This is a genomic window from Peribacillus sp. NPDC096448, from assembly GCF_044762675.1.
Taxonomy (GTDB): Bacteria; Bacillota; Bacilli; order Bacillales; family DSM-1321; genus Peribacillus; species Peribacillus frigoritolerans_B.
The window spans coordinates 1-57,671 of the sequence record NZ_JBIWEU010000006.1 but is presented as its reverse complement, the minus strand read 5'-3'; the positions used below and the strand labels follow the sequence as shown (position 1 = coordinate 57,671).

General features: G+C 43.2%; 55 protein-coding genes, 1 tRNA gene and 1 other RNA gene (1 of these 57 running past the window's edge). 11 read left to right on the top strand and 46 right to left on the bottom strand.

Features of this window, described 5'->3' with window-relative positions:
• Both fdhF and ACIQ0C_RS12045 read left to right on the top strand, forming a co-directional pair.
• On the top strand, window positions 1-1,865 hold the 3' portion of the coding sequence (gene fdhF, locus ACIQ0C_RS12050; RefSeq protein WP_403060111.1) for a formate dehydrogenase subunit alpha. It extends 1,075 nt beyond the left edge of the window; 1,865 of the gene's 2,940 nt are visible here — the last part of the coding sequence; the start codon falls outside the window, past its left edge; it ends in the stop codon at window positions 1,863-1,865.
• Between the two features lie 18 nt (window positions 1,866-1,883).
• A complete protein-coding gene (locus tag ACIQ0C_RS12045; RefSeq protein ID WP_403060108.1) occupies window positions 1,884-2,360 on the top strand; it encodes a helical membrane plugin domain-containing protein in 477 nt (158 codons plus the stop codon).
• A gap of 224 nt (window positions 2,361-2,584) precedes the next feature.
• Here ACIQ0C_RS12045 and ACIQ0C_RS12040 read toward each other — a convergent pair whose 3' ends face one another.
• From ACIQ0C_RS12040 to secG, 6 genes are all read right to left on the bottom strand, one after another.
• The gene (locus ACIQ0C_RS12040; RefSeq protein ID WP_403060105.1) at window positions 2,585-3,559 is read right to left on the bottom strand and encodes a nuclease-related domain-containing protein; all 975 of its coding nucleotides are present in this window, start codon (window positions 3,557-3,559) and stop codon (window positions 2,585-2,587) included.
• A 199-nt stretch (window positions 3,560-3,758) separates the two neighbouring features.
• Window positions 3,759-4,120: a transfer-messenger RNA gene (gene ssrA, locus ACIQ0C_RS12035) on the bottom strand.
• 123 nt (window positions 4,121-4,243) lie between these two features.
• A complete protein-coding gene (gene smpB, locus ACIQ0C_RS12030) occupies window positions 4,244-4,711 on the bottom strand; it encodes an SsrA-binding protein SmpB (protein WP_101223703.1) in 468 nt (155 codons plus the stop codon).
• Window positions 4,712-4,777: 66 nt separating this feature from the next.
• Window positions 4,778-7,135, bottom strand: a complete 2,358-nt coding sequence (gene rnr / locus ACIQ0C_RS12025) for a ribonuclease R (RefSeq protein ID WP_402835954.1) — start codon at window positions 7,133-7,135, stop codon at window positions 4,778-4,780.
• A gap of 30 nt (window positions 7,136-7,165) precedes the next feature.
• Window positions 7,166-7,912, bottom strand: coding sequence for an alpha/beta hydrolase (locus ACIQ0C_RS12020; protein ID WP_402835952.1), 747 nt, complete (start codon window positions 7,910-7,912; stop codon window positions 7,166-7,168).
• A gap of 141 nt (window positions 7,913-8,053) precedes the next feature.
• A complete protein-coding gene (gene secG / locus ACIQ0C_RS12015) occupies window positions 8,054-8,287 on the bottom strand; it encodes a preprotein translocase subunit SecG (protein ID WP_034309999.1) in 234 nt (77 codons plus the stop codon).
• Window positions 8,288-8,463: 176 nt separating this feature from the next.
• Here secG and ACIQ0C_RS12010 point away from each other — a divergent pair, with 176 nt between their 5' ends.
• Entirely contained in the window at window positions 8,464-9,006 is a 543-nt protein-coding gene (locus ACIQ0C_RS12010; protein WP_403060102.1) for a hypothetical protein, read from the top strand.
• Window positions 9,007-9,061: 55 nt separating this feature from the next.
• Window positions 9,062-9,880 carry a M15 family metallopeptidase gene (locus ACIQ0C_RS12005; RefSeq protein ID WP_403060099.1) on the top strand — a complete coding sequence of 273 codons (819 nt, stop codon included), beginning with the start codon at window positions 9,062-9,064 and terminating at the stop codon, window positions 9,878-9,880.
• A gap of 168 nt (window positions 9,881-10,048) precedes the next feature.
• Here ACIQ0C_RS12005 and eno read toward each other — a convergent pair whose 3' ends face one another.
• The 9 genes from eno to ACIQ0C_RS11960 form a co-directional block, all read right to left on the bottom strand.
• On the bottom strand, window positions 10,049-11,344 hold the full coding sequence (eno, locus tag ACIQ0C_RS12000; protein ID WP_034309992.1) for a phosphopyruvate hydratase: 1,296 nt from the start codon (window positions 11,342-11,344) through the stop codon (window positions 10,049-10,051).
• 30 nt (window positions 11,345-11,374) lie between these two features.
• A complete protein-coding gene (gene gpmI, locus ACIQ0C_RS11995; protein WP_403060096.1) occupies window positions 11,375-12,910 on the bottom strand; it encodes a 2,3-bisphosphoglycerate-independent phosphoglycerate mutase in 1,536 nt (511 codons plus the stop codon).
• A complete protein-coding gene (gene tpiA, locus ACIQ0C_RS11990) occupies window positions 12,903-13,664 on the bottom strand; it encodes a triose-phosphate isomerase (RefSeq protein WP_403060093.1) in 762 nt (253 codons plus the stop codon). The genes gpmI and tpiA overlap by 8 nt, the downstream gene beginning before the upstream one ends.
• A 46-nt stretch (window positions 13,665-13,710) precedes the next feature.
• Window positions 13,711-14,895 carry a phosphoglycerate kinase gene (locus ACIQ0C_RS11985; RefSeq protein ID WP_402835942.1) on the bottom strand — a complete coding sequence of 395 codons (1,185 nt, stop codon included), beginning with the start codon at window positions 14,893-14,895 and terminating at the stop codon, window positions 13,711-13,713.
• Between the two features lie 246 nt (window positions 14,896-15,141).
• Complete coding sequence (gene gap / locus ACIQ0C_RS11980; protein WP_402835940.1) at window positions 15,142-16,149, bottom strand: type I glyceraldehyde-3-phosphate dehydrogenase; 1,008 nt, start codon at window positions 16,147-16,149, stop codon at window positions 15,142-15,144.
• A gap of 32 nt (window positions 16,150-16,181) precedes the next feature.
• Window positions 16,182-17,216, bottom strand: coding sequence for a sugar-binding transcriptional regulator (locus tag ACIQ0C_RS11975; RefSeq protein ID WP_403060090.1), 1,035 nt, complete (start codon window positions 17,214-17,216; stop codon window positions 16,182-16,184).
• Window positions 17,217-17,355: 139 nt separating this feature from the next.
• Window positions 17,356-17,598 carry a glutaredoxin family protein gene (locus ACIQ0C_RS11970; RefSeq protein WP_402835936.1) on the bottom strand — a complete coding sequence of 81 codons (243 nt, stop codon included), beginning with the start codon at window positions 17,596-17,598 and terminating at the stop codon, window positions 17,356-17,358.
• Window positions 17,599-17,613: 15 nt separating this feature from the next.
• Window positions 17,614-18,954 carry an RNA polymerase factor sigma-54 gene (gene rpoN, locus ACIQ0C_RS11965; protein WP_403060088.1) on the bottom strand — a complete coding sequence of 447 codons (1,341 nt, stop codon included), beginning with the start codon at window positions 18,952-18,954 and terminating at the stop codon, window positions 17,614-17,616.
• Window positions 18,955-19,271: 317 nt separating this feature from the next.
• Window positions 19,272-19,343 (bottom strand) — tRNA-Arg (locus ACIQ0C_RS11960).
• A gap of 288 nt (window positions 19,344-19,631) precedes the next feature.
• On the opposite strand from ACIQ0C_RS11960, the gene clpP reads away from it, so the two are divergent.
• Window positions 19,632-20,240, top strand: a complete 609-nt coding sequence (clpP, locus tag ACIQ0C_RS11955; RefSeq protein ID WP_063233960.1) for an ATP-dependent Clp endopeptidase proteolytic subunit ClpP — start codon at window positions 19,632-19,634, stop codon at window positions 20,238-20,240.
• A gap of 93 nt (window positions 20,241-20,333) precedes the next feature.
• Here clpP and ACIQ0C_RS11950 read toward each other — a convergent pair whose 3' ends face one another.
• The 15 genes from ACIQ0C_RS11950 to ACIQ0C_RS11880 all read right to left on the bottom strand — a co-directional run bounded on the left by ACIQ0C_RS11950 (window position 20,334) and on the right by ACIQ0C_RS11880 (window position 34,079).
• Window positions 20,334-20,591 (bottom strand): HPr family phosphocarrier protein, encoded by a 258-nt coding sequence (locus ACIQ0C_RS11950; RefSeq protein ID WP_048688029.1) that lies wholly within the window; start codon window positions 20,589-20,591, stop codon window positions 20,334-20,336.
• Window positions 20,592-20,611: 20 nt separating this feature from the next.
• A complete protein-coding gene (whiA, locus tag ACIQ0C_RS11945; protein ID WP_034309971.1) occupies window positions 20,612-21,565 on the bottom strand; it encodes a DNA-binding protein WhiA in 954 nt (317 codons plus the stop codon).
• A 67-nt stretch (window positions 21,566-21,632) separates the two neighbouring features.
• A complete protein-coding gene (locus tag ACIQ0C_RS11940; RefSeq protein WP_403060085.1) occupies window positions 21,633-22,619 on the bottom strand; it encodes a gluconeogenesis factor YvcK family protein in 987 nt (328 codons plus the stop codon).
• The gene (gene rapZ, locus ACIQ0C_RS11935; RefSeq protein WP_403060082.1) at window positions 22,609-23,508 is read right to left on the bottom strand and encodes an RNase adapter RapZ; all 900 of its coding nucleotides are present in this window, start codon (window positions 23,506-23,508) and stop codon (window positions 22,609-22,611) included. Before rapZ ends, ACIQ0C_RS11940 begins: the two co-directional genes overlap by 11 nt.
• Before the next feature lie 45 nt (window positions 23,509-23,553).
• On the bottom strand, window positions 23,554-24,012 hold the full coding sequence (locus tag ACIQ0C_RS11930; protein WP_034309963.1) for an NUDIX hydrolase: 459 nt from the start codon (window positions 24,010-24,012) through the stop codon (window positions 23,554-23,556).
• 560 nt (window positions 24,013-24,572) lie between these two features.
• A complete protein-coding gene (gene trxB / locus ACIQ0C_RS11925) occupies window positions 24,573-25,520 on the bottom strand; it encodes a thioredoxin-disulfide reductase (protein ID WP_403060079.1) in 948 nt (315 codons plus the stop codon).
• A gap of 103 nt (window positions 25,521-25,623) precedes the next feature.
• Window positions 25,624-27,126 (bottom strand): tetratricopeptide repeat protein, encoded by a 1,503-nt coding sequence (locus ACIQ0C_RS11920; protein WP_403060076.1) that lies wholly within the window; start codon window positions 27,124-27,126, stop codon window positions 25,624-25,626.
• A 376-nt stretch (window positions 27,127-27,502) separates the two neighbouring features.
• On the bottom strand, window positions 27,503-28,159 hold the full coding sequence (gene hisIE, locus ACIQ0C_RS11915) for a bifunctional phosphoribosyl-AMP cyclohydrolase/phosphoribosyl-ATP diphosphatase HisIE (protein ID WP_402835924.1): 657 nt from the start codon (window positions 28,157-28,159) through the stop codon (window positions 27,503-27,505).
• The gene (hisF, locus tag ACIQ0C_RS11910) at window positions 28,156-28,914 is read right to left on the bottom strand and encodes an imidazole glycerol phosphate synthase subunit HisF (protein ID WP_403060073.1); all 759 of its coding nucleotides are present in this window, start codon (window positions 28,912-28,914) and stop codon (window positions 28,156-28,158) included. The genes hisIE and hisF overlap by 4 nt, the downstream gene beginning before the upstream one ends.
• Window positions 28,915-29,649: a 1-(5-phosphoribosyl)-5-[(5-phosphoribosylamino)methylideneamino]imidazole-4-carboxamide isomerase gene (gene hisA, locus ACIQ0C_RS11905; protein WP_403060070.1), complete on the bottom strand. Its 735-nt coding sequence runs from the start codon at window positions 29,647-29,649 to the stop codon at window positions 28,915-28,917.
• Window positions 29,646-30,278 (bottom strand): imidazole glycerol phosphate synthase subunit HisH, encoded by a 633-nt coding sequence (hisH, locus tag ACIQ0C_RS11900; RefSeq protein ID WP_403060067.1) that lies wholly within the window; start codon window positions 30,276-30,278, stop codon window positions 29,646-29,648. Before hisH ends, hisA begins: the two co-directional genes overlap by 4 nt.
• Window positions 30,279-30,866, bottom strand: a complete 588-nt coding sequence (gene hisB, locus ACIQ0C_RS11895; protein ID WP_063233950.1) for an imidazoleglycerol-phosphate dehydratase HisB — start codon at window positions 30,864-30,866, stop codon at window positions 30,279-30,281.
• A gap of 81 nt (window positions 30,867-30,947) precedes the next feature.
• Window positions 30,948-32,246, bottom strand: coding sequence for a histidinol dehydrogenase (gene hisD / locus ACIQ0C_RS11890; RefSeq protein ID WP_403060064.1), 1,299 nt, complete (start codon window positions 32,244-32,246; stop codon window positions 30,948-30,950).
• A 26-nt stretch (window positions 32,247-32,272) separates the two neighbouring features.
• Complete coding sequence (gene hisG, locus ACIQ0C_RS11885; RefSeq protein WP_034311625.1) at window positions 32,273-32,902, bottom strand: ATP phosphoribosyltransferase; 630 nt, start codon at window positions 32,900-32,902, stop codon at window positions 32,273-32,275.
• Entirely contained in the window at window positions 32,895-34,079 is a 1,185-nt protein-coding gene (locus tag ACIQ0C_RS11880; protein ID WP_402835913.1) for an ATP phosphoribosyltransferase regulatory subunit, read from the bottom strand. The genes hisG and ACIQ0C_RS11880 overlap by 8 nt, the downstream gene beginning before the upstream one ends.
• 492 nt (window positions 34,080-34,571) lie before the next feature.
• Here ACIQ0C_RS11880 and ACIQ0C_RS11875 point away from each other — a divergent pair, with 492 nt between their 5' ends.
• From ACIQ0C_RS11875 to ACIQ0C_RS11865, 3 genes are all read left to right on the top strand, one after another.
• Complete coding sequence (locus ACIQ0C_RS11875; protein WP_403060061.1) at window positions 34,572-35,627, top strand: processed acidic surface protein; 1,056 nt, start codon at window positions 34,572-34,574, stop codon at window positions 35,625-35,627.
• A 1-nt stretch (window position 35,628) separates the two neighbouring features.
• Complete coding sequence (locus ACIQ0C_RS11870; protein ID WP_402835909.1) at window positions 35,629-36,261, top strand: class D sortase; 633 nt, start codon at window positions 35,629-35,631, stop codon at window positions 36,259-36,261.
• Between the two features lie 79 nt (window positions 36,262-36,340).
• Window positions 36,341-36,484, top strand: coding sequence for a YwzD family small protein (locus ACIQ0C_RS11865; protein ID WP_403060058.1), 144 nt, complete (start codon window positions 36,341-36,343; stop codon window positions 36,482-36,484).
• 37 nt (window positions 36,485-36,521) lie between these two features.
• Here the strand turns inward: ACIQ0C_RS11865 and ACIQ0C_RS11860 are convergent, their stop codons facing one another.
• The 10 genes from ACIQ0C_RS11860 to ACIQ0C_RS11815 form a co-directional block, all read right to left on the bottom strand.
• Complete coding sequence (locus ACIQ0C_RS11860) at window positions 36,522-37,040, bottom strand: acyltransferase (protein ID WP_402835906.1); 519 nt, start codon at window positions 37,038-37,040, stop codon at window positions 36,522-36,524.
• Window positions 37,037-37,705: a pyrophosphatase PpaX gene (gene ppaX / locus ACIQ0C_RS11855; RefSeq protein WP_403060055.1), complete on the bottom strand. Its 669-nt coding sequence runs from the start codon at window positions 37,703-37,705 to the stop codon at window positions 37,037-37,039. Before ppaX ends, ACIQ0C_RS11860 begins: the two co-directional genes overlap by 4 nt.
• Window positions 37,695-38,639 carry a nucleoside recognition domain-containing protein gene (locus ACIQ0C_RS11850; protein ID WP_403060052.1) on the bottom strand — a complete coding sequence of 315 codons (945 nt, stop codon included), beginning with the start codon at window positions 38,637-38,639 and terminating at the stop codon, window positions 37,695-37,697. The genes ppaX and ACIQ0C_RS11850 overlap by 11 nt, the downstream gene beginning before the upstream one ends.
• Window positions 38,640-38,666: 27 nt before the next feature.
• On the bottom strand, window positions 38,667-39,479 hold the full coding sequence (gene lgt / locus ACIQ0C_RS11845; protein ID WP_402835900.1) for a prolipoprotein diacylglyceryl transferase: 813 nt from the start codon (window positions 39,477-39,479) through the stop codon (window positions 38,667-38,669).
• A 26-nt stretch (window positions 39,480-39,505) separates the two neighbouring features.
• Window positions 39,506-40,441: an HPr(Ser) kinase/phosphatase gene (hprK, locus tag ACIQ0C_RS11840; protein ID WP_137016681.1), complete on the bottom strand. Its 936-nt coding sequence runs from the start codon at window positions 40,439-40,441 to the stop codon at window positions 39,506-39,508.
• Between the two features lie 471 nt (window positions 40,442-40,912).
• The gene (locus ACIQ0C_RS11835) at window positions 40,913-42,013 is read right to left on the bottom strand and encodes a DUF4097 family beta strand repeat-containing protein (protein WP_403060049.1); all 1,101 of its coding nucleotides are present in this window, start codon (window positions 42,011-42,013) and stop codon (window positions 40,913-40,915) included.
• Window positions 42,014-42,243: 230 nt separating this feature from the next.
• Window positions 42,244-45,123: an excinuclease ABC subunit UvrA gene (gene uvrA / locus ACIQ0C_RS11830; RefSeq protein ID WP_403060046.1), complete on the bottom strand. Its 2,880-nt coding sequence runs from the start codon at window positions 45,121-45,123 to the stop codon at window positions 42,244-42,246.
• 6 nt (window positions 45,124-45,129) lie between these two features.
• The gene (gene uvrB, locus ACIQ0C_RS11825; protein ID WP_403060043.1) at window positions 45,130-47,115 is read right to left on the bottom strand and encodes an excinuclease ABC subunit UvrB; all 1,986 of its coding nucleotides are present in this window, start codon (window positions 47,113-47,115) and stop codon (window positions 45,130-45,132) included.
• Window positions 47,116-47,316: 201 nt separating this feature from the next.
• Entirely contained in the window at window positions 47,317-47,547 is a 231-nt protein-coding gene (locus ACIQ0C_RS11820; RefSeq protein ID WP_034309928.1) for a CsbA family protein, read from the bottom strand.
• A 188-nt stretch (window positions 47,548-47,735) separates the two neighbouring features.
• On the bottom strand, window positions 47,736-49,343 hold the full coding sequence (locus tag ACIQ0C_RS11815) for a catalase (protein ID WP_403060040.1): 1,608 nt from the start codon (window positions 49,341-49,343) through the stop codon (window positions 47,736-47,738).
• Window positions 49,344-49,564: 221 nt separating this feature from the next.
• Here ACIQ0C_RS11815 and ACIQ0C_RS11810 point away from each other — a divergent pair, with 221 nt between their 5' ends.
• Window positions 49,565-49,813: an MMPL family transporter gene (locus tag ACIQ0C_RS11810; RefSeq protein ID WP_403060037.1), complete on the top strand. Its 249-nt coding sequence runs from the start codon at window positions 49,565-49,567 to the stop codon at window positions 49,811-49,813.
• Between the two features lie 55 nt (window positions 49,814-49,868).
• Window positions 49,869-50,402, top strand: a complete 534-nt coding sequence (locus tag ACIQ0C_RS11805; protein WP_403060034.1) for a YceI family protein — start codon at window positions 49,869-49,871, stop codon at window positions 50,400-50,402.
• On the opposite strand, the gene ACIQ0C_RS11800 is transcribed toward ACIQ0C_RS11805, so the two are convergent.
• From ACIQ0C_RS11800 to ACIQ0C_RS11790, 3 genes are all read right to left on the bottom strand, one after another.
• Window positions 50,399-50,563, bottom strand: coding sequence for a hypothetical protein (locus ACIQ0C_RS11800; protein ID WP_403060031.1), 165 nt, complete (start codon window positions 50,561-50,563; stop codon window positions 50,399-50,401). The two genes, ACIQ0C_RS11805 and ACIQ0C_RS11800, sit on opposite strands and share 4 nt — an antisense overlap.
• Before the next feature lie 152 nt (window positions 50,564-50,715).
• On the bottom strand, window positions 50,716-51,771 hold the full coding sequence (locus ACIQ0C_RS11795; RefSeq protein ID WP_034309915.1) for a FecCD family ABC transporter permease: 1,056 nt from the start codon (window positions 51,769-51,771) through the stop codon (window positions 50,716-50,718).
• Complete coding sequence (locus ACIQ0C_RS11790; protein ID WP_403060028.1) at window positions 51,768-52,772, bottom strand: FecCD family ABC transporter permease; 1,005 nt, start codon at window positions 52,770-52,772, stop codon at window positions 51,768-51,770. The genes ACIQ0C_RS11795 and ACIQ0C_RS11790 overlap by 4 nt, the downstream gene beginning before the upstream one ends.
• A 190-nt stretch (window positions 52,773-52,962) precedes the next feature.
• Between ACIQ0C_RS11790 and ACIQ0C_RS11785 the strand changes: the two genes are divergently transcribed.
• Window positions 52,963-53,952, top strand: coding sequence for an ABC transporter substrate-binding protein (locus tag ACIQ0C_RS11785; protein ID WP_403060025.1), 990 nt, complete (start codon window positions 52,963-52,965; stop codon window positions 53,950-53,952).
• 72 nt (window positions 53,953-54,024) lie between these two features.
• On the opposite strand, the gene ACIQ0C_RS11780 is transcribed toward ACIQ0C_RS11785, so the two are convergent.
• The 3 genes from ACIQ0C_RS11780 to ACIQ0C_RS11770 all read right to left on the bottom strand — a co-directional run.
• On the bottom strand, window positions 54,025-55,218 hold the full coding sequence (locus ACIQ0C_RS11780) for a PDZ domain-containing protein (RefSeq protein ID WP_403060022.1): 1,194 nt from the start codon (window positions 55,216-55,218) through the stop codon (window positions 54,025-54,027).
• A gap of 204 nt (window positions 55,219-55,422) precedes the next feature.
• Window positions 55,423-56,847, bottom strand: coding sequence for a S41 family peptidase (locus ACIQ0C_RS11775; protein ID WP_402835880.1), 1,425 nt, complete (start codon window positions 56,845-56,847; stop codon window positions 55,423-55,425).
• A gap of 140 nt (window positions 56,848-56,987) precedes the next feature.
• A partial coding sequence (locus tag ACIQ0C_RS11770; protein ID WP_403060019.1) for an IS3 family transposase occupies window positions 56,988-57,671 on the bottom strand: 684 nt, incomplete at its 5' end.

Here is a 57,671-nt window from a genome sequence, read left to right as displayed (position 1 = left end):
GTTTCATTTCCTCTTCCAAGATCACGAATGAAGAAAACTATGTAATTCAAAAACTGGCACGGCAAATGTTCGAAACGAATAACGTCGACAATTGCTCGCGTTACTGTCAATCCCCGGCAACAGACGGGCTGTTCCGTACAGTCGGCATGGGCGGAGACGCTGGTACGATCAAGGATATCGCCGCAGCAGGTCTTGTCATCATCGTTGGGGCAAACCCGGCAGAAGGACATCCCGTACTGGCGACACGCGTTAAACGGGCACACAAGCTTCATGGACAAAAACTGATCGTAGCTGACATTCGCAAAAACGAAATGGCCGAGCGTTCCGATATCCATATCAGTCCAAAACAAGGAACAGACCAAGTTTGGTTGATGGCGGTTACAAAATATATGATCGATCAAGGCTGGCATGATCAAGATTTCATCAATGAAAATGTTAACTTCTTCGACGACTATAAAGAAGTAATTGAGAAATATACCCTGGAATATGCAGAAACACACACAGGTATTTCAAAAGAAACATTGATCCAAATAGCTGAGACCATTCGTGATGCTGACGGAACATGCATTCTCTGGGGAATGGGCGTTACACAAAACACCGGTGCTTCCGATACTTCTGCTGCAATTTCCAACCTGTTATTAGCTACAGGCAACTACCGTCGCCCAGGAGCTGGAGCTTATCCGCTCCGCGGCCATAACAATGTACAGGGCGCTTGCGATATGGGTACCCTTCCAACATGGCTTCCGGGATATCAGCATGTTACCGATGACGTCGCACGTGCTAAATTCGAAAAAGCATATGGAGTGAAAATCGATTCCAAACCAGGCTTGAACAATATTGAAATGCTTAAAGCGATAGAAAAAGGCGACATGAAGGCAATGTATCTTGTAGGTGAAGATATGGCACTTGTTGATGCGGATGCAAACCATGTTGATAAAGTGTTATCCGGATTGGATTTCTTTGTTGTCCAGGATATTTTCCTTTCAAGGACAGCCCAGTATGCCGACGTGGTATTGCCCGGCGCTCCATCTCTTGAAAAAGACGGAACGTTCACCAATACGGAGCGCCGTGTACAGCGTTTATATAAAGCTCTTCCCACTATGGGAGATTCTAAAGCGGACTGGGAGATCACTCAAGAGATCGCCAACCGCTTAGGTGCGAATTGGAATTACACTCACCCTAGTGAAATCTATGACGAAATGGCAAGTCTGTCACCGATATTCAGCCAAGCGAATTACGAAGTGCTGGAAGGATGGAACAGCTTCCTTTGGGGAAACCATGATGGATCAAGTACGCCGCTACTTTATGTGGATGGCTTCAACTTCCCTGATAAGAAAGCCCGCTTTGCACTGGCGGACTGGATGGAACCTCATAAATTCCCGGAAGAATATGACCTTCATATCAATAATGGACGCATGCTGGAGCATTTCCATGAAGGCAATATGACGAACAAATCCAACGGAATCCAATCGAAAGTACCTGATATTTTCGTTGAGGTTTCACCGGAACTTGCCAAAGAACGAAAAGTCAGTGATGGCGGTCTCGTTCGCTTAGTGTCTCCTTTTGGGGCCGTTAAGTTAAAAGCCCTGATCACAGACCGAGTTAAAAATAATGAGCTATTTTTACCGATGAACTCCGTCGATAAAGACTCTGCCATCAACTTCCTGACCGGTCCCATCTATGATCGACGCACAAGCACGCCTGCTTACAAACAGACGATGGTCCGCATGGAAGTATTAAGCGCAAGCGGAGACATTCCATTACCGGGTACCAATCCACGGAACAAAAAACGTCATCCTCAAAATGGTGTCGAGGTCGAACGTAAGTGGGCCCGTCCAGGGTATGTTCACTTAACGGATAAATAAACAAGGAGGGTGAAGATCATGGCAGCTCCTATAACGGAAATCCATAATCCCATTACTGAGGAAGAAATAAGGCTAAAAAAACTGGAAGAACTGAAAACGTTGATCACCGATAATGAAGATGCATTGAACAATATGTTTAAAATCGTCAATGAACTGAATGACTCGGGAGTATTCGAAGCCGCGACCTCCATGCTTCAAGGAAAAGAACAAATTGCGAAAATCGCCCTTCAACAAATCACAAGGCAACCTGTCACAAACCTGATCAATACCCTTATGGGGGCAACAGGTGCCTTGATGAACGCCGATGCCGCACAATCCACGAAACTGCTGAACAGTGCACTTTCAGGAATCGATGAAGGAAACAAATTCCTTCAAGCCGATAAGAAGATCGGCGTTTTGGATTTAATGAAAACATTGAATGATCCAGACATAAACCGGGCAATCGGCTTTGGCGTCCACTTCCTGAAGGGAATGGGCAAGGAATTAAAAGAATAGGATCGGAACAAAGACTCAAGAGAAGCTTCTTTTGAGTCTTTGTTCTATCATTAAGTCTCAGTTGCTGCAAAGCTGCTGAAAGTGCAGCGTATTGGATAAGATTAGCATTGGAGTGGATAATATGGCGGATATAAAAGATTGAAGAATTACATATTGCCTCAGTAAAAAGAATCTTATTAGCTTATCAAGCTGATGGGGTTTTTCCAGTGAAAAATGATTTAAGATCACTCATCAAAATAAAGGCTGTACACCCTTCCCTTATTCGCACCACTGCTTGCTAGATTCAATGATTGCAAAATCCGTGTTGCACTGGATGAAGAGGAAATGCTTAAAAAATCCCTCAACTGCCGATTCGTTATAGTCGAGCCAATTAGATAAAAATAATCTCGTATAGCCTGGATATGTGCAGTTTTACTGGATTGTTGGCATTGATTGCAATGCCATGTGCCATGCCTTCTAAATAGCTGATTGCCCTTGCAATTCTCACATATCACTCCTTTTATTAGGTCCTTTTCGGTAAGATTATATCGTTCCAGGATGGAAAAGTCCGCATCGATATGGTTTTTATTCAATACGCGAACTGCTTTCTTCAAATGTTTTTCACTAAAACAGGATTCTGTTATGGAATGCTCGATTTGATCAATTTTAGCGGGAAGTGCATCGCGATGGATAACTTTATAGTGGAGTTCATGGTTTTCAGGAGCTGTACGGATGATTGTTTGGGGATTACTGATGACAATCAATGAAAGGATGGGCAGTGAGGGAAAACCGTTTTTCAAGAACCAATTGGTCAATTGTGATTCCTGGCGGCTGACTTGTATGATGGGATCAGGAAATGCCGTTTCTTTTCCTTCTATCGTTCGAATGAGCTGATTGAAATGCGGATCAAAATAGATCGCCCCTGCAATGTTCTTCACTTCAATGATAAGCGCATATTTCTTGGAGATTAATAAGGTGTCCAGCTGAAAAAATCGTGATTGAACCTGCAGCCTTAAATCGTGGAGGATGAAATAGCTTTTTGGTTCAAGAAAGCTTAATGGAAAATCAATGGAGCATTCCCCTTTATAGCCCGCTTCCCTTTTTTTGAGATCGTTCATGATTAAAGGCGTTTTAGGGTGATTCGGAGGAAGCCTGCACGCTAATGCACGTAATTTGCGGATGGCAAGAGGAACTTTTCGCTCTTTTACAATCAATTTCATCGCTCCAATCCTAGTTTCTCCAAAAGGATTCTACAGTAAATGATGGAAATTGTACAGTTTATCTGCGAAATCGGGAATATATCTTCGAAAATGGAGATATATCAGCGAAAACTCCTGATTTATCTGCGAATTATACGATTTATCGATTTTTCGACAAAAACAACGAAAAAAACAAATAAAAAACCACCAATATATGTATTGGTGGAGACGGTGGGAGTCGAACCCACGTCCAGACATAACGGCACTTAAGCTTCTACGAGTGTAGTCGATATATTCGCATTTCGCGAACTCATTAGCCTATCGACAGGCGGCAGAGCAGCTAGTCTGATTGGTCTCTTCCTTCATCCTCAGACGGTGGATTCCGGCGTATCCCACTTAGAGTGAGTCCCTTACCCTACCACGTGGGCCATGGAGGGAGGAACAGCTATCGACTGTTATTAAGCAGCGAAAGCTAGGTTGTTGTTTTGTTTGCCAGTTATAGGCGTTGACGTTTTAACGAGGCCGATCCCCTCGACTCGCAACTTAAGCTCGAACTATCCCTGTCGAATCCGTAACGTCCCCATGATGGAAATGGAGCGTACGAGAGAAGAATAGTCAGCAAGTTGGCTGATATTCAATTGTCATCGGTACAGGATTAATTATAACAGATTGATTCAAAAAATCAATTGTAAGGTCTTGGCAGTTCTACATTTTCTGCCGATCACGGAAAGCACGTTCGATATCACGCTTCGCTTCCTTCTTCTTCAGGTCTTCACGCTTGTCATATTGTTTCTTCCCTTTACCCAGACCGATTAAAACCTTGGCAAAGCCATTTTTCAAATACATTTTCAACGGAACGATCGTGTAACCTGTTTCCTTTGTTACACCGATCAGTTTGCTGATTTCCTTCTTATGCAAAAGAAGCTTCCGTGTCCGCAACGGGTCATGGTTAAACTGGTTTCCCTGCTCATAAGGGCTTACATGCATATTATAAAGATAGATTTCCCCATTTTCTATTTTAGCGAAGGCATCCTTCAAATTCACTCGGGCCGCACGGATGGCCTTGATTTCGGTCCCCTTCAAAACGATTCCCGCTTCAAACGTTTGTTCAATAAAGAAATCATGATAAGCTTTTTTATTTTGTGCTAGTTGTTTACCTGAGCCTTTTGGCATCTAACTCTCCCCTTTTTACATCCAATCGCGGCAAGAGGATGAAATGATCATCCCCCGCCTCAATCTTTATCTCTTTTTTGGTTTTCTCTTGCGCTTCGCTGCTGGCGCATTTTCAAAGAATTTTTTCTTCTTTTTCGGTTTTCTCCCAGTAGAAGGCGAATCTCCATTACGGCCGCCGCCTTTTCCTTCCTTACGTCCACCATTGCCATCTCGGCCACGTTTGCGTTCACCTGAATTGGCTTTGAATATTTTCTTCTCGCCGGATGGACGCGGACGGCTTACCTTCATGCCGATAATTTCAAAATCGATTGCGCGTTCCTCTTTATTGACGTTGGAAACACGTACGTCGATCTCATCGCCAATCCGGAACACATTACCGGTACGTTCCCCTATCATTGCAAGCTGACGCTCATCGAAGCGGTAATAATCATCCGTCATGAAGCTGACATGGACAAGTCCTTCAATCGTGTTCGGCAGCTCGACGAACATCCCGAAATTCGTGACCGAACCAATGATCCCGGTATACTCTTCGCCGATTTTATCCAGCATATATTCCGCTTTCTTCAGATCATCCGTTTCCCGTTCAGCATCGACTGAGCGACGTTCACGTTTCGATGTATGATCGGCAATCTCAGGTAAATTGGCATTCCATTTCTCCTTCGTAGCTTCATCCAGTTTACCTTCCACCAAGTAGGTCCTGATCAACCTGTGCACGATCAAATCCGGGTAACGGCGAATCGGCGATGTGAAATGTGTATAAAACTCAGCAGATAAACCAAAGTGACCTAAGCTCTCCGGATCATATTTCGCCTGTTGCATGGAACGAAGCATGACGGTGGATATGACCGTTTCTTCCGGTTTACCGGCAACCGCCTCAATGATTTCCTGTAACGCCTTAGGATGAACGTCATTCGCCGATCCCCGTACAATATATCCGAAGTTCGTAATGAATTCGAAGAAACGCTGCAGTTTTTCCGGCTTGGGATCTTCATGAATACGGTAAATGAACGGAACCTCAAGACGGTGGAAATGCTCAGCAACGGTTTCATTAGCTGCAAGCATGAACTCTTCAATCAGTTTTTCCGCAACCGACCTTTCACGTAAAACCACATCAGTCGGATGGCCCTCTTCATCAACGATGACTCTCGCTTCATTGAAATCAAAGTCAATCGCACCGCGGTTCATCCTGTTTTTACGAAGGATGGCCGCTAACTTCTCCATGTCCTGGAACATCGGCACCAACGCTTCGTAACGTTCGAGCTGTTCTTCATCTTTATCGACAAGGATTTTGTTCACATTGCCATATGTCATACGTTCCGTCGTCTTAATGACACTTTCAAAAATCTCATGGTTGACGACTTTTCCATCTGGCGTGATTTCCATTTCACACGAGAGTGTAAAACGATCGACTTGTGGGTTCAAGGAGCAAATGCCATTCGATAAACGATGCGGAATCATCGGGATGACCCTGTCCACCAAATAAACGCTCGTCCCTCTTTCCAAGGCTTCCTTATCGATTGGAGATCCTTCCTTCACATAATGGCTGACATCAGCAATATGAACACCCAGCTTGTAATTGCCATTTTCAAGTTTGGAAACAGTGACGGCATCATCAAGGTCCTTTGCATCCGCTCCATCAATCGTGACCAAAACATCATTGCGCAAATCCCTGCGGTTGCCAATTTCACTTTCTTGAATGGTATCCGAAACGGCATTGGCTTGCTCCATGACGTCATCCGGGAACTCCATCGGCAAACCATATTTATGGATCACTGAAAGAATATCTACACCAGGATCATTTTTATGGCCAAGAATCTCAATGACTTCACCTTCAGCACTTATGCGTCCTTCAGGATAAGAAGTAAGCTTGACGACAACCTTATGTCCCTCTACCGCTCCATGTGAAGCATGCTGTGGAATGAAGATATCGTTTGCGATCTTTTTATCATCAGGGATGACGAAACCAAAACTTTTACTTTCGGAGTATGTACCGACCACTTGTGTAATTCCGCGTTCAAGTATTCTGATCACCGTGCCTTCTTGCCTTGAGCCCGATGTTTCCGAAGATACTCGTACCATGACGACATCTCCATGCATCGCTGTGCCCGTTTCATTTGGCGGAATGAAAATATCATCCATTCCCGGGTTATCTTCAGGTGTGACAAAGGCAAATCCCTTTGCATGCCCCGTTAATTTACCGCGGAACAAATTCATTTTTTGCGGCAGGCCGTAACGATTGCTCCTCGTTCTGACCACCAATCCCTTTTCTTCCATCTTTACTAAAGCCTTAACGAAATTCTTGAAATCTGCCGAGTCTTCGATTTTCAAAGCCTCTTCCAGTTCTTGTACCGTTAACGGCTTATACGCTTCATCCGTCATGTATGTCAGAAGCTTATTAATATGTTCTTGAATGTTATCTTCCATGAAAACCCTCCTATTCAGGGTATATTTTTGTTATTCGGACCAATCCAGGCTTTCTAAAAACCCCAATACATCTTCATGTAGCTGGTCTTTTTCTTTATCAAGGGTTATGACATGGCCGGATTCTTCATACCACTTGATTTTTTTGACCGGTGATTCAATGGAATCAATAATAATATCGGCACTTTTTGGATTGATAACATCATCATGCCGGCCCTGCACGACAAATGTCGGAGCGTAAATAAGGTCGACGTGCTCTCGTACATCCGTTATCAATTCCTGAAGGGCTTTCAATGTATTCATCGGTTTATCGGCAAGGAGGTCCATTTCAAGCTCTATTTGCTCTTGAGTTTTTCCTTCATACTTCTTAAATTCTCTGGCGTACTCCAATACTCCTTTAAACATCATTTCTTCACTTTTGATATACATAGGCGCACACATTGATACGATACCCTTTATAGGTACAGTGTAACCTAATTTAAGAGAAAATACGCCTCCTAATGAGAGTCCGGCAACAGCAATTTCTTCATGGCCTTTGCTTTTCAGGAAATCGTAGGCCATCATGACATCTTTCCACCAATCTTCCGGACCCGTTTTCACCAGCTCCTCTGGGGGAACGCCATGCCCTTCATAGTGCGGGGCATGGCAGGTGTATCCCTGTTTCTCCAAGTAACGGCCCAGCATCCGTACATCCGCTGAATTCCCCGTGAATCCATGTAAAAGTAAGACAGCCCTTTTTCCGCCTTCAAAAGTAAAGGGCTGCTGCAGCTTTATTTTCATGATCTTAAGCTCCTTTATCAGTAAATAGATTTTAAAAAAATCCCTATCCTATAATTAAGTACTAAAATCACTATATCTATTCATGCAACTATTGTGCAAAGAAAAAAGCCTAGCTATTTAGCTAGACTCATTTTTGATCCATTACACATCAAAGTATGCAACAAGTAAAGTTAAAGCAAAGAATAAAATCGCCAATACTATTGTCGCACGATGTAAAACCAGGTCCAAACCGCGTGCCTTTTGCTTTCCGAATAACTGCTCAGCACCGCCGGCAATCGCACCTGATAAACCTGCACTCTTACCTGATTGAAGCAATACCGTCACAATGAGGGCGATACTGACAATCACTAAAAGCGTTATGAGAAATGCATGCATGCAATTACACCTCCTGAAGAACCAATAAACAATTACTTTAACTTTACCACACCCAATAAATATCCACAATCTTTGTTATACTATGATGGTAAGAATTCCTAAAAACCAATGGACATTCATTTCTTTTTGAATCAAAGTTTGAGATAATTTGCATAAATAGAGGAAGAGGTGTCAACATGTTTAAGTCCATACTACGGATTCTTGATCTCCTGACCATCCTATTCTCGGCGGTTGCCGGCTATTCTTTATGGACAGGCGGAAGCAATTTTATCAGCGTCCTATTAATCATCCTATCACCGCTTTTATTGCTGCTGGCAAAGTATCACGGAAATCGATACTTATTATTTGCTGCATATATCACGACAACCGTTTATTTTACTGCTATTATTTATAATGGACTTTCCAATAGCGGTATCGACTTTTTCCAATCAAGCTTCAATGTCCTCCTGATCGGGGCTGCAGCCGCCTTGCTGAGCGTCATAGCGGCGGTCATTGGGTTTGGGACCAATACTCTTACGATTCTTTGGTTATCGCTTCACGCCCTTGTCACATTCGAGACAATCAGGATGTCATCTGGTTTCCTTTCGGGCTTTTGGTCTGATCCCGTCGTGGAAACCGCAGTCCGTAACGATTATCCATTTTTATTGATGGTCGTCTGGATTGGCTTATTTCTTGATAAATATCAAAGTGAATTAACAAGGGATTACTTATCACGATAATTTTTCAAAACTACTTTTATTGGAAATCTTATATTAAAAGCAAGGGGCCTTTCATATGTTAAAACCTATATTTGCAGCAACCGCTCTATCATCTTTCATTTTGATGGCTGGCTGTTCATCCTACCTGACAAGCGAGCATGAAAAAGAGCAAAAAGAAGAACAACCGAGCTCCCAGGAGACGGAGACTGAAAAGAATAATGATTCAAAGGAGTCGGCCCAACGCCAGGTGGAGGTTGATGAAACGGCTAAACCCGCACAGGCTGGCCTTCAGACGTTAGCCCATCCGGAAAGCATACCTGTACTTGTCAATAAACAATACAGCCTGCCTGAAGATTACAAACCCGATGACCTCATCTACCCAAATGTGGATTTCATCTTTGAAGATAAAATCGAAAAAAGAATGATGCGCGAAGAAGCGGGAAAGGCTCTTGAAGCAATGTTCCAAGCTGCCGAAAAAGACAATATGCACTTTGCCGGCGTTTCGGCGTACCGCTCACACCAAACACAAATCACGGTCTTTAATAACTATGTGGCTAAGGACGGGGAAGAAAAAGCGAAAACCTACAGTGCAATGCCTGGGACAAGCGAGCATGAAACAGGCCTGGCGATTGATGTCACGACCCACGATGGGGCATGCGCTGCCCAAGACTGCTTCGGTGATACGAATGAAGCGGCCTGGCTAGCTGAACATGCACATGAATACGGATTTATCATCCGCTACCCTGAAGGCAAAGAAAACATCACAGGCTATAAATACGAACCATGGCATATTCGCTATGTTGGTGTTGATACCGCAACTGAAATCTATGAAGCGAAGATTACATTGGAAGAATACTATAATGCCGTACCAGTGGAAGCTGTATCGAATAAATAAAAAAAAGGTGCCCGGATGCGGCACCTTTTTTTTATTAATCAAACGTTTGATTAAATCCTTCAAGCTGGAAGCAGTGACTGGTTTATGGGCATAAAAAACCTCCTATTCAATGTGGATGGCCACATTGAATAGGAGGGGAAATCACTGTAATCGAACTTCCAGCAAAGATTACTTCTTCAAGTTATAGAAAGATTTCAAGCCGCCATATACAGCCAAGTCACCAAGCTGGTCTTCGATGCGAAGAAGTTGGTTGTATTTAGCGATACGGTCTGTACGGGACATGGAACCGGTTTTGATTTGTCCTGCGTTTGTTGCAACGGCGATATCAGCGATCGTTGCATCTTCCGTTTCACCGGAACGGTGGGAAACGACTGCAGTGTAGCCCGCGCGTTTAGCCATTTCGATTGCATCAAACGTTTCAGTCAGTGTACCAATTTGGTTCACTTTGATCAGGATGGAGTTACCGATGCCTTTTTCGATGCCTTCCGCCAATTTTTTCGTGTTCGTTACGAAAAGATCGTCACCAACAAGTTGAACTTTAGAACCGATGCGTTCCGTTAATAGCTTGTGGCCATCCCAGTCATTTTCATCCAGGCCGTCTTCGATGGAGATAATAGGGAATTCATTCACTAGCTCTTCATAGAAAGCAACCATTTCTTCGGATGTAACACCATTGCGGCCTTCGCCTGCAAGATCATATTTGCCTGTTTCTTTGTTATAGAATTCAGAAGAAGCCACGTCCATGCCAAGGTAGATATCCTCGCCTGCTTTGTAGCCAGCTTTTTCAATTGCCTCGATGATGACTTGAAGCGCTTCACGGTTTGAACCAAGGTTTGGCGCAAAGCCGCCTTCATCGCCGACTGCCGTATTCAGGCCTTTGGCAGAAAGGACAGATTTCAATGCATGGAATACTTCTGCACCCATACGAACTGCTTCTTTGAAGCTAGGAGCTCCTACAGGAAGGATCATGAATTCCTGGAAGTCAACATTGTTATCGGCATGCGATCCGCCGTTAATGATGTTCATCATTGGAGTCGGAAGTTGTTTCGCATTGAACCCTCCAAGGTAACGATACAATGGTAAACCTGAAAATTCCGCAGCGGCATGGGCAGCAGCCATTGATACGCCAAGGATTGCATTAGCTCCCAAGTTTCCTTTGTTTTCAGTGCCATCCAATTCAATCATAGTAAGGTCAAGGCCTGCTTGGTTCGTTACATCCAAACCGATGACAGCTTCAGCAATGATATCATTTACATTATCGACTGCTTTTTGTACCCCTTTACCCAGGTAGCGAGATTTATCCCCGTCACGAAGCTCAACCGCTTCGTGTTCTCCTGTTGAAGCACCTGATGGTACGATTGCACGTCCGAAGTATCCGGACTCTGTTTGGATTTCTACTTCTATTGTTGGGTTACCACGGGAATCTAGCACTTCGCGTGCATATACATGTTCGATGTACGGCATTATAAATCTCTCCTTTTCCTATTCACAATTTTATTTAGATAATAGGGATTTCCCTGTCATTTCAACAGGTTTTTCGACTCCAAGCAAATCAAGCATCGTTGGAGCTAAATCGCCTAAGATACCACCTGATCTTAATGTTACCTGATTTTTAGTGATAATGACAGGCACGGGATTCGTAGTATGGGCTGTCATCGGGTTGCCTTCTAGCGTTACGACTTCATCAGCATTCCCATGGTCAGCTGTGATGATTGCTGTGCCGCCTTTTGAGACGATTAAATCGACAATCCTGCCTAGGCATTCATCCACTGTTTCAATCGCTTTAATGGTAGGCTCAAGCATCCCTGAATGACCAACCATGTCCGGGTTGGCAAAATTCAAGAGAATGGCATCAAAGCGGTCAGCCTCAATTTGTTCCACCAATGCATCCGTAACTTCATAAGCACTCATTTCCGGTTTTAAATCATATGTAGCTACTTTCGGAGAATTAATTAAAATCCTCTCTTCACCAGGAAACTTCTCTTCACGTCCGCCGCTCATGAAAAACGTCACATGCGGATATTTTTCAGTTTCAGCGATACGAAGCTGGGTAAGCTGGTTTTGGGAAAGTACTTCCCCTAATGTATTATCAAGATTTGTCGGATTAAATGCAACATATCCGTCAACTGTTTCTGAAAAATGTGTCAAGCAGACAAAATGGAGATGCTTCGGATGTCCAGGACCGCGGTCAAATGAGCGAAAATCCTCATTCGTGAACGTATTTGAAATCTGGATCGCCCGGTCTGGACGGAAGTTATAAAAGATTACCGCATCATCATCTTTAATCGTTGCCACCGGTTTACCGTCTTCCGCCGTTATGACTGAAGGTATCACGAACTCGTCAAAAATACCATGTTCGTAGGAATCCTCGACACATTCCATAGCAGAAGAGTAAGCAGGGCCATCACCATACACCATCGAACGGTAGGATTTCTCCACACGTTCCCAGCGCTTATCACGGTCCATCGAATAATATCTACCGGAGATGGTGGCAAACTGGCCAACACCGATTTCCTTCATTTTCGCTTCCGCTTCCTTAATATAACCTTGCGCCGTTTTCGGGCCGACATCACGACCATCTAAAAATGCATGTACATATACATTTTTAACTCCTTCTTTAGCGGCCAATTTCAAAAGGGCATACATATGATCAATATGACTATGGACGCCGCCATCTGAAAGAAGACCGAAAAGATGAAGGTCCGTGCCTTTTTTCTTGGTATGGCTCATGGCATCGACCAAAGTTGGGTTTTGTGCAAACTCACCTTCACGGATAGCCAGGTTCACACGGGTCAGGCTTTGATAAACGATCCGTCCTGCCCCGATATTCAAATGGCCCACTTCAGAGTTCCCCATTTGACCGGCAGGTAAGCCGACCGCTTCCCCGCTTGCCGTTAAATGGGAGTGCGGATACTGTTCCCAATAACGGTCAAAGTTCGGTTTTTTCGCATGAAAAACAGCATTTCCCTTTTCTTCGTTACGGCAGCCAAAACCGTCTAAGATGATAAGTGCCACAGGCGACTTACTCATAGTGACCAGCCTCCAGCAATTGTAAAAATGAATCGGATTTCAAGCTTGCACCGCCGACCAACGCACCGTCAATATCAGGTTGTGCCATATACTCTTTAATATTCTCAGGTTTTACACTGCCACCGTACTGAATCCGGATGGCTGCAGCTGCTTCATTTGAAAATTTATCGGCAACAACTGAACGGATATGCGCACAAACTTCATTAGCATCTTGAGCAGATGATGATTTTCCTGTTCCAATCGCCCAAATCGGCTCATAAGCAATAACGGCTTGTTTCAATTGATCATCAGATAATCCTGCTAGGCCTTTTTCAATCTGGCTGCCTACGAAATCATTCGTTTCGCCAGCTTCCCTTTGCTCAAGTGTCTCACCGCAGCAAACAATCGGAGTCAACCCGTGGGCAAAAGCTGCATGGGCTTTTTTATTAACGGCATCATCCGTTTCGTTGAACATTTCCCTGCGCTCAGAATGACCGAGTATGACGTAGGATACCCCAATATCAGCTAATGCGATTGGGCTGATTTCTCCTGTAAAAGCACCGCTTTCTTCAAAGTGCATGTTCTGCGCCCCGATTTTCACATCGGTTCCTTTTGCTGCTTGAACGAGCTGATCCAAAAATAAAGCTGGAGCACATACAACCGTATCGATTACATCTTGCTTCGGAATCAAATTGCTCACTTCTTCTAAAAAGGCAGTCGCTTCAGATAGTGTTTTATTCATTTTCCAGTTTCCTGCAATAATCGGTTTACGCATTTGGTTTCTCATCCCTTCTAATGTTGAAATATGTAACGGTTTAATCTTATTTATCGTTCAAGGCCACAACGCCTGGCAACTCTTTGCCTTCCATGAACTCAAGAGATGCACCGCCGCCAGTTGAAATATGGGACATTTTTTCTGCCAAGCCAAACTTTTCTGCAGCTGCGGCTGAATCCCCTCCGCCTACAATGCTGTACGTATCATTTGCTTCCGCCAAGGCTCTAGCGACGGTTCTCGTACCATTCGCAAATTTATCGAACTCGAATACACCCATTGGTCCATTCCAAATGACAAGCTTGGAACTTTTGATTACATCCGCAAATAACTCACTTGTTTTTGGACCGATATCAAGAGCCATTTTATCGTTTGGAATAGCATCGATATCCACATTCTCTGTTTCTGCATCAGGTGAAAATTCAGCCGTTACGACTGCATCGATAGGCAAATGAAGTTTTACGCCTTTTTCTTTTGCACTTTCGATGAAAGATTTGGCCAATTCTATTTTGTCTTCTTCCAATAAAGAATTACCGATTTCATGACCTTGCGCTTTAATGAATGTATAACCCAATCCACCACCAATGATCAAGTGATCGACTTTTTCCAAAAGGTTTTCGATAACGCCTATCTTATCCTTTACTTTTGCTCCGCCAATTATAGCTGTAAAAGGACGTTCTGGGTTAGATAGGGCTTTTCCCAGTACAGAAAGCTCTTTTTCCATCAACAATCCGGCAACGGCTGGGAGATGGTGAGCTATTCCTTCAGTTGAAGCATGAGCACGGTGCGCAGCTCCGAATGCATCGTTAACATAAACATCAGCAAGCGCCGCAAATGACTTCGCCAATTCTTGATCGTTCTTCTCTTCTCCTGGATAGAAACGAACGTTTTCCAACAACAGGATCTCGCCATTTTGCATGTTATCAATGATTGATTGAACGGTCTCGCCGTAAGCTTCTTCTGCCTTTTGCACATCTTTGCCACTAAGTTCGCTTAGTCTTTCCGCAACAGGTGCTAAACGCAATTCTTCAACGACTTGTCCTTTAGGACGGCCAAGATGGCTGGCTAAGATGACTTTTGCGCCTTGTTCTGTCAGATAGGAAATCGTCGGCAGTGCAGCCTTGATTCTCGTATCATCCGAAATCTTCCCGTCCTGCATCGGCACGTTGAAATCAACACGGCAAAATACGCGTTTTCCCTTTAATTCAATATCTTTAATCGACTTTTTATTCATAATCCAAGAACCTCCTTAGATATTGTTATCATATTTTTGATTCTTTTAGTCAAAAAGGGAGAGGGTAAATTTCCCAACTCCCCTTTTCTCTTTTTCATTATAGTCGGTTTCCAGGAAATTATCCAAAAACAAGAAATGTAAACGCTTGACTGATAATGACTTACTAATAATATCATCTTCTGCCAAGTTTTTTTAGAGGTGTGATAAAAAAAACCTCACCTTGGTGAGGTTTTTTTATTATTCTAATTACAATCCTTTTTTAGCCAAATAGTCGATCAAATCAACAACACGGCTTGAATATCCTGTTTCATTATCATACCAAGATAATACTTTAACCATGTTTCCTTCCATTACCATTGTGGAAAGGGCATCGATTGTAGATGATGATCGGTTACCGTTATAGTCAGTTGATACTAACGGAAGTTCGCTGTACTCAAGGATTCCTTTTAATTCACCCTCAGAAGCCTTTTTGAATGCTGCATTAACTTCTTCAACCGTTGTGTCTTTTTCAAGCTCTGCAACAAGGTCGACAACAGACACGTTTGGAGTAGGTACGCGCATTGCCATACCATTCAATTTCCCTTTAAGTTCAGGAAGTACAAGTGCAACAGCTTTTGCTGCCCCAGTTGTTGTAGGAATGATATTCTCGGCAGCTGCACGTGCACGGCGGTAATCTTTATGAGGCAAATCAAGGATTTGCTGATCATTTGTATAAGAGTGAACAGTAGTCATCATACCGCGTTTGATTCCGAATTGTTCATGAAGCACTTTAGCAAATGGAGCTAAGCAGTTCGTTGTACAAGAAGCGTTAGAAATTACATGGTGGTTTGCTGCATCATATTTGTCTTCGTTTACACCCATGACGATCGTGATATCTTCATCAGATGCAGGAGCAGAGATGATTACTTTTTTCGCGCCAGCTTCTAAATGCTTAGCTGCATCCGCACGTTTTGTGAAACGTCCTGTAGATTCTACAACTACTTCTACTCCCAGTTCACCCCATGCTAATTGTGCAGGATCACGTTCAGCCAATACTTTTACTTTGTGACCATCGACAACAAGGTAATCCCCATCAACTGTTACTTTTTCATTAAGTGATCCATGAATTGTATCGTATTGAAGAAGGTGCGCTAACATATTAGCATCCGTTAAGTCGTTAATAGCAACAATCTCTACCCCAGGATTACTCAATGCTGCACGAAATACATTACGTCCAATACGTCCAAAACCATTAATACCAACTTTTACTGCCATGAAAAATTCCTCCTTTTAAGTTCGCAAATATATTAAGGGGTGTAATTCCCCTGAATTAACTCTTGTGCCGCAGCTTCATCCGTGATCAAAACGGTCGATGAAGGTGCGCCTTTCATGTAGGAACGGATAGCCTTTGCTTTAGTTATGCCACCTGCCACAGTTATCACTCGCTTTTCAGGGCTAAGATCATCTAACTGGATGCCGACTGTCAAAACTTTATGAACAACTTTGCCGTTTTCATCGTAATAATAACCGAATGCCTCTCCTACAGCATTTCCATCTAACAGCTTCTTTAACATTTCTGGCGAAGAATTTCTTCTCTCTGCCATCGCCATGGCATCACCGATTCCATGAATGATCATATCGGCAGACTTGATTTGGGAAATCACTTCTTTAATTGCAGGTTCCTTCTGAAATGATGCATAAACCTCACCGCTTAATTGATCGGGTACATATAACACTCTGTATGAGGCTTGTGCCTTCTGTGCCATTTTTTCGACAATCGTATTGGCCTGATTCTGCACTGCTTCACCAATTCCCCCGCGGGCTGGGACAAATGTCAATTTCTTCGACGCCTCGTCAGGTGACAACGAATTAGCCACTTCGGCCATTGTCGATCCTCCAGTAACCGCAATGATATTCTTTGAGTTCCATTCTCGTTTCATACGGTTTGCACAAGCTTTACCCAATTCTTTTTTCACCCATGGGGTTTCATCACAATTTCCTGAGACAATAATGACTTCATCCACTTGTAACAAATCCTGCAATTGCCGTTCCATTATGTCTATACCCATTACTTCACGCATTATTCCTTCTAACTTATCCAGGATTTCGATCCCTTCATCAGTCAGCGTCATGCCAGAGCTGAAGATGTTAACCAGGTTCTGACTTTTCAGAAAATCAACCTCGCCTCTAAGCGTCCGCTCTGTCAAATTAAGGCTCACGGACAGACTGCGCCTTCCAACCGGCTGCATCATTTTGATATAACGCAGGATATCATATCTTTTTTGCATAACCAAAAGGAAATCGGGTAATAATTTTCTTTGTACCTCGAGTAATGTACGCATATTTAAAACTCCTAAAAAGTTAAGTTGGACATTTAACGTCCCACGTAGTCATTTTGTGTCCCACTTAAAACAAAAAAATATTCCTGCTACATATTTTATTCTAGCAGGAACGGAATGTTTCTTCAAATGATTTGAAAAATTATTTTTCCAAAAGCCTATTTAGAGCTGATTTATCAACATTTCCGAATTGAACGACATCATCTTTCCATTCTACGACTGGAATCATCAGCCCGAATTTCTCAAGCAAATCATCATCGGTATGGATATCGATTTCCTTATAGCCTATGCCTGACTCCAGTTTCACTTCTTCAAGTACCTGCTTGGCTTTATCGCATAAAGGGCATTTATCCCTACTATATAAAACAAACGCATTCGATTCCAAAACCACTCATCCTTTTCAATCATATCTTTTTCGTTTAGATGAAGAAGGGATCCCTAATTGTTCCCTGTACTTGGCAACGGTTCGGCGTGCCAGGATAATTCCATGCTCCTCTTTCAGCCGTTCTACCAGGTCTTGATCCGAAAGCGGCTTTTGTTTATTTTCCCCATTGATGGCTGCCTGCAGGCTCTTTTTTGCTTGCATGCCCGACATATCCTCATCAAGGCCGACCGACTGTAAAGAAGTAGTGAAAAATATCCGCATCTCTATCGTGCCAAATGGTGTCTGTACGTATTTCCCCTTAACCGCCCGGCTTACTGTGGACTCATGTATACCAAGTTCGTCTGCGATTTCTTTCATCGTCATCGGCTTCAAATAGTTCAGGCCATGATGAAAGCACGCAGGCTGTTTTTCGACGATGCACTGCATAACCTTCAATATAGTTTCTTTTCTCTGTTGGATTCCTCTGGAGATCCATTGGTATTCCTGCCACTTATCCTGGATAAACCGCTGAACTCCCTGATCCTTATGGCTCTTCATTCGGTTTAAATACCCTTTATCCACATTAAGATTGGGTGTGTTACCATCATAATTCCCGACAAGCAGCATGCCATCCCGAACTTCCACGACCACATCCGGCACTATATAAGAAGGTTTTTCCTGAAAAAAGAGTGAAGCCGGTCGCGGGTTCAACGTCTGGACATAATCAAAGACTTCTTGAATCTCCTTCAGTGTAACACCAATTTTCTTACTTAGGTCTTTCCAGCGCTTTTCAGCAAAATCGAGGAAATGGTTTTCTATGATCGATTCTGCCAGCAGATTCTCCCCTTCTGCTTTCACCTGAAGCAAAAGGCACTCTTGAAGGTTCCTCGCTCCAATTCCATGCGGCTCGAGTTCCTGTAAAATCGAGAGACTCTCTTCCAAAATGGCCGGAGATATGCCTGGGATGCATATATCATCCAGCTGAGTCCTTAAGTAACCGTTTTCATCAAGGTTATGAATTAATAGCAGCATTGCCTTCTGCCGCTCCCCGGAAAACTGCTGGTGATTCACCTGGGACATGATATGCTGTTCAAGCGATATAGTATCTTCACTGATCTGTTCAATCCAATAGTTGGCATCATACGTATTTTTAAGAGTCCGTTTACCCTTTTTCCCCCGGTCAAAAGTTGGCTGAAATAAAGAAGATGTTGGCTGATCTATGGACAGTAATGGATTCTCCACCATTTTATTTTCTAAAAAAGCCGATAGCTCCTGCGAGGAGTATTGCAGCAATGTAATAGCTTGCATAAGCTCCTGAGTCATTGCCATCTTTAATGTTTGCTGTTGAAAAAGTCCTGCTTTCATATTCATACTCATCGATTCATCCCTCCCCCACTCCATTTTACATTATCAGGAGAAAATTCTACACAAAAACCCATGAAAACGCTTACGATTTTTTTCTGAATAGTTTATTTGTTTTAAATACTATATGTTAGAAATGCAAATTTAACAACTACTTTTATTGAAAAATCACCATTTTTCAATAGTGTGGGCGAATATTTTCAAGACAGGGCCGACATTACAGGATTCGATGGAATATTACGGAAAACGAGCAAATTCATCAAAAATCTTAGGGACTTTCCTAAAAATGACCAATAAAAAATCCCCCGCTTTATTAAGCAGAAGATTGGTAATGCCCTCGGCAGGAATCGAACCTGCATTTCAAGCTTCGGAGGCTTGCGTTCTATCCGTTGCACTACGAGGGCGTAATAGAAAATATTTTTTCAACAGACTTCATTATATGATAGAATCCCCTCCTTTGCAAGGGTTATCAGGTTTAAAACTTTATCATTTGGGTATTATGGGTAATGTGGAAATTCATCCCTGTGCGGCATAATATATAAAATAATCTATCAGGAAGGAGCTTTGCCAGAAAATTGTCGAACAAATTATCCATAATAGGGTTTGTTTTGTTTGACCTAAATTGACCAAAAAGTGTATCATACATACATAAAGAATTTAAATGATTCTCTTAATCGAAGGAGGAAATGAACATGAATTTAATTCCTACAGTTATCGAACAAACAAGTCGTGGGGAGCGTGCCTACGATATTTACTCCCGTTTATTAAAAGACCGGATCATTATGCTAGGAAGTGCAATTGACGATAATGTTTCCAACTCCATTGTTGCTCAATTACTATTTTTAGAAGCGGAAAACCCTGAAAAAGATATCACTCTATACATCAACAGCCCTGGCGGAAGCATCACTTCCGGTATGGCCATTTACGATACTATGCAATATATCAAACCTAATGTATCGACAGTTTGCATCGGTATGGCCGCTTCCATGGGTGCTTTCCTATTGGCCGCTGGCGAAAAAGGTAAACGTTATGCGTTGCCAAACAGTGAAGTCATGATTCACCAGCCACTTGGAGGAGCTCAAGGTCAAGCTACGGAAATTGAAATTGCTGCCCGCCGTATCCTTCACTTGAAAGATAAGCTGAACCAAATCTTGGCAGAGCGTACTGGACAACCTATTGAAGTCCTTCAAAGAGATACGGAACGTGATAACTTCATGACTTCCGAAAGAGCTCTTGAATATGGCTTGATTGACAAAGTCATCACGCGCAGCATCCTTGATGATAAAAAAGACTCTAAATAATCATGAACAAAAGGCTCCGGAGATCGCCTTAAGCGATTTCCGGAGCCTTTTTAACTATAAAAGAAAAGGATGCACTTTTAGGCATCCCCTTTTTTAACCCTCTTGCTGAACGAACTCTTCCAATGCCTCTAACGCTTCTTTTTCATCGCGTCCTTCAACGATTAACTTCACGGACACGCCAGAACTGATGGCAAGGCTCATTAACCCCATTATACTTTTTGCATTCACTTTCTTTCCTTCTTTTTCAAGAAAAACATCTGAATGAAAGCGGTTAGCTTCTTGTACAAAAAGAGCCGCCGGCCGAGCTTGCAAACCCGTTTTCAATTTTACCTCAACTTGTTTTTCCACCATCTTGATCTCCCCTGTTAGCTTTATTTTTTCGCAGCAATAGCCTCTCCCCCACGGAGCCTGTCAGCTATTTCATCAATCTTTCGCAATCGGTGATTAATCCCGGACTTACTGATGGTTCCCCCGGATACCATTTCCCCAAGTTCCTTTAAGGTTATATCCTGAAACGCTATCCTAAGCTCCGCAATTTCCCGAAGCTTATCCGGTAAAATGCTTAGTCCTACCGTATCCTCGATATAATGGATATTTTCAACCTGGCGCAATGATGCACCGATCGTTTTGTTCAAATTGGCTGTTTCACAATTCACAAGCCGATTCACTGAATTACGCATATCACGGACAATCCGTACATCCTCGAACCTTAATAAAGCTGAATGGGCGCCAACTATACTTAAAAACTCGGCAATCTTTTCGGCTTCTTTCAAATAAATGATGTACCCTTTCTTGCGCTCAAGCGTCTTGGCCTTCAAGCCAAACTTATTCATTAGCTCACAAAGGGCATCATTGTGCTCTTTATACAGTGAGAAAATCTCAAGGTGATAGGAGGACGTTTCCGGATTGTTTACCGACCCCCCCGCAAGAAATGCACCTCTAAGGTAAGAACGCTTACAGCATTTCTTCCCAACAATAGTATCGGATATATCATGGAGAATTTCAAAGCCATCGCCTAAAATTTCCAAATCGGTTAAAACCCGCTGCCCTCCGGATGACATCCTGACAATATATACATTGTTCTTTTTAAGCTTCATCTTTTTACGGACCAATAGCTCGACCTGGACCTCATAACTTTTTTTCAGCAGCGTATAAATCCTTCTGGCTATCGCAGCATTCTCAGTTTGAATATCCACAACAAGCTTCCGATTAGAAAATGAAAGGGATCCGTTCATCCGGATAAGCGCACACAATTCTGCTTTACCGCAGCAATCCTTTCCCTCTAATGTAGTAAGCTCTTTTTTTGTTTCTGAAGCAAAAGACATCCATTTCACCCCCAATCGAACGCAGGTAATCTATTTTTATCAATCAAAAAACCGCCCCCGTTTATATCTACGGTACTATGTGGCTTTTTGTTTCATTTACAAGCATATTATAAAGCAAATCCGCCACTTTTTTCGTGTCATGGCGTATTACATTCCCTTCATAGCTGAAAATGCGTTCTTGTATGATTTCAAGACCCATCATTTTTAAACTTTCCACATCATACATGACCGGTTTGGCATATTCAGCTTGATAGCGTTGCTGAATCTCGGTTGGTATTTCCTCATTATTAACAAGTATCCTGTCAATATATGCATTCCCCATATGGTCATATATCGCTTTTATATGATCACTCGCGCTATAATCCAGAGTCTCGCCGGCTTGTGTCATCAAATTGCAAATGTACACCTTCTTCGCCTTGGAACGGGCAACCTCTTCTCCTAAACCAGGGACAAGTAAGTTAGGCAGAATGCTAGTATATAGGCTTCCTGGACCTATGACTATAAGATCTGCCTGCTTGATTTCCTGGAGGGTTTCACTAAGCGGCTTTATACGATAAGGAGACAGAAATACTTTTTTTATTTTCTTTCCTGAGAAGGGAATCTTGGATTCTCCTGTAACGATCGTTCCGTCATCCATCTCTGCATGGAGAACCACACTTTGGTTGGCAGCCGGAAGCACTTTACCGCGGACATTAAGAAATTTACTCATTTCCTGGATCGCATGGACGAAATCCCCGGTCAACGAAGTCATTGCCGCCAGTATCAAATTCCCCAGCGAATGCCCGGACAACTCATTTTTGCTCTGAAAGCGATGTTGAAACATTTGTTCAACAAGGGGCTCTACATCCGATAACGCAGCCAGCACGTTACGAATATCACCCGGAGCGGGAATATCCATATCCTCGCGAAGGCGGCCTGAACTGCCACCATCATCAGCTACCGTTACGATTGCCGTTATATCCACCGGATGCTTCTTTAACCCTCTCAACAAAACAGGAAGGCCGGTTCCCCCTCCGATGATCACAACCTTAGGTTGTTTCTTTTTATCTAACATCTGCTTTCCCCTTACTTTTTTCGATATCGCGATGTGATACTTGAACCCTGTAATCCTTCTTAAAGTGGTTTGAAATATACTCCGTCAATGCTACAGAACGGTGCTGACCACCTGTACACCCAATCGCAACAACAAGCTGTGCTTTCCCTTCACGTTTATAATATGGAAGCATGAAAGCGAGCAAATCGGTCACTTTTTCCAAGAATTTTTGCGTCTCACTCCATTTTAAAACGTAACTCGACACTTCCTGTTCCAAGCCAGTCCTTGGCCTCATATGGTCAATATAATATGGATTTGGCAGGAACCGCACATCAAACACAAGGTCCGCATCTATGGGCAAACCATGCTTGAACCCGAACGACATGACATTGACTGTAAAACCGACACTTTTATCGGCAGAAAACTCCGAAGCGATTTTCTCCCTCAATTCGCGCGGTTTCAGTTGGGAAGTATTAAAGATCAACTGGGCCCTTCCCTTCAATTCGTCCAAAAGTTCCCGTTCCATTTTAATGCCTTCCAATGGCCGGCCTAATGGAGCAAGTGGGTGGGTCCTTCTCGTTTCCTTATATCTGCGTACCAAGGAATTATCATCAGCTTCAAGAAAAAGGATTCTTGGTGATACTGCAGCTGTATCCGTTAAATTATCCAGTGCAAGAAATAAGGAATCAAAAAATTCCCTTCCCCTTAAATCCATGACAAGAGCCACTTTATTCATCTTATTCCCGGAGTCCTTCATTAACTCCAAAAACTTTGGCAATAACGTGGGCGGCAAATTATCGACGCAAAAAAAGCCGAGGTCTTCAAAACTTTGAACCGCCACTGTCTTACCTGCTCCGGACATTCCGGTAATGATGACCAATTGCGTTTCACTTATCTGCCCTGTACTCATAGTTTCTCCGCCCCCATGTATAGCAATCTTTTTTATATCTAATAATTAACCTGGATCCAAACGGTAAGAAAGCAGCTTAAACTCAGGTGTATAAGTAAAGGTTCCATAGATGATCCCACTTCCATGAACCATATAATCCAGGATGTGAAAATCACCTTCAGCCATCATCAGCTTTTTAACATCTTCTACCGGATGCCAGCTAAGTTCCCCTTCTTCACAAACATCGACATTTACACCATCGGAATCCGTTGCAAAGAAAGTGAACATCATCCATTCTGATAAAACTTTATCCCCGTCCTTCATGATGAAGGTGAAAATACCTTTGATTGAAGGGTTTTTTAAATAAACGCCCGTTTCTTCGCGATATTCCCTAATACAAGCATCGCGTACAGATTCCCCAGGTTCCATCTTGCCGCCTGGAGCTACCCACCATCCGCGTCTAGGCTTTTTCAATAAGAGGATTTGATTATCTCTGATCAATACACAGTTTGTGACACGTTGCACGTTCTTCACCTCGATTGGCTCTGCTCGACTATAAAAAACCTTCACCCCCCGTTTTGAAGAGATTCAGTTTATATCCTTAAACCGCCGCTAGATATCCATTTGGCGATTTATAAATGCTAATAGTTCAAACAAGTTGTATTTTTCATATTATTACCATCATGAAAGATATATATATGTTTAGTATATCTTATCATTATACTATTTTTAAAATGAGCTAACAATAAAGTAAACTTCCTGCATTGGGGTAATCTTCATTTGCAAGGAGCCACATAAAGTAAGCCTTTATCCTGCTTAACTCCTATTCTTCTCCACTTTCGCTGCCTAAATGCAAAGGAACGACTTACTTCACATTAAAAACCGCTCGGGAACATCCTAAAAATTGGAACTAAAGATATAGTCTCAAAGCATGAAAACCAAAAAAAAGACACAGAAACTTAATCTGTGTCCTTAAACGTTTATAATTAAAGGGGGTCAACTTCTACCCATACTATACCCAATCATTATTTCATGCGTGTTACAACATCGTTAAAACGGAATTACGATTGTATATTCTTGTGATATCAAGCCTTTGGCTGCAATTTTTCCTGAAGTTCCTCAACAAAATGCTGAGCTGATTGAGCGGCAATGCTTCCATCGCCTGTAGCTGTAACGATTTGGCGCAATGTTTTTTCACGGACGTCACCTGCAGCAAAAATACCAGGTACGCGTGTTTCCATCCGATCATTCGTTTCAATATAGCCTGTGGAATTCAAGATGCCCAAGTTTTCAAATGGTTTAGTCAGCGGAAGCATTCCGATATAAATGAATACACCGTCTGCGTCCATCACTGTCTCTTCTCCGTTTTCTGTGGAAACTAGTGTGACACCGCCGACTTTTCCGCCTTTTTCATTGATTTCCTTCAAAGTGTGATTCCAGATGAAGTTAATTTTCTCATTGGCAAATGCACGATCTTGAAGAATCTTTTGAGCACGAAGTTCGTCACGTCTGTGAACGATCGTCACTTTTGAAGCAAAGCGGGTTAAGTACACACCCTCTTCTACAGCAGAGTCTCCGCCGCCGATAACGAACAATTCTTTTTGCTTGAAGAATGCACCGTCACAAACTGCACAATACGAAACACCGCGGCCGCCCAATTCTTTTTCGCCAGGAACGCCGATTTTCTTGTATTCGGCACCAGATGAAATGATGATTGAACGTGCTTTGAATTCCTTTGTACCGGCTTTGATCGTTTTATACTCTTCACCGTCAATGATTTCCTTAACATCGCCATAGGCATACTCCGCACCGAATTTCTTTGCATGGTCAAACATTTTTGTTGAAAGTTCAGGTCCGAGTATAGTGTCGAATCCAGGATAATTTTCAACTTCTTCCGTATTGGCCATTTGCCCGCCCGGTACCCCGCGTTCTAACATCAATGTTGAAAGGTTCGCACGTGATGTATAGACAGCCGCCGTCATCCCTGCAGGACCAGCTCCAATAATAACAACGTCATAAATTTTTTCAGACATGTTTTCACTCCTCCATATTCCATTACAAATGGAACCTTCACTACGGTTAGTGTTCCCTACCTATTATCCTATATAACAAATAATTTTTCGTCCAAATATCTGCTCATCCGAGTAAGTTTTGAACCAACTTTACGTACTTCGATAAGGTGGACACCGATATGAAATGTTTGTCTGCGATTGCCTGTTTGCTCGCCTTCTCATTTTTAAGCTGAATCCACACGTACTCCACCGCAGATGCCCAGCCTGCTGGATTATTTAGCTTCTGCCCGGATTTCACCGCTTCGATGAAAACGGAAAACCACATTAAATAGAGCCCGGCTTCATTTAATTGTATCGGTTGGAAATGCTGATATAATAACTCCGCTGTACGATCGGCAAAATCAATCGGTGTTAATTGGCGATCTTTAGCAGGAACTTGAACAAGTTCGGCATAATCACGTTCCAAATCAGTGAAATTCTGATTTAGGTTGAGAACCTGGTTTTTCAATAGCTTCTGTTTATGAACCGAATGTTTCAGAAGGAAAATGGCAAACAGCCTTTCTTCGATGAATTCACTTTCCAGCCTTTTTATAATAGAAGGAAAATGATGTTCAAAACTATCTGAAGTTGCGTTCATATCTCCCCAAGGCTCCATGCCTTCCTTTTCCGGGTTCATTTCCACGACCTTTTTCCATGCCTTTTTGGCAGCCTGTTCATGGCCTAAGTGGTAAGCGGAAATGGTAAGCCAATAATAGAAGGTTCCATCTCCTTCGAACCCTTGCTTTTGGAGTCCTTTCAGCCATTTATATGCAGAAGCATAATTTCCGATCAAAGCGAAGGTCGCTCCAAGCTTGAAACGATGTTCGGATAGCATCGGCCTAATTTTCTCCAGCATCTGTATGAGCTCTTCAACCTTTGCTTCATCCTGTTGATAATGATGGAAAACAACAAGGTTGCAAAGCGCATGCAGGTTTCCCGGACTTTTTTCCAGTACCTCATCAAGTGTTTCAAAAGCTTCATTTACTTGACCAAGATAGAAATAGGCAAGTGCCAGGTTATTATAAGCGGACCAGTAATCTTCGTACTCGGCAATCGTTTCTTTCAGCACTTCGATTGCCTTCGGGAAATTTCCTGATTCCAGGTACTCACGAGCTTGTTCCTGTTTGGTAATGAGCCCATCATGCTTGAAGGGGTTTTCTTCTGACTCATCCGACTCAAAAGTTATCAGTTCAAGCAGATCCTCTGCGTCATCGCTGAACTCCCCGTCTTCTTCTTTATCAAGATAAGCACTGGCGTGACGATAAGCCTCCTTGAACATGCCTAAGTGGGCATAATTATTCGCCAGGAAGTAATGACATTCAGACATATAGGGATCCATCACATCCAAGATGTTTTCCAAAAGGTTGTTTGAATAATTATATTCACCGATTTCCGAGCAAGTGATTGCCAATTGACAAGCTATCATCGGTTCAGCAGGTTCAAGTTCCAGCGCACGTTCCAGGTATTTCTTTGATTTAGGTAATTCCCGTCTATGATAAGCTTTTAAACCCTTGGTGAAATAATACTCACCTGTTGGGTGAAAGGTTAGAATTTTTGCCTGTTGGCCAAATTTAGAGTCTTTACTCATGTAATCCTCCATCTACAAGTTGATTAACCATAGTATTATAACATATTGGAGAAAATTTGCCGAACAATTCAAGAAAATGGAAAACGGGGATCGCCATACTTTCTTCAAGAAAAAATTGAAGCATTTTCCTAGTCAAAAGGGGAGTCAAGATCGTTGATCGCAGTCGTGAATACACACAAAAGAGCCCTCCTATTGAAGGAGGGCACAAACTGAAGACAAACTCGATGAAAATCCAGTTTGTCTTCAGTTTTTTTAAGGTTTGTACAATTTGAACGTCGCCTCCAGGCACTCGCTCCAATCAACTTTGTTTTAAAATTTAGATAGAACCCCTTTTGTTTACAAACTGAGCTCCCCTATTAATGAAGGCACTCACCATTCATTCGGTTTCTTTCGGTTCGTCCTTATCGGCATGTCTAGCCTTCAATACATCAAGCACCGCTTGGAACGGCAACTCCTGCTCCTGAAGAAGAACGAATAAGTGATAGAGGAGATCTGCACTTTCCATCGAAAGTTCCTCTGCATCGCGGTTCTTTGCAGCAATGATCACTTCTGCCGCTTCTTCACCGACTTTTTTCAGGATCTTATCAACGCCCTTATCGAATAGGTAGGTAGTATATGAACCTTCAGGCATTTCCGATTTTCTTTTTTCAATCAATTTTTCCAATTCCGTCAAGAAAGTCACATTTGCCTTCACGTCTTGTCCGGCTTCACCGTTTTGGTAAATCGTTTCGCTAAAACAGCTTGTTGCCCCTGTATGGCACGCAGGACCTGCAGGAACGACCCGAACGACCAATGCATCTTGATCGCAGTCATACTTCATTTCGATGATTTTCTGGGTATTGCCGCTGGTTGCTCCTTTATGCCATAATTCATTGCGCGAACGGCTGAAGAAAACCGTTTCACCTTTTTCAATCGACAATTGCAGAGATTCTTGGTTCATGTAAGCAAGAGTCAGCACTTCGCCGGTTCCTGCATCTTGAATAATTGCCGGTATCAGGCCTTTTTCGTCGTATTTAATAGTTTCAAGATTCATCGTACAACCACTCCTTGTTGTTTGAGAAACGATTTAACTTCTTTGACGGATGTTTCTTTATAATGAAAAATCGATGCGGCTAATGCTGCGTCTGCTTTACCTTCTTGAAAGGCTACCTGGAAATGTTCAGCGTTGCCTGCCCCGCCTGAGGCGATGACCGGCACTGAAACGGCTTCAGATACCGCTTTTGTCAAAGCGATATTAAACCCTTGTTTCTCGCCGTCACAATCCATGCTTGTCAATAAAATTTCCCCAGCACCGCGGGATACGGCTTCCTTCGCCCACTCGATCACTTCCCATTCAGTCGGCTTCCGGCCGCCATGGGTATATACGCGCCATGACCCAAGCTCTTCATCATATCGGGCGTCTATGGCGACCACGATACATTGGGAACCAAAATAATCAGCACCTTCATTAATTAAATCAGGACGCAGGATGGCTGCGGTATTTAAGGATACTTTATCGGCACCAGCTCTTAGGATCTTCTTCATATCCGCCAATGAATTAATGCCGCCGCCCACCGTGAACGGGATTGCCAAGCTGCCCGCTACCGCTTGAACGACGTCGACGATCGTTTCCCTGCCTTCATGTGATGCGGAAATATCCAGGAAGACAAGTTCATCGGCACCTTCTTGGTCGTAAAAGGCTGCAAGTTCGACCGGATCTCCAGCATCCCTAAGGGAAACAAATTGTATGCCTTTGACTACGCGCCCATCTTTTACATCGAGACATGGAATAATTCGTTTAGTGAGCATTTAACCACGCACCTTTTCTAGTGCTTCTGCTACAGTAAAGCGGTTGGTATAAAGTGCCTTGCCAATGATTGCCCCTGCAATGCCTTGGGCTCCATGCTCCTTGAGAGTGATAAGGTCTTCGAGTGAACTAATGCCTCCCGAAGCGATCACGTCTTTACCAGTTGCCTTTGCCATGGCCAATATACCTTCCACATTCGGACCTGAAAGCATGCCATCCGTCGCGATATCAGTCACGATAAAGGTCTCGGCACCAGCATCGGCCAGTAATTTGCCAAGATCTATCGCAAGGGTTCCAGACGTTTGAAGCCAACCATGAGTGGCAACCCTGCCATCCTTCGCATCGATCCCGATTGCGATGTGGCTTCCATATTTCCTAATCATTTCTTTAGTGAAATCAGGGTCTGAAACGGCCGTGCTGCCTAGAATGACACGTTCCACTCCATTATCCAGATAATGGGCTATATCCCGTTCCGTACGGATGCCGCCGCCGATTTGAATGCGGGCGCCTAAATCACTTGCAGCTTTAATTACGTATGAATCATTGATTCTTACTCCCTCTTTAGCCCCGTCAAGGTCGACCATATGTATCCAATCGGCTCCTTGGTCCGCAAAGCTTTTAGCCATATCGAAGGGGGAATCGCCATAAACGGTTTCCTGATTGTAATCTCCCTGGATTAAGCGGACGCATTTGCCTCCGCGCATATCAATCGCCGGGTAAATAGTAAAGTTGCTCATGCTTCTTCCTTCCCTTCTACTAATGACAGATAATTTCCCAAAAGTGACATGCCCATATTCCCGCTTTTTTCCGGATGGAACTGCATGCCGAATACATTCCCTTTACCGACGATCGCCGGCACTTCCACATCATACGTCGCCGAAGCGGTAACGAATGATTCATCTGTATCGACGTAGTAAGAATGGACGAAATATACATGATCCGCTTCCAGCCCTTCATTCACTGGTGAAGCGTGTTTGAATTCAAGACGATTCCAGCCCATGTGCGGCACTTTATAAACCTGGTCATTCGCATCCACTCCCTTAAAACGAACGACTTTTCCCGGGATGAGGGATAATCCTTTTGCCGGCCCATTTTCCTCACTTTCATCAAAGAGAAGCTGCATGCCAAGGCAGATGCCTAATAGATAGCCCCCATCCGCTACATATTCCCTCAGGAATTCATCCAGCTTTTGTTTTTCCAAGAGACTCATGGCATCCCTGAAAGAGCCAACGCCGGGAAGTATGATCCCTTTCGACTTTGAAAGTTCTTTTGGGTCATCGGAAATGAATGAATCTGCACCAAGGCGCTCAAGTCCTTTACTAACAGAAAATAAATTCCCCATGCCATAATCGACGATCCCGATCATTTACAACATTCCTTTCGTCGAAGGGATGCCTTTGACACGTGGATCGATAGTCGTAGCTTCATCCAATGCACGTCCAAGCGCTTTGAATATTGCTTCGATCATATGATGTGTGTTGTGACCGTAATGAACGACTACATGAAGGTTCATCCTGGCTTCAAGAGCGAATTTCCAAAGAAACTCGTGCACCAGTTCAGTATCGAAAGTACCGACCTTTTGCGAAGGAAACTCAGCCCGGAACTCCAGATGCGGACGATTGCTTAAATCGATGACAACCTGGGCGAGTGCTTCATCCATAGGTACGAAAGCATTTCCGTAACGCTTAATCCCGCGCTTGTCTCCAAGGGCCTCCAATAATGTCTGACCCAAGCAAATGCCAATATCTTCAGTTGTATGGTGATCATCCACGTCTGTATCCCCGTTTGCATCTACTGTCAAATCAAACTTCCCGTGTTTTGTGAACAAATCGAGCATATGCGTCATAAACGGAACGCCGGTCTTAATGGAGGAATTACCTTCCCCATCCACACCAAACTTCAAACTTATTTCCGTTTCATTCGTTTTTCGCTCCACACTAGCAAAACGTTCCATTACAGCTCCTCCTCAACGGGGTAAGACCCCTTTTCCCAAGATGTAAAAGCATGTCAAAAATCTTTATATCACTGATTTCACTTATTTTAATAATTCAGGACCTTTTCCCGATTCATTCACACCACGTGATTCGATGGCACGGGCATGAGCCTCAAGTCCTTCCATTCTTGCAAATGCTGCGATTTTTTCTGCATTTTTCCGGAAGGCCGTTTCACTATACATGATGATGCTCGATTTCTTTTGGAAATCATCCACATTCAGCGGGCTGGAAAAACGGGCGGTTCCATTTGTAGGCAATACATGATTGGGGCCTGCGAAGTAATCCCCGACAGGCTCTGAACTAAAGCGGCCAATGAAGATTGCCCCGGCATGGCGGATTTTAGCCATGATTTCAAGTGCATCCTTGGTTACAATTTCCAAATGTTCCGGTGCAAGTTCATTAATCGCTTCAACAGCTTCTGCCATATTCCCGCATACAACGATTCTTCCATAATCCCTTATCGATGCTGCAGCAATATCATGGCGTGGAAGCAACGCCACCTGCTTGGTCACTTCTGCTGCCACATCTTCTGCAAGAGACATTGACGTCGCGACCAAAACACTGCAAGCCCGGGCATCATGCTCCGCCTGTGATAGCAAGTCTGCCGCAACTTCTGCAGCGATGGCTGTTTCGTCCGCCAATATCGCTATTTCACTTGGACCTGCTATCATATCAATTGCGACATCTCCGAATACTTCGCGCTTCGCTAGCGCCACATATATATTTCCCGGACCCACTATTTTATCCACTTTCTTAATTGTTTCCGTCCCATAAGCGAGGGCAGCTATGGCCTGAGCCCCGCCAACTTTATAGATTTCCTTAACTCCGGCAATTTTGGCAGCTGCCAAAACCGCTGGCGATAATTTCCCATCTTTTCCTGGAGGGGAAACCATAACGACCCGTTCCACCCCCGCGGCCTTCGCAGGTAATGCATTCATCAATACTGACGAAGGATAGGCTGCTGTGCCTCCAGGTACATAAACACCTACAGCATCAAGAGGTGTCAATTTTTGTCCTAGCATCGTTCCCGTATCATCAGTCGTAAACCATGAATTTCGAATTTGTTTCTCGTGAAACATTCGGATATTATTCGCAGCTTCTTGAATAATATCTATCTGCTCAGCAGTTAAGGCCGCTGTCGCTTCTTCCATTTCCTGTTCCGATACAAGCAATTCCCCTGGACTGACACCATCGAAACGTTCGGTATAGGCATGTAAAGCTGCGTTTCCACTTTTCCTGACATCATAAATAATATCCTGGACCGCTTTTCTTTGATCGGCAGTACCTGCTTCAACCGAGCGTTTCAGGGAAACCCCTTCAGCAAACCGTTCTATTTTCATACCTTCACCTCATTAGCGATTCTTTACTATTCAATAATTTCTGCTAGCCGTTCCACGATTTCGGTAATCCTTGCTTCTTTAATTCGATAGCTCACAGGGTTTGCTACCAGCCTCGAAGTCACATTGGCGATTTTCGCATATTCCACAAGACCGTTTTCCTTCAAGGTCCGCCCCGTTGAAACGATATCGACGATTCGTTCAGCTAAACCAATTAACGGTGCTAACTCAATAGACCCATTCAACTTTATAATCTCGACTTGCTCTCCCTGCTCACGAAAATAGCTGGAAGCAACATTCGGGTATTTACTGGCTATTTTGGGGGCGATGTCACTTATTTTCGTACCAGGCAATCCAGCTACAGCTAAGTAGCAGGCACTGATTTTCAAATCGAGTAACTCATAGACATCACGTTCTTCCTCTAGCATGACATCCTTTCCTGCAATTCCAATGTCAGCTACGCCGTGTTCCACATATGTTACGACATCCATCGGTTTAGCTAATATGAACCGCAGATTCTCCTCTTCCACTTCAAGGATCAATTTCCGGGAATCATCAAACTCGGGAGGGAGACGAAAACCGGCCCTTCTTAATAGCTCTGCCGCTTCTTCAAATATTCTCCCTTTCGGCATGGCAATGGTTAAAAAGCTATTATTCATCTTTTCCACTCCCCCCATTCCCTACGAATAAATGAACTTCAGAAAATGTCCGTGTAAAAGCATCGACATTTTGGACGACTGTAATATCTTGAATCGTTACCAATTTTCCTTCGGAGCGTTTTCTTCTTGCAAAACCAATTGCTTCCAATCTTCGTTCGGGACTGAATAAAATACATTCTGGCGCTACAGGCTGGATCGGCTCCCCAAGAGCTTCTGCAAGACGATCCACCCGGATTGCAAAACCTGTGGCCGAAGCATTCCAGCCGAACTTTTCAAGCAGATTATCATACCGTCCGCCATTGCCGATTGGCGAACCGACTTGTCCGGCATACACTTCAAATAAAGTTCCCGTGTAATAACTCATATGACTGACCAATGTTAAGTCGAAGCTCACATATTGTTCAACGTCAAATTCTTTCAGCTGCGCAGACAATTCCTTCAGTTCAGCCAAGGAATCTTGCCCTTTATTATTTTCAACCAACCCTAGCGCCTTTTCCATGGTGCCTTCACTGCCACGTAAGGAGGTAAATTCGATAAGACGTTGTTTATCAATGGATGAAAGCGGCAGTGATTTAACATGCTCGCGATAACCAACATAATTTTTTTCGTACAAAAACTTCCTTAATATGGAGGCTCTTTCCTCCGTACCTAGAATGCTCAAGAAAAATTCTTGCAGAAATCCGATATGTCCAATGGAAACCTTAAATTCCTGAAGCCCTGCAGCCTTTAGAGCATCCGCAAGCAGGGCGATCATTTCAGCATCGGCACTTATTGACTTATTTCCGATACATTCAATTCCAATCTGTTCGAATTCTGCCGGCCTGCCTCCTTCACGCTGCTGTGCCCGGTATACATTAGCGGAGTAGGCCAGGCGAAGCGGAATTTGCTGTTTTAACAGTTTGGATGCTGCGACCCGTGCAATGGGCGCTGTCATCTCGGGACGGAGTACGAGCGTATGTCCCTGGGAATCAAGAAGTTTAAACAACTGTTGATCCAATATTGCCGAAGCCTCGCCAATTGTTTCATAATATTCCAAAGCTGGCGTTTCAATAAATTGATAGCCCCACTTCTTGATTTCATCACTCATTTTATTTCTGGCCGACACTTTCGTTTCATACAGCACCGGCAATGTATCTCTCATGCCTAATGGTTTTTCAAACATAAATGGCTTTGTCACGACTGCACATCCTTTTGAAATATTGATTACTACCTATATCCAATCGGTCCGCCTATAGGCAAAACCGATGCATCCATTCCTTATTTTGTTTATCCCTTTATCTTTCCAAGGTTTTCACGCTTAAATCCAAATTTCGGATAACATATAAAAATAGTATCAAATATAATGACATAATCATATAAATAATCGCAATAATCTATTAAATCACTTTAGTTCACTAATATGGTAGTAGGTTGAAGTTATTAATAGTTTACCCCTGCCCCCACCTCACGTCAAGGAAAATATGCCTAATCCCATTCCTTCCATACCACCACGGCGGTCTTGGATTTTCGTGATGACCGGTTTAAGTCCAAACGGAGAAGTCATCCCTTTTTCCTGGATAATTCTTCCTATCTTTAGCCATTCATTGTTATTAATGTATACCTTTTGGTTTAGCTGTTTTATAATTTTTAGGAGTTTGGCAATATTCGATAAATTTAGGGGGAAATGGGAATGAAGAGATATTTTTCGTTTTTTATGGCACTTATCGTTCTTTTTTCACTGGGTTCAAGCGGAACGAAGGGGTTTGCGGCAACTAAGGTCAACCAGGATGAGCTTAATGCATACCTTTCTGAAGTTAGAATGACGCAAGAAGAATTGGAAGAGTACTTATCCTATTACGACTTAACATTGAATGAACTGAAATCGGTAGAAGAGTTGCGTGATACATTAGGACCTGCCGTCACTCCTGAGACCTTACAGAATCTACTTGAACAATATGAAATGACAGAAGCTGAACTTACGGAATTATTAATAGAATACGGTGAACTGGAAGAGGGGGATTCCATCATCGATACCTTCCATTTCATTTACGACATTGAGGATATCATCGATTTAGAAATGGATTATGATGAGGAAGAGATGGAATATGATAAAGAGATCAGCGATTTAGTGGAAGGTCTCTTTACTGAGATCGGGCTTACAGACGAAGAGCTCGACAGATTCATGAACCACCTTTTACCTATCGTCGAAGATCCTTCTTATGAATCTCGTTTAATGGCGATCTCCGATAGGATGAATCAACTCGAGTATTTTGAAACAATTGATGAATTATCTGCAGAACAAGTGGCAGAATTGCTTTCTATATATAATGATCTTCAAAGCTTGCTGCAAATTCAATTCAAATTCGCTTTAATTCAGGATGGTACCACCACAAACCTATCCCTTGAAGCTTTATTCCAGCTTAAGGAATTGACGAATGCTAGTTTACTAGTTTCCATTTATGATTTAAACGGCAATTTCCTTCTCGATTTTACATTGACTGGTGAAATGATCGGTTCCGATTTAGTGAAAGAAACGGGCAATGACATTAAACAGTCCACTAAGGTCATTTCTAAAGTGGTTGAGGTAAAAAAAGAAAAGAAGAAACCCGTAAAACCTGAGCATAAAACGGAAAAAGGCGGATTGCTTCCAAAAACGGCCGGTAATTACTTATTCGGTGCTTTAATCGGTTTAGTGTTGATGGGTATCGCTTTCGGATTAATTAGAAAAGCGAGACTCACTAATTAAGATGAGCAAAAATAGGCAATCGAGGCATAAGAAAAAATCGTTACTTATCACTGCTGCATGTTTTTTAACCTTAGGATTTTATTTTACAACGACAAACGCTTACACGCTGTTAAAAGGCTATGCCCTTTATAAATGGAATGAATCTGACACAACGGAAGCGACGGCTAAGCTCCCCGAACCGAAGACGAAAGCAGATATTCCCGATGGGCTTGAACTATATGAAGAACGGCCGGAGACAGGTGATTTGATGGGTGAGCTTTATATTCCAAAAATCGAAGCAACTCTCCCAATTTATCACGGAACGGACGAAGATGAACTCGAGAAGGGCGTCGGTCATTATGCGGGGTCCGTCCTTCCCGGTGAAAAGGATAATTCCGTTTTATCCGGCCATCGAGATACAATTTTCAGAGAGCTAGGTGAAGTCGGCGAGGGTGACTTGCTGATTGCCAAGACAGAAGCAGGTACGTTTACATATAAAGTGAGGAAGGTTCGTATCGTCGATGCAGATGACCGTACCGTGATCGTTCCCAAGCCTAAAGCCACACTTACAGTAACAACCTGCTACCCTTTTTCATATATTGGTAGTGCACCGGAACGGTACGTATTGGTTGCCGATTTATTGAAATCGGAATAGATAAATGAGATGCGGGGCTGAAGTTGTTCAGCTCCCCCCTTCATAAATCTATAATAGATGACAGGAGGACAAGCTCAACATGAAAAAACAGGCACAGGAAAGGTTTTTTCAAATTTTAAAAGAAACGTATGATGCGACGGTGAACCAGGAAAATGTATCAATCAACGAAGTGATAGAGCATCTAAAGAATGAACTGACTCCGTTATACCCAAAATGCCATTAAAAAGGACCTGCCGCTTATATGGGCAAGTCCCTTTTTTTCATAAGGAAGTTTGCTGCTCTCTCTCAAGCATTTCCTCTTTGGTATATATGATTTTCATTGGATTTCCCCCGACGAAAGCTCCCTCCGGAACATCCTTATGGACAAGCGTCCCCGCAGAGACAATCGCCCCATTACCAATTGAAAGTCCTGGAAGAATGGTCGAATTCGCTCCAATCAATACTTCATCACCAATGACTACATCCCCTAAACGATATTCATGAATCAAATATTCATGAGCAAGGATCGTCGTATTATAGCCAATGACAGTATTTATTCCGACCGATATTTTTTCCGGAAACATCACATCCGGCATGACCATCAAAGCAAACGAAGTATGCTTCCCGACTTTCATATGTAAAAAAGTCCTGTATAGCCAATTCTTCACGCCCAGAAAAGGCGTATAACGCGCTAGCTGTATCACCACAAAATTCTTTACGACTTTCCAGAATGGAACGGTCTTATATACATGCCATAGCGAATTGGCCCCTTCAACTGGATAGCGGGACGTGCGTCTCATTTTCTAGCCTCCGTGAGGTTTTCAACCTCAACGATATTCAATAAATCCGCCATCTGCTCAAGCATATAATCAGGGTGATAACTTTCCAGGAATTCACGGCCTTTTATGGACCATGAGACCCCTGCCGTTTTGGTACCTGTATTTTTCCCGCCCATAATATCATGATAATTGTCGCCAATCATGATCGCTTCTTCAGGAACCGAACCGAGTTGATTTAACGCTTTTACCAAAGGCTCTGGGTCCGGCTTTGCCTTTTCCACCTCATCCAGTGTGACCACCACTTCAAAGAACTGATCCAGTTTGCTTAAACGCAGGCCCTTTTCGACGACATCACGCTTCTTTGTCGTAACGACTGCCAATTTATAACCGCTCTGCTTCAACGTTTGAACGGTTTCGAACACCCCGTCAAATTGTGTGACAAGCAAATCATGGTTCCTCCAATTATGCTCCCGATAGTATGCGATCATATCATCCACACGTTTTGGATCGATGGAAGAAAACGTATCGACCAAAGTCGGCCCGATAAATGGAATGATATCTTCCCGATTGAACTTTCCAGGACAAAAGTGGTTTAAAGTTTCTGTAAAAGAGGCGATGATCAATTCATTTGTATTGATCAACGTACCATCAAGATCAAATAATAATGTAGTTATGTTACTGTTCATATACAGCTTCCTTTCTCTGTACCCTATCAGTCCGATTCCATATATACGCAACGGCCATCGTTAAAACAATGGCAGTGAGCAACCGAATAAGTAACAGCGGCAAGACCGGAATCCCCAGCGGAATAAAAATCAGTGTGTCTTCTACAACAGCATGGCAGGCGACTAAAAAGATGAATGCAATCGTCATATCCTTCTTCGATACATTATCTTCTTTAGCCGCTTGAATCATTACGCCTGCGCCATATGCCAAACCGAGAGTCAGGCCTGTAACGAAAGGCATGGAAGCATTCGGCTTCATCCCCAGGACCTTCATGAAGGGAGCAAGGGCTTTCGAGAAGGCTTCCAGCCACTTTAAATCTTTCATGATTTGAACCGCCACCATGAGCGGAATAACGATGACCGCCAGCTGGCCAATTCCTGAAAGGGCCTGGATGACCCCATGCAAAAGGATCGCTCCCGCTCCGTTAATCTCTGCAGCCTCCCCGATGGCCGTTCCTTGGGCCATTTCAGATCCGCCCTGCCAAACAAGATTGATGACGACCGCCGACAAAAGCGCAAGCCCGATCCGTACTGTTAGGATGATCCACAGTTTGACACCGGTTTTCATCGCCACACCTGACTCGATCAATAAATTATGTGAAAAAGATAGCATCGTAGCGATAATAAAAACTTCTTTCACAGTCAAATCAAGCGTTAATATGCCAGCAATCGCTGCGTATAAATTCAGGAAATTCCCTAACACAAGCGGAATTGCAGCATCCCCTGGAAGACCGATGAGGTTCATCAAAGGCGCTATCAAGTTGATGATGAATGGCAATGCAGGCGTAAATTGAAGCACAGTGACGATCAGAGTAACCGGAAATATCACTTTCCCCAAAGACCAGGTTGTATTCAAGCCTGAAAGAAGTCCCTTTTTAACCGAATCTACTATCACTATGCCCTCTCCCTTTTCACATATTACCTATGCATCTAAATATCTTTTGTCTGCATGCCCGCGGACCCTTCTATAGACCACTAAAGCAATGGCTACAGCTACCAACACAATCGAGATCACTTGTGCGATACGCAGTGACTCCGTTAGCATCAAGCTGTCCGTCCGCAATCCTTCAATGTAATAACGGCCGATGGAATACCATATTACATAGGTTAAAAACAGTTCCCCCCTGCGCAAGTTCACTTTCCGTAAACTTAAGAGAATAATGACACCGAGGATATTCCAAATCGATTCATACAAAAAGGTCGGGTGATAATACGTACCGTTTATGTACATTTGATTTATGATGAATTCAGGCAAATGCATATTTTCAAGGAATGATCTTGTTATTTCTCCCCCATGCGCTTCCTGATTCATGAAATTACCCCAACGGCCAATCGCCTGCCCCAACAATAAGCTCGGTGCAGCAATATCCACCAGCTTCCAAAATGAGACTTTCTTGACCTTTGCAAAAACGATTGCAGTCAGCACCGATCCAATCAACGCACCATGTATGGCAATTCCGCCATTCCATATTTTTATGATATCCCCCGGGTTTTGTGAATAGTACTCCCATTGGAAGATCACATAATAAATACGGGCACTAATGATCGCGATCGGGACAGCAAACAAAATCAAATCAGTAAATATTTCCTTATCAAGACCTCTTCGCTCAGACTCCCTTAATGCGATAATAAGACCCAATAACACACCGAAACCGATGATTAGCCCATACCAATGTACCTGGATGGGACCTAGATCAATCGCGATCGGATTCAGCGGTTGTATTACTTGTTCCATTTTGTCCCCTCTTTTCCTATAACCTTTTAAAATTCATCATGTTCCGGATCTGCAATGGCATGGTTCAAGCGATCTGAAAACTGTTCTGCAGCGTTTACTCCCATTCGTTTCAGGCGGTAATTCATGGCTGCCACCTCAATGATAACAGCTAAATTTCGCCCTGGACGGACAGGTACGGTAATTTTCGTCACTTCCGTATCAATGATTTTCATTTTTTCTTCATCAAGGCCAACCCTGTCATACTGCTTGTTTTTTTCCCATAGTTCCAGATTGATGACGATTGAGATCTTTTTATTGCTGCGGACTGCACCAGCTCCAAAAAGTGTCATTACATTAATGATTCCCAATCCCCTTATTTCAAGAAGATGCTCGATTAAATCCGGGGCATTCCCGACTAGCGTATCTTGATCTTCCTGCCTGATCTCGACGCAGTCATCGGCTACAAGACGATGACCACGTTTCACTAATTCCAGGGCTGTCTCACTTTTACCGACGCCGCTTTTACCGGTGATCAACACACCCAACCCATAGATATCCACCAATACACCATGAACGGCAGTGGTTGGTGCCAACCTGCTTTCAAGGAAATTGGTCAAACGGCTGTATAACCTTGTTGTCTTCATATTAGATCTCATCACAGGAACGGATTCCCGCTCAGAAGCTTCGATCAATTCTATCGGCACTTCCTGACCACGCGTAATGATGATGCCTGGAGTAAAGTCCCGGCATAACTCTTCCATCCTCTGTACTCGATCGGGTTCATTCAGCCGATTAAAAAAGGACATCTCCGTCATACCTAAAAGCTGTACTCGATCCGCGGGATAATAATCAAAAAAACCGGCTATTTCAAGTCCGGGACGAGATAAATCACTCGTGACGATTGGTCGGTTAATTCCTTCTTCCCCACTGATAAGTTCTAGACCGAACGCTTCTACTATATCCTTTGTACGGACTTTTGCCATATATCTTTCCTCCCTTTGGAGCGATGCTATTTTTTGAGATACTTTTTCTATTTTAGCATTTTTCTGTTAATAACCAAACAAAGCATTATCGATTTATCGTTTTTTTATTCACTCCGCCTGGACGATGGCAGCGGGAAGGTCCCCTTGAACAGGAAAGAGATGAGGTGAACACCCATGAATCCTAACACCAAAATAAAATAAAGCCCGAAAGTATGAATTGGCGGGCTTTCAGACTGAGAAAACATATGGCTTGTACAAATTGAGTTGATTTCCGCTCCAGGCACTAGCTTTCCGCGGGCGGCACGCCCTCGGCGCCTTTGCGCCTGCGGGGTCTCCCCCTGGACACGCTTTTCCAGCAGGAGTCTCAACACCCTCTCCAATCAACTTTTTTCCAAAATTTTAACAGAACCCCTTTTGTTTACAAACTAAAAGCCCGCTGATATAACTGGCGGGCTTTCTTTTTCTTCATCTTCAGGTAACCGTTATCGCTGCAGTCTTGGTTTCTGCAAATACATGAAGCACAGGAACCTCTTCCTTGACCGTCTTGAACTTAAGGACCTTCTGAACCACATCACTTTTCTCTTCGATGATGGTCATCCCTTCCAAAGTTACATTAAAGCTTCCTAAATTTGATTTCAACTCTCCTTCGATCGCCTTACCTGGCGGCAGGGTCAGCTGGACTTTTCCAGTGACTGACTTAGCATGGATCGAATCGCAATCCATCCCTGAATTCGTACAGATGATTTCCCCATTGAACGTTTGGACATCCAATTTCTTGAAGTATCCATCGGCATTAATTGCTCCGTTCAGGGTCTCGGCTTCCAAGTCATTAAAATTGGTATCTGAAATGCTGATCATCCCGTTACCTGTTTCAAGCTCACAGAAATCACCCGTACCCTGCATGATATGAATGGCACCATTCGCCGTTTTCGCTTTAAGCTTCTCCGATTTCATTGATTCGGTCGTGATTCCGCCATTGAACATCCTTATATGAATGTCCTCATATTCCTTCCTTGGAATGTACATGATCGTATCAACCTTTATGGATTTTTCACGAACCTTGAACTTCAATTTTCCGTTTTCAATCGTGAAATCGACTTCTTCCAAAAAGTTTTTCCTGGCTTCTTCTATATCTTCCACACGGTATACCTTAGCTTGGCATTCCACCCGGACATCATCATGGTCCCATGCGGCGATTTTTATTTTCCCATTTGCTATATCTACATCAACTGCATTCAGGAAATCTTGATCATGCTGGAAAATATGACTGACCTCCACAGATTTCCCGAAATTAAAATCAAGATCCGTTTCTTTGATTTTCTTAAAAGCACTTTCTACGAAATCCATAATCTTTTCTTTCGATGACTGGATATTCTTCTTAAACGTATCCTGATTGCTTCCTTCGTTTTTCTTATTCACGACTACCGTCGATAATTCATTTTGCAATTTCTGCTCTTTAGCTTCACTTTCCTGACTGGCTTTATCTAATTCTTCCAATAGGCCCATGGCTTCTTCCGCTGATAACTTTCCATCTTGAATCATTTCTAAAATTTTCTTTCTTTCCTCCTGCATGAACATTCCTCGCTTTCTTCTATCATTTTATTCATACATACGCCTAGATATCTAAAAAGTTTCATAAATACCGTGTTTCCCATCATTCGACAAAGGAAAATGACAATTTCCGAAATGGGAGATGTCTGATTTCCCCGGAAATATCTTGTTTTCCCATTCTTTAATCAAATGATTGATTAAATGCACACCGTCATTTTTCTACAAAAAAACAAGCCTGATGGCTTGTTCTTTTATGCATGTTCATGCTGAGTTTCTTTTTCTTCAATCCAATTTTCCATGCGAATTTGATCACGGGTAAGTACTGGTTTTAAGTATTTTCCCGTGTACGATTCGGAAACTTCACATATTTTTTCGGGTGTTCCATAAGTGACGATCGTACCGCCCTTATCTCCGCCTTCCGGTCCCAGGTCAATAATATGGTCCGCCGTCTTGATGACATCCAGATTATGCTCGATCACCAAAACTGTATCCCCATTGTCAACCAGCCGCTGCAGCACCTGGAGCAGCCTTGCTATATCGTGGACATGAAGTCCGGTAGTCGGTTCATCCAGGATATAAAATGAGCGCCCAGTGGAACGGCGATGCAATTCAGAAGCAAGTTTCACCCTTTGCGCTTCACCGCCTGATAAAGTGGTAGCAGGCTGTCCAAGCTTGATATAACCTAAACCAACGTCAAAAATCGTTTGTAGCTTCCGTTTGATCTTTGGGATATTTTCAAAGAAACTAACTCCTTCCTCGACTGTCATATCGAGGATGTCGGATATGTTTTTCCCTTTATATTTCACTTCAAGTGTTTCCCGGTTATAACGCTTACCATGACAGATTTCACATGGAACATAGACATCTGGGAGAAAATGCATTTCAATCTTGATAATGCCATCACCACGGCATGCTTCACAGCGGCCGCCCTTCACATTGAAACTGAACCTGCCTTTTTTATAACCGCGGATCTTCGCTTCATTAGTCGAGGCAAATACGTCACGAACATCATCGAATACGCCCGTGTAGGTAGCTGGATTCGACCGTGGGGTCCTGCCAATCGGTGATTGGTCAATATCAATGACTTTATCTAAATGCTCAATTCCCTTGATTTCACGGAAATCGCCTGGTCTGGCTTTTGCCCGATTCAGCTTTTGAGCCAAAGATTTATGGAGGATTTCATTCACTAATGTACTTTTCCCTGATCCAGAGACTCCTGTAACGGCTGTAAAGACCCCAAGTGGGAATTTCACATTAACGTTTTTCAAATTATTTTCCTTGGCACCTTTTATCTCAATTACACGGCCATCATTTTTCCGGCGTTCCAATGGCAATGGAATGAATTTCTTCCCTGCCAAATATTGGCCCGTTAAGGATTTAGGATTATTCATGACCTCTTCCGGAGTACCAGCAGCCACTATTTCTCCTCCATGCGCTCCAGCTCCAGGACCAACATCGATTAAATAATCCGCAGCAATCATCGTATCTTCATCATGCTCGACAACAATCAGGGTGTTCCCGATTTCACGCATATTCTTCAATGTTTCGATCAATCGATCGTTATCCCTCTGATGCAGCCCTATTGAAGGTTCATCCAAAATATAGAGGACTCCCGTCAACCGGGAACCGATCTGTGTCGCCAATCTTATACGCTGCGCTTCACCGCCTGATAATGTTCCAGCTGCCCTGCTCAACGTCAAATATTCCAAACCAACATTAGCCAGGAAACCGAGCCGCTCACGAATTTCACGTAAAATCAATCTCGCAATTGCAGCTTCCTTTTCAGTTAAATCAAGTTCATCGAAAAATACTAATGCATCTTCCACTGATAAAGCTGTCGTTTCACTTATATGGACCCCTTGAATGAGCACGGAAAGACTTTCTTTTTTCAATCGATGACCCTTACAGGTTGGACAGTGATGTTCTGACATGTATTTCTGCATTTGCTCACGAATATAGTCTGAACTCGTCTCCTTGAAGCGCCTTTCGATGTTTCTTAAAACTCCTTCAAAAGGAATATATCCTTCTTGCACTCTTCCAAAATCATTTTTATAACGGAAATATATCTTATCTTTACCTGAACCAAGCAAGACCTTATCCATCTTCTCTTCTGGTAAATCTTTAACGGGCACATCCATATCTATTCCATAATGGTTGGCCACCGCTTCTAGGAGCTGAGGATAATATTGAGAACTTGTCGGCTCCCATGGTGCAATCGCATGTTGACGGAGGCTTAATTCGTTATTCGGGATGACCAGATCACGATCCACCTCAAGCCTCGCCCCCAAGCCATCACAATCCGGGCAGGCCCCAAACGGGCTATTGAAGGAAAACATTCTCGGCTCTAACTCTTCAATCGAAAATCCGCAGTATGGACAAGCATGATGTTCACTGAAAAGCAGCTCTTCCTCACCCATTACGTCAATGATGACTTTGCCTTCTCCAAGCTGCAAAGCACTTTCCAATGAATCTGCAAGCCTAGCCATGATACCCTCTTTAATGACGATTCGGTCAATGATGACTTCAATCGAATGTTTCTTATTTTTTTCGAGCGTGATTTCCTCACTGAGATCATGCATTTCCCCATTCACACGAATGCGGACATAGCCTTGTTTCTTAACTTCCTCCAAAACTTTCGCATGTGTCCCTTTTCTTCCTGAGACAAGCGGTGCCAATACCTGAAGCTTGGTTCGCTCAGGGTAATCAAGAATGCGGTCCACCATTTGCTCGATCGTTTGTGAGGTGATTTCAATATTATGGATCGGACAGGTCGGCCTGCCGACCCGTGCATATAACAGCCTTAAATAATCATAGATCTCCGTAACAGTCCCTACGGTCGAACGAGGATTCCGACTGGTCGTTTTCTGGTCTATGGAGATGGCTGGTGACAAACCTTCGATCGCATCGACATCCGGTTTATCCACTTGGCCTAAGAATTGACGGGCATAAGCGGACAGTGATTCTACATAACGTCTTTGCCCTTCTGCATAAATCGTATCAAAAGCCAAGGAAGACTTTCCAGATCCGGATAATCCGGTCAGCACAACAAGTTTGTCTCTCGGTATCGTGATATCAATATTCTTTAAATTGTTGGCCCTGGCGCCTTTTATCACAATTTTATCCATTGCCATGTTTCGTCACCCTTCCGCTTTTAACTCTAGTAATAAATCACGAAGCTCGGCAGCCCGCTCGAAGTCCAGTGCCTTTGCCGCTTCCTTCATTTCCTTTTCCATGCTTGCCATCACTTTTAAACGCTCTTTTTTAGGGAGCTTCGCAAGGCTTGGTGCAAGGTCTTCCTTATACTCTTCGCTTTCTTCGGCTACATAAGTCGCCCTTATGGAGTCACGGATATCCTTTTGAATGGTTTGAGGCATTATTCCATGCTCTTTATTATAATTCTCCTGGATTTCACGACGCCGCCTCGTTTCATTGATGGCAAGTTCCATCGAATTCGTGATGCGGTCTGCATACATGATGACGTGGCCGTTGGCATTACGGGCTGCACGGCCCATCGTTTGAATAAGCGAACGTTCCGAGCGAAGGAACCCTTCTTTATCGGCATCCAGAATGGTCACTAACGACACTTCCGGAATATCCAGGCCTTCCCTTAAAAGATTGATTCCAACGAGTACATCATATTTGCCCATTCGGAGTTCCCGGATGATTTCTATCCTTTCCAAGGTCTTTACTTCCGAATGAAGATATTGGACTTTGATGCCGATTTCCTTTAAATAATCAGTCAAATCTTCAGACATCTTTTTCGTCAAGGTCGTTATGAGCACACGCTCGTTCTTTTTGACGCGCTCCTGTATTTCACCGATCAAGTCATCTATCTGCCCTTCAATCGGCCGCACTTCTACCGTCGGATCCAGCAATCCGGTAGGACGGATGATCTGCTGAACCATTTCTGGCGTATGTTCGAGTTCATATGGTCCCGGAGTTGCCGAAACGAATATGGATTGATGGACCTTTTTTTCAAATTCTTCAAATCTTAGCGGGCGGTTATCTTTTGCAGACGGCAGACGGAAGCCATGATCGACGAGCACTTGCTTCCGCGCCTGATCTCCATTGAACATTCCGCGGATTTGCGAAAGGGTTACGTGTGATTCATCCACGACCAATAGGAAGTCCTCTGGAAAGTAATCCATTAAAGTGTATGGTGTCGCACCCGAGGGACGAAGGGTTAAATGGCGGGAATAGTTCTCGATCCCTGAACAAAAGCCCATTTCCCGCATCATTTCCAAATCATAACGGGTCCGCTGCTCCAAGCGCTGTGCTTCAAGAAGCTTTTCATCTTCCCTTAATTCCTTCAATCTCTCTTCCAGTTCCGTTTCGATATTTTGAATGGCTATCCGCATTTTCTCTTCGCGGGTTACGAAGTGGGAAGCCGGGAAAATGGCGATATGTTCACGTTCACCGGTAATTTCACCAGTCAGGGCATCGACTTCACGGATACGGTCGATCTCATCCCCGAAAAACTCGACCCGTACGCAATGTTCATCACGTGAAGCCGGGAAAATTTCGACGACGTCGCCGCGAACTCGGAAGGTCCCCCGTTGGAAAGCAATATCATTCCTCTCATATTGGATATCCACGAGTCTGTGCAGCAAGGCATTCCGGTCTATTTCCATGCCCGTTCGGAGGGAAACGACCATCTCCCGGTACTCTTCAGGAGAACCGAGTCCATATATGCACGAAACACTGGCAATGATGATGACATCTTTCCTTTCGAACAAGGACGAGGTTGCCGAGTGACGCAGTTTATCGATTTCATCATTGATGCTTGCATCTTTTTCGATGAATGTATCCGTCGATGGAACATAAGCCTCTGGCTGGTAATAATCATAATAGCTAACGAAGTATTCGACGGCATTATTAGGGAAGAACTCTTTGAACTCACTGTAAAGCTGCCCTGCCAACGTTTTATTGTGGGCAATGACAAGAGTCGGTTTATTGATCTTTTGAATCACATTGGAAACGGTGAACGTCTTCCCTGTCCCCGTTGCCCCCAATAACGTCTGCATTTCCTTGCCTTCCTTAATCCCTTCGACCAGCATTTCAATTGCTGCCGGCTGATCTCCTTGAGGAGAGTATTTTGAGACTAACTCAAACTTATCCTTCACCAAGCATAGCCTCCTATTGAAATATTTTTATATGAAAACGGGACATGCCTATATCCCTTCTATTTATTCCGGTTTAATAAAGCATATATACACATTCTACCACAATAGCCTTAAAACAAACCAGCAATAAGCGAACATCCATTCTATTTTTGTGTGTTGAGGGGAATGACAAGTTTGAGTACAAAAAAAGCACCTTTGATGTCAGGCGCTCTTGGATGTACGTTTCATCATTCTTTTTGATAACCAAAATCCCACTGTCAGGGATAAGGCATCGACGATGATCAATAAGTTTGTATGCGTATAACCTTTATATGCGGAAGCTGTAATCAAGGCAACAGTTAAAACAAGGCCTACGACATTGTTATAGGTGACTCTTGAAAATAGCATGACAAGTAGACAAGGAAGGAAAAGGGCAGAAAGAATTTTAATCATTTTTTCATCTCCTTTATAAGAGAAAAATAGAGTAGTTTCAGTTTAAATGATTATGAAGTTTTTTGCCAATCAATTTCCTGCTTGATTTTCAAGGCATCCTTAGAAAAGCATCCGCACATCCATCAATTATGCCCAGAAAAAAAAGAGGCAAACCCCTTTAAAAGGAAGTTTGCTTCTTTTCAGCCCAATCAATATGGATCTGCTTCATGTCCTTTTCTAACGGCATCCTCAGGGTTATCCGTCCCACCCAGTGGTTTTGAAGATTCCGTATGTTCAGAAGCCGCGGCAAGTCCATCTTTCAACCTGCGGCCATACTCTTCATCGGCCTCTTCGGCAAGTGCTATCATTTTTTCCTGAATGCGCTTGTCGGCAGGAGCCAATGCCGTCACTAAATTGGAAATTAAATCGTCTTTTTCCCAATCCTCGAATTCCCGGAACGTTTCCCCGGCCTGCTTCGTATTGTTTTGGCGATCGATTGTCTCACGAACAAGTTTCCCTTCCACCATAGGTGTATACTCCTTGCCCGTCTGCTTGGCTTCCTTCAAGCCGCCGACAGTGGATGGTTCGTAGTTGATGTGGGGGCTTTGGCCGCCTCTGCCAACTTCATATTGCATTTGTCCGCCAGTCTGATTCGTGGCTGTTCGTTTCTTTGGAGCATTGATCGGAAGTTGCAAATAATTAGCGCCAACACGGTGACGCTGTGTATCGGAATAAGAGAATGTACGTCCCTGTAACATCTTGTCATCAGAAAAATCCAGTCCATCCACTAGGACACCGGTACCGAATGCAGCCTGTTCGACTTCAGTGAAGTAGTCTTCAGGGTTTTTATTCAATACCATCGTACCGACATGCAGCCATGGGAACTCGTCTTTCGGCCAGATCTTCGTATCATCCAGCGGATCGAAATCCAACTCAGGATGATCATCATCACTCATGATCTGTACGTTGAGATCCCATTCAGGATAGTCCCCGCGTTCGATCGCTTCATATAGATCCTGTGTGGCATGATTGAAATTCGTAGCTTGAATTTCATTGGCCTCTTGCTGTGTCAGGTTCTTGATCCCTTGTTTCGGTTCCCAATGATACTTGACGAGTACCGCTTTCCCTTCCTCATTCACCCATTTATAAGTATTGACCCCTGATCCTTGCATCATTCGGTAGTTAGCTGGAATGCCCCATGGGGAAAACACAAAGGTAACCATATGGAATGTTTCAGGCGAACTCGAGCAAAAATCGAAAATCCTCCTGCCGTCCTGAATATTCGTGACGGGATCCGGTTTGAAGGCATGAATCAAATCCGGGAATTTCATGGCATCACGGATGAAGAAAATTTTCAGGTTATTGCCTACAAGATCCCAGTTGCCATCTTCCGTATAAAATTTAACGGCAAATCCCCTTGGATCACGTAACGTTTCCGGGGATGTCCCTCCATGAATAACAGATGAAAATCTTACGAATACCGGGGTTTTTTTACCTTCTTCCTGAAAAACCTTCGCTCTCGTATATTTTGAAATCGGTTCGTCCCCCGCTTTACCGGTCGGAACGAAATAACCATGCGCACCTGCACCGCGGGCATGCACAACCCGTTCAGGGATACGCTCCCTATCGAAGTGGCTGATCTTTTCCAGGAAATCATAGTTCTCAAGTGTACTAGGACCTCTGTTCCCTACAGTTCTTAGACTCTGGTTATTCGTTACCGGGTGCCCTTGCCTGTTCGTTAATGTTTCATTCGTTTCATCATTTGTTTTTTTTGATTTATCATACAAAAAAATCCCTCCCTTGTTAATAAAAGACATAATACTACTATAATTTCCCCTATTCCCTATATTTAACTCCTCAATCTTCATAATTTAGTTAAATAAGTACTTTTCCCCTATATATCGATGAGCATATTTTCACTCCATTAACGGCTTGAAGCATTTAGTAGATGGAGTGAGCATACCCATTTTTGTATATTCCATCAGCACAGCATTAAAATGAAATAAGGATTAAAAATTCAAAAAGCGGGCTGCCTTCATTGGACGAAGAATTTTTAATTTCTCACTACAGAAGTGAATTAAGGAATCATGGAAGTAAACGGAAAGCCATGATCGCCGCATTTAAAGATTCATCAGGCGCCATTGCGATGAGCGGCCTAACGATAGTCATCTCCCTGCTATCATTGCTTGTAGCCAAATACGGGCACAGGGTTTTTCATGTTTTCAAAATTAAGGAAAACTTTCAGTTGACACTATTGCTTTCACCTCTTATAATTACATTAAGTTAAGATATCTCAAATTAAAGATATATAAATTCAAGATTAATAATCAGGAGGAATAAACATGACAAACACAAAATGGATAGTCGATCCGACTCACAGTGCTATTGAATTTTCCGTAAAACATATGATGATCGCTAAAGTAAAAGGAAGTTTTAATAAGTTCGAGGCAAGCATTCTAGCAAATCCATTGGATCTAACAACTGCAGAAATCGATTTCACCGTTGATGTGGCAAGTATTGACACACGCAATGCGGACCGGGACAATCACTTGCGTTCCGCTGACTTCTTTGATGTAGAAAAAAACCCCACATTAACATTCAAATCAACAAAAATCGTGAAAACGGATGAAGATGAATACGATGTAACTGGAAATGTGACTCTTAATGGAGTCACACAAGAAGAAACATTCAACATCACCTTCGAAGGCCAAGGGAAAGATCCATGGGGAAATGAAAAAGCAGGCTTTAGCGGAAAAGGGAAAGTCAAACGCAGTGATTATGGTCTAACATATAACGCGGCATTAGAAACAGGCGGCGTACTGATCGGCGATCAAATCACGCTTACCATCGAAATCGAAGCAGCTAAAGAAGCTTAATGAAATAAAGAAGCAGCCATCCCTAGGATGGCTGCTTCTTTATTTAGATAATTGTAGAAAGCGAGCTTGCCTACAATTTTTTTAGGGATAGTGTTGAATGTTGCTTTGGCCAAATGATTCCTGAACATGATTAGTCCGGCGGTTATTGATTCCACTATCATTTTGTTAAAACGCCCCTTCATTCGCAATGCATATGACATTCTCCTAATGAGCCAAACAATTGAAGAGAGCAAAAATATATGGGCTATAGTTATATGGTTTTACGGGGTTTAGGAATACGAGAATCCACTCCTTCTTTCTACATTTACCGGATTTACGAATTCCTCGTTTTATATAGTAAATAAATGAAGTATGGGGCCCCGATACTCGCTGTGAAGACACCAGCCGGTATTTCCAAAGGTGAGAATAAGGTCCGTCCAATCAAATCCGCCACCATAACCAGGATGCCGCCAAGCAAAGCTGAAGTGGGCAGTAACACTCCAAAACTAGAACCAACCAGCCTTCTGGCCATGTGTGGCGCCATTAATCCCACAAATCCAATTCCCCCAGCAAAAGCTGTGGAACCGCCAATCAAGGCCGTACTGATCATCAATAATGTAAACCGCTGTTTTTGGACATGCCCCCCAAGTCCCGTTGCCAGGTCATCGCCTAGCTCCTGTAAATTAATATTTCTAGCATACAGGAAGGCGATTAACAGGAATAGAATCGTCCATGGTGCCAATACAGCGATATTATTCCAGGTGGAGGTAGACACTGACCCCGTGATCCACAGGTTTGCCTGGCTCGCTTGAAAGACTGGGCCAAGAATCATCATCATCGTAGTGAGTGCCTTCATTAAAGCCATCACCCCAATCCCGATCAACACAAGCCTGATCGGGGGAACTCCATTTTTCCAGGCTAAGGAATAAACAAGTAAGGCTACGACTGTCGCCCCAATGAATGCAGCTAACGGCAGCCAATTGATGCTCACTGTTAAAGAATGGTTCTTATCGCTAAAAATGGCCAAGAATCCAACCACCGCTACAGTCGCTCCTCCCGTTATCCCCAAGATATCAGGCGAAGCAAGTGGATTTCGAATCATCCCTTGAAGGATTCCCCCAGCTACAGCAAGGCCCATCCCCACCAACAGGGCAACAATTATTCTAGGCAGGCGGAAAGATTGGATAATGAGCCGATCGCTCTCCGTCCCCCCTCCAATAAAGACCTGGAGGACACTTAGCGGATTTATATTCATCTCACCCACTCCAGTACTGATAACAAACACTAGTGAAGTGACTAAAAATAATATGAAAATCACGATCATGGCTTTTTTATCCATCAAGAATGATATTTTTTCATTAAACAAACGAAAACTCTTATATGACTTCATCGACCGCTGAACCCCTTTCTAGCTATATAAATAAAGAATGGGGTCCCGATTATGGCTGTCATGACTCCAACCGGAACTTCTCGAGGCATCAGGATATACCTGGATATGACATCGGCTGCAATCAAAAGCACCGCCCCGAAAAGTCCAGAGAAGGGAATCAACCAGCGATGATCGATGCCTACTATAGAACGGGCAAGATGCGGAACGACGATTCCTATAAAGCCAATCGGACCCGCAACCGCCACTGATCCGCCAGCGAGCAGGATGATTGCCAGCCCCAGGACCAGTTTAAGGAATACTATATTCAGTCCAAGACCTTTTGCAACGTCTTCACCCATTGATAACACATTCATTTTACCGGACATGATCAAGGCAAGTCCCCAGCCTGCGGCAAGATAAGGCAGGACGGCAACTAAATTTTCCAGGCTTCTACCGGAAACGGATCCGGCAAGCCAGAATAGGACTTGCTCTAAAAGAGCCTCATTAGAAACAAGAAGACCTTGTGTAAGTGAAGCTACCATGGCCGTCATGGCCGCACCGGCCAATGTCAGCTTCATCGGTGTCAAGCCGCCTCGTCCCATGCTTCCAATCATATATATGCTTATCGCGGCTATGGCCGCCCCTATGAATGACAGCCATGTGAATACTTGAAGATTGCTTATCCCAAAAACGGTGACACCGGTGACAACCGCCAATCCCGCCCCGGCGTTGACTCCGAAGATATCTGGGGAAGCAAGGGGATTTTTAGTTAGCGTTTGCATCAAAACCCCCGAGATGGCCAAACTTGCACCGATTGCCGAAGCGATCAGGGCACGCGGAAGTCTAACTGATTGAATGACAATGTGTTCATTCGTCCCATTGAAATCGGTAAAAGCATCGATGGCCATTTTCCATGTTGTATCTGTATAACCGTATACAATGCTTGAGCACAGTAAAAACAGCAGCAAAAGAATGGTAATGAACAGTCCCATCCATTTCTGCCATGAATTTTTTAATAACATATCCAGTTACCTTTCCAATCACGTTTGTAAATCATTATTTAATTCAATTGTACTGGCGTAAACAGGATTATGTCAACGAATTTGAGAATCATTTTCAATTATATATTGACAGAAAACTATATTCATTTTATGATGATGCTGTTAAGTGCGAATGATTATCATTTGCTGAAAAATTGGGAGGGGTACATAGATGTTTAGATTTAAGTCACTATTAACGATTTTCACAATATTTGCAGTCTTCCTTCTAGCAGCTTGCGGGAATTCGGATGAAAAGGCCGATGGAAATAAAGCTGAAGACAAGAAAGAAGAGAAAAGCTACACAATTGAGCATGCCATGGGCACTGCCGAGTTGAAAGAAACGCCTAAAAGAGTGGTCGTTTTAACAAATGAAGGCACTGAAGCATTGCTTGCTTTAGGAATTAAACCTGTTGGTGCCGTTCAATCATGGCTTGGTGACCCTTGGTACGACCATATTAAAGATGATATGGATGGGGTAGAAGTCGTTGGTGTTGAACATGAAGTTAACATAGAGAAAATCGCATCACTGAAGCCTGACTTGATTATCGGAAGCAAGATACGCCAAGAAGCTGTTTATGATAAATTAAATGCAATCGCACCTACCGTTTTTTCGGAAACGCTAAGAGGAGATTGGAAAGAAAACTTTAAACTATATGCAAAAGCAATGAACCTTGAAGAAAAAGGTAACGATGTAATTGCAGAATTCGATAAACATACAGAAGATCTTAAAGTCAAATTGGGTGATAAAGTAAATCAAGAAGTTTCCATTGTTCGTTTCATGGCTGGAACTACTCGTATTTATTACACGGATTCATTCTCTGGAGTGATTTTCGATCAATTAGGATTTAAACGTGCAGAACAACAGAAGGAACTATTCACTGCAGATAATAAATTAGGCAACCTTGCCATTGAGGTTGGAAAAGAAGTCATCCCTAAAATGGATGGAGATATTCTCTTCTACTTCACATACGCTCCTGAAGGGGACAAACAAGCCCTAAGCACAGCAAAAGAATGGACTAATGATCCACTTTGGAAAAACCTTGATGCAGTCAAAAACGGAAATGCCCATGAGGTTAGCGACGCAACATGGAATACAGCTGGCGGAGTAATTGCAGCTAATAAAATGCTGGACGATCTAGAAAAGATCATGCTTGAAAAGTAATAGCACGTTTCCATTGAAAAAGTCCTTTCTCGAATAATACGAGAAAGGCCTTTTATTTTTATGCTTATGTCATTAACCCACTTGTCCGCTTTCCTTCAATTGATCGTCAACGAACAAGAGGCCCAATTCGTAATGCTCCCCGTCAAATAGAGCTCTTTGCACAAAACGAATCTGTTCATTATTATCGATGACCTCAAGCTTGCAATGTGCCCGGTTTATTTGTAGCGCCCTATATAACTCTTCTTCTTCCCTGACGACGACCCCATTTATTTTCGAAATGACCTCGCCTTTAAGCAACCCCATTTTATCTGCCGGAGATTGAGGGATAACGCCTAAGATCTGGACACCAAGCTTACTTTTTGAAAAATAAAACGGAAGCTTCCGATCCATTGCCTTTTGGGAATGATGCAGGAATTCACGGCCAAGGATTGCTAAAACAGCCGTTATGATCGCCAATGGAGGGTACCAGTAACCAACTGCCGCCAATACCGTAATCACAATTCCCAATGCCCCTACCTTTTTGCCTTGCGCCCTAATGGCCAGTTCCGGGAGCGTCCCATGAACTTTTTGCTTAAAGCCGATTAAAATGGGCAGTACGATCGGTGACAGGGACATGTCCCCGATTGAAAAAACCGGATACCATTCGAAAGGCGCTGGAAGTTGTCCTCCAGGAATCATAACGAACATGGGAATTAACCAGATTCGCTGTGAAACATACACACCTATCGGCTGCCCCCTCTTGGATACCTCCAATTGAGGAGAGACCTTTTTACTTCCATTAGCAACAATTAAAAACCCTTCAGCAATCAGTAATAATCCCATTAAAATAACAAGTGTCGGATATATGGACCGATCCAGCTGATTAAAGGCATCCTGAAATAACGTCAGCTCGACATCTCTATCATATAAAAAGAAAAGGATAAAAAATGTGAGACCCATTGTATAAACGGGGGAAACGAACCTCTTTTTCATGGATAGCATGGACAAAACCGTAACCACAGCCATGATGGACAGTGCCGCCAAAGGAATGGCGAGTCCGGTAGCAAGCGTGAGCAAGGAAAGGATCAAGCCCCATATTAACCCTTGAGGTAACATGGAACGCAGCTCCATGGAAAAACTGTAGATCTTCGTATTAAAATCATGGCGTTCCCGTTTAACGCGAAGATAGCCGATGAATAAACAATAGGCAATCGAAACATAAAGCAAAGGATGAAGGAAAAGTTTTCCTAATCCCATTAAGCATGCAATCAGCCAATCCGTTGTCAATTTCTTTCCACCATCCTCAAAAGTAATCAAATTTTGTTAAATTTCGTTCTGGTCAGTTACCTCCTATTCTATCAAAAATGTAGCCTCCATGCCTATTAAGATGCAGAAAAAGTAGCTTTATCTTCTATACTCCCTTCATGTTAGCAAGCGGGGAACTATCGAATGCAAAAGTGGCACCGCTCCAAGGGGAACGATGCCAACAAGTTATTTCACTAAATAATTCAAAGCCGTGCGTAACTGGATATCATTATCTTCATCCTGGATCTTTTCCAGAATGGCGGATTCCAGATGTGCTGCGGTTTTAGCATCCAGCTTTCCAGTCACTTCGAGGCCAAATTGTTTTTGGAATGCCTTTACTGCAATTTCTGTACTCCAATCATAATATCCATCCTCACGACCCGGTTCAAATCCGAGTCCTTTCAAAATGCTTTGGGCATACTGGATTTGTTCATCATTCATATCCCGCTCCAACACCTTTTCAATGGCCAGCTGATGGGCATCAAAATACTCCGGTTGTTTGACTTTGATCGTCGGTTCGATCCCTTTTTTATGGATCCAGTTCCCTGAAGGAGTCAGCCATTTATATAACGTAAGTTTAATCTTACTGCCATCACCCATTGGTACAGCTTGCTGTACTGTGCCTTTCCCGAAGGTCTTCTCGCCAACCAATGGATAGCCTCCCGCCTCTTGCATGGCGCCAGCCAGGATTTCCGAGGCTGAGGCGCTGCCTTTATCCGTCAAGACGGCAATGGGATAACTTTTCGCTTTCTTAAGGCTTGTGAAAAACGATTGTGTTTCCCCCGTTCTTTCTGCAATTTGCAAATAGGGCTTGTCTTTTGTAATAAACTCTCCAAGAATCGTTTCCACACTGGAAAGAAGGCCGCCTGGATTGCCGCGTACATCTATAACCAAGCCCTTGATTCCCTTCTTTTCCAGCTCCTTCATCTGCTTTTTGAAATCACTTGCAGTATTTTCCGAGAATGTGGTCAACTCGATATAACCGATTTGTTCTCCGGCGACTTCCTTAATTGATGAAAATACGGTATCCAATGGAATTTCGGCACGCACCATATTGAATTCAAGTGGATTATCAATCCCTGCCCGTTTTATTTCCATTTTGACGGGTGACCCTTTTTCGCCGCGGATTTTCAGGCGCGTTTCATACAGATCCAAACCTTCTACACTTTCACCATTCACCTTAAGGATTTGATCTTTCGGCTTTAATCCAGCTTTTTCTGCAGGCGAGTCTTTGTAAGGAGAAACAATTATGACCTTACCATCTTCCATCCCGATTTCAGTCCCGATCCCCTCAAAAGAGGAATCCAGGGTTTCATTGAATTGCTTAGCGGTCTCCTTGTCCATATATACGGAATAAGGATCTTTCAGCGCTGACAGCATGCCTTGGATGGCACCCTCCACCAGGTTGGAGCCGTCCACCTGTTCTACATACTGACTTACGATCAAACCGTAAGCTTGTTCCACTTTTGCCCATTCCTTATCCTTCGATATTTCTTGGCTTTCATCCTTTGCTTCATTCTTGGCCGGAAGGCTTGTCCAATATATGCCCCCCACTGCTCCAATGGCTAGTGACATGATGATTGCTAGAGGAAGTACCCATTTTTTGACCATATTTATCCCCATTTCTGACCTGATATGTATTTCACTATATGAGGGGAATGGAAAGAATATGCTTATAGAAAAATGGTGACACCACATAAAAAAACAGACCAGGAATGAAGTGAACCCAAAAAGTTAGACACTTTATTTAATTAGGAAACCTTGAGGGCATGAACCCGGTAATCTACTGGGCTCATGCCTTTTAATTTCACTTTGATTCGTCGGTGATTATAATAATGGATATAATCTTCAAGTTCTTGTTTGAAATGCTCCATGCTTTCGAACTTCTGTAAATAAAGTAATTCCGATTTCAATAAGCCAAAGAAGTTTTCTATGACCGCATTGTCTAAACAATTTCCTTTTCGGGACATACTTTGAGTAAGACCATGTGTTTTCAGGGCTTGTGAATAAGATTTCATTTGGTAATGCCAGCCTTGATCCGAATGAAGAATGGGGGAATCTTTCGATTCCAATCGCATAAAGGCTTGGTCAAGCATCTTGGAGACTAAGGGATAAATAGGACGTGATTCGATATTGTAAGCAATGATCTCTCCATTAAATAAGTCTAGAATGGGTGATAAATACAACTTCTCACCGTATAAATGAAACTCAGTTACGTCCGTGACCCATTTTTGATTGGGCTTTGTTGCCTTAAAATTACGATTGAGAATATTGGGCGCAACCTTTCCAATCTTGCCTTTGTATGAACGGTATTTCTTCATACGGACCAGACACTTTAGCCCCAACTCCTTCATCAATCGAAGGACCGTTTTATGGTTCATTTGAATCCCTCTATTACGTAATTCCAATGTAATGCGTCGATACCCGTATCTCCC

Excerpts from the sequence above, each read along its gene's own strand:
- ACIQ0C_RS11800 (WP_403060031.1), bottom strand. The coding sequence starts at position 50,563 with ATGATAGTGGAATCAATAACCGCCGGACTAATCATGTTCAGGAATCAT.
- hisD (WP_403060064.1), bottom strand. The coding sequence starts at position 32,246 with ATGAAAATAGAACGGTTTGCTGAAGGGGTTTCCCTGAAACGCTCGGTT.
- hisF (WP_403060073.1), bottom strand. The coding sequence starts at position 28,914 with ATGCTCACTAAACGAATTATTCCATGTCTCGATGTAAAAGATGGGCGC.
- ACIQ0C_RS11805 (WP_403060034.1), top strand. The coding sequence starts at position 49,869 with ATGACAAACACAAAATGGATAGTCGATCCGACTCACAGTGCTATTGAA.
- hisG (WP_034311625.1), bottom strand. The coding sequence starts at position 32,902 with ATGAATAATAGCTTTTTAACCATTGCCATGCCGAAAGGGAGAATATTT.
- ACIQ0C_RS11940 (WP_403060085.1), bottom strand. The coding sequence starts at position 22,619 with ATGTTAGATAAAAAGAAACAACCTAAGGTTGTGATCATCGGAGGGGGA.
- ACIQ0C_RS11985 (WP_402835942.1), bottom strand. The coding sequence starts at position 14,895 with ATGAATAAAAAGTCGATTAAAGATATTGAATTAAAGGGAAAACGCGTA.
- tpiA (WP_403060093.1), bottom strand. The coding sequence starts at position 13,664 with ATGCGTAAACCGATTATTGCAGGAAACTGGAAAATGAATAAAACACTA.
- ACIQ0C_RS11870 (WP_402835909.1), top strand. The coding sequence starts at position 35,629 with ATGAGCAAAAATAGGCAATCGAGGCATAAGAAAAAATCGTTACTTATC.
- ACIQ0C_RS11875 (WP_403060061.1), top strand. The coding sequence starts at position 34,572 with ATGAAGAGATATTTTTCGTTTTTTATGGCACTTATCGTTCTTTTTTCA.
- ACIQ0C_RS12020 (WP_402835952.1), bottom strand. The coding sequence starts at position 7,912 with ATGAAAATAAAGCTGCAGCAGCCCTTTACTTTTGAAGGCGGAAAAAGG.
- lgt (WP_402835900.1), bottom strand. The coding sequence starts at position 39,479 with ATGGAACAAGTAATACAACCGCTGAATCCGATCGCGATTGATCTAGGT.
- hisA (WP_403060070.1), bottom strand. The coding sequence starts at position 29,649 with ATGAGCAACTTTACTATTTACCCGGCGATTGATATGCGCGGAGGCAAA.
- ACIQ0C_RS11785 (WP_403060025.1), top strand. The coding sequence starts at position 52,963 with ATGTTTAGATTTAAGTCACTATTAACGATTTTCACAATATTTGCAGTC.
- rapZ (WP_403060082.1), bottom strand. The coding sequence starts at position 23,508 with ATGAGTACAGGGCAGATAAGTGAAACGCAATTGGTCATCATTACCGGA.
- hisB (WP_063233950.1), bottom strand. The coding sequence starts at position 30,866 with ATGGAACGTTTTGCTAGTGTGGAGCGAAAAACGAATGAAACGGAAATA.
- hprK (WP_137016681.1), bottom strand. The coding sequence starts at position 40,441 with ATGGCAAAAGTCCGTACAAAGGATATAGTAGAAGCGTTCGGTCTAGAA.
- ACIQ0C_RS11775 (WP_402835880.1), bottom strand. The coding sequence starts at position 56,847 with ATGGTCAAAAAATGGGTACTTCCTCTAGCAATCATCATGTCACTAGCC.
- ACIQ0C_RS11860 (WP_402835906.1), bottom strand. The coding sequence starts at position 37,040 with ATGAGACGCACGTCCCGCTATCCAGTTGAAGGGGCCAATTCGCTATGG.
- ACIQ0C_RS12010 (WP_403060102.1), top strand. The coding sequence starts at position 8,464 with ATGTTTAAGTCCATACTACGGATTCTTGATCTCCTGACCATCCTATTC.
- ppaX (WP_403060055.1), bottom strand. The coding sequence starts at position 37,705 with ATGAACAGTAACATAACTACATTATTATTTGATCTTGATGGTACGTTG.
- eno (WP_034309992.1), bottom strand. The coding sequence starts at position 11,344 with ATGCCGTACATCGAACATGTATATGCACGCGAAGTGCTAGATTCCCGT.
- ACIQ0C_RS11950 (WP_048688029.1), bottom strand. The coding sequence starts at position 20,591 with ATGGTGGAAAAACAAGTTGAGGTAAAATTGAAAACGGGTTTGCAAGCT.
- rnr (WP_402835954.1), bottom strand. The coding sequence starts at position 7,135 with ATGGAAGATAACATTCAAGAACATATTAATAAGCTTCTGACATACATG.
- gpmI (WP_403060096.1), bottom strand. The coding sequence starts at position 12,910 with ATGAGTAAGTCGCCTGTGGCACTTATCATCTTAGACGGTTTTGGCTGC.
- uvrA (WP_403060046.1), bottom strand. The coding sequence starts at position 45,123 with ATGGCAATGGATAAAATTGTGATAAAAGGCGCCAGGGCCAACAATTTA.
- ACIQ0C_RS11920 (WP_403060076.1), bottom strand. The coding sequence starts at position 27,126 with ATGAGTAAAGACTCTAAATTTGGCCAACAGGCAAAAATTCTAACCTTT.
- hisIE (WP_402835924.1), bottom strand. The coding sequence starts at position 28,159 with ATGAATCTTGAAACTATTAAATACGACGAAAAAGGCCTGATACCGGCA.
- ACIQ0C_RS12005 (WP_403060099.1), top strand. The coding sequence starts at position 9,062 with ATGTTAAAACCTATATTTGCAGCAACCGCTCTATCATCTTTCATTTTG.
- whiA (WP_034309971.1), bottom strand. The coding sequence starts at position 21,565 with ATGTCTTTTGCTTCAGAAACAAAAAAAGAGCTTACTACATTAGAGGGA.
- ACIQ0C_RS11865 (WP_403060058.1), top strand. The coding sequence starts at position 36,341 with ATGAAAAAACAGGCACAGGAAAGGTTTTTTCAAATTTTAAAAGAAACG.
- secG (WP_034309999.1), bottom strand. The coding sequence starts at position 8,287 with ATGCATGCATTTCTCATAACGCTTTTAGTGATTGTCAGTATCGCCCTC.
- ACIQ0C_RS12040 (WP_403060105.1), bottom strand. The coding sequence starts at position 3,559 with ATGAAATTGATTGTAAAAGAGCGAAAAGTTCCTCTTGCCATCCGCAAA.
- trxB (WP_403060079.1), bottom strand. The coding sequence starts at position 25,520 with ATGTCTGAAAAAATTTATGACGTTGTTATTATTGGAGCTGGTCCTGCA.
- smpB (WP_101223703.1), bottom strand. The coding sequence starts at position 4,711 with ATGCCAAAAGGCTCAGGTAAACAACTAGCACAAAATAAAAAAGCTTAT.
- ACIQ0C_RS11790 (WP_403060028.1), bottom strand. The coding sequence starts at position 52,772 with ATGTTATTAAAAAATTCATGGCAGAAATGGATGGGACTGTTCATTACC.
- ACIQ0C_RS12045 (WP_403060108.1), top strand. The coding sequence starts at position 1,884 with ATGGCAGCTCCTATAACGGAAATCCATAATCCCATTACTGAGGAAGAA.
- rpoN (WP_403060088.1), bottom strand. The coding sequence starts at position 18,954 with ATGAGTATGAATATGAAAGCAGGACTTTTTCAACAGCAAACATTAAAG.
- ACIQ0C_RS11820 (WP_034309928.1), bottom strand. The coding sequence starts at position 47,547 with ATGATTAAAATTCTTTCTGCCCTTTTCCTTCCTTGTCTACTTGTCATG.
- gap (WP_402835940.1), bottom strand. The coding sequence starts at position 16,149 with ATGGCAGTAAAAGTTGGTATTAATGGTTTTGGACGTATTGGACGTAAT.
- ACIQ0C_RS11815 (WP_403060040.1), bottom strand. The coding sequence starts at position 49,343 with ATGTCTTTTATTAACAAGGGAGGGATTTTTTTGTATGATAAATCAAAA.
- hisH (WP_403060067.1), bottom strand. The coding sequence starts at position 30,278 with ATGATCGGGATCGTCGATTATGGCATGGGGAATTTATTTTCTGTTAGT.
- ACIQ0C_RS11835 (WP_403060049.1), bottom strand. The coding sequence starts at position 42,013 with ATGCAGGAGGAAAGAAAGAAAATTTTAGAAATGATTCAAGATGGAAAG.
- clpP (WP_063233960.1), top strand. The coding sequence starts at position 19,632 with ATGAATTTAATTCCTACAGTTATCGAACAAACAAGTCGTGGGGAGCGT.
- ACIQ0C_RS11975 (WP_403060090.1), bottom strand. The coding sequence starts at position 17,216 with ATGCGTACATTACTCGAGGTACAAAGAAAATTATTACCCGATTTCCTT.
- ACIQ0C_RS11795 (WP_034309915.1), bottom strand. The coding sequence starts at position 51,771 with ATGAAGTCATATAAGAGTTTTCGTTTGTTTAATGAAAAAATATCATTC.